General features: G+C 53.2%; 51 protein-coding genes and 8 pseudogenes. 49 read left to right on the top strand and 10 right to left on the bottom strand.

Features of this window, described 5'->3' with window-relative positions:
- Positions 1-243 precede the first annotated feature (243 nt).
- The 7 genes from L379_RS00175 to L379_RS00200 all read left to right on the top strand — a co-directional run bounded on the left by L379_RS00175 (position 244) and on the right by L379_RS00200 (position 4,345).
- On the top strand, positions 244-558 hold the full coding sequence (locus L379_RS00175; RefSeq protein WP_032656143.1) for a hypothetical protein: 315 nt from the start codon (positions 244-246) through the stop codon (positions 556-558).
- Between the two features lie 60 nt (positions 559-618).
- The gene (locus L379_RS00180; protein WP_050597054.1) at positions 619-1,080 is read left to right on the top strand and encodes a DUF1419 domain-containing protein; all 462 of its coding nucleotides are present in this window, start codon (positions 619-621) and stop codon (positions 1,078-1,080) included.
- Positions 1,081-1,167: 87 nt separating this feature from the next.
- A complete protein-coding gene (locus tag L379_RS0124505; protein WP_032656140.1) occupies positions 1,168-1,314 on the top strand; it encodes a hypothetical protein in 147 nt (48 codons plus the stop codon).
- A 40-nt stretch (positions 1,315-1,354) separates the two neighbouring features.
- Entirely contained in the window at positions 1,355-2,146 is a 792-nt protein-coding gene (locus L379_RS00185; RefSeq protein ID WP_032656137.1) for an N-6 DNA methylase, read from the top strand.
- A gap of 42 nt (positions 2,147-2,188) precedes the next feature.
- A complete protein-coding gene (locus tag L379_RS00190; protein ID WP_032656134.1) occupies positions 2,189-2,524 on the top strand; it encodes a hypothetical protein in 336 nt (111 codons plus the stop codon).
- A 689-nt stretch (positions 2,525-3,213) separates the two neighbouring features.
- A complete protein-coding gene (locus tag L379_RS00195; protein ID WP_032656131.1) occupies positions 3,214-3,507 on the top strand; it encodes a hypothetical protein in 294 nt (97 codons plus the stop codon).
- Positions 3,508-3,523: 16 nt separating this feature from the next.
- Positions 3,524-4,345 carry a DUF932 domain-containing protein gene (locus L379_RS00200; protein ID WP_032656128.1) on the top strand — a complete coding sequence of 274 codons (822 nt, stop codon included), beginning with the start codon at positions 3,524-3,526 and terminating at the stop codon, positions 4,343-4,345.
- Between the two features lie 28 nt (positions 4,346-4,373).
- Here the strand turns inward: L379_RS00200 and L379_RS00205 are convergent, their stop codons facing one another.
- Positions 4,374-4,913 carry a lytic transglycosylase domain-containing protein gene (locus L379_RS00205; protein WP_032656125.1) on the bottom strand — a complete coding sequence of 180 codons (540 nt, stop codon included), beginning with the start codon at positions 4,911-4,913 and terminating at the stop codon, positions 4,374-4,376.
- A 573-nt stretch (positions 4,914-5,486) separates the two neighbouring features.
- On the opposite strand from L379_RS00205, the gene L379_RS00210 reads away from it, so the two are divergent.
- Positions 5,487-5,882 carry a relaxosome protein TraM gene (locus tag L379_RS00210; protein WP_032656124.1) on the top strand — a complete coding sequence of 132 codons (396 nt, stop codon included), beginning with the start codon at positions 5,487-5,489 and terminating at the stop codon, positions 5,880-5,882.
- A 32-nt stretch (positions 5,883-5,914) separates the two neighbouring features.
- Here the strand turns inward: L379_RS00210 and L379_RS00215 are convergent, their stop codons facing one another.
- On the bottom strand, positions 5,915-6,556 hold the full coding sequence (locus L379_RS00215) for an Arc family DNA-binding protein (RefSeq protein ID WP_032656122.1): 642 nt from the start codon (positions 6,554-6,556) through the stop codon (positions 5,915-5,917).
- Positions 6,557-6,753: 197 nt separating this feature from the next.
- On the opposite strand from L379_RS00215, the gene L379_RS00220 reads away from it, so the two are divergent.
- The 39 genes and pseudogenes from L379_RS00220 to L379_RS00400 form a co-directional block, all read left to right on the top strand.
- Positions 6,754-7,107, top strand: coding sequence for a type IV conjugative transfer system pilin TraA (locus L379_RS00220; protein WP_032645467.1), 354 nt, complete (start codon positions 6,754-6,756; stop codon positions 7,105-7,107).
- A 3-nt stretch (positions 7,108-7,110) separates the two neighbouring features.
- Positions 7,111-7,413, top strand: a complete 303-nt coding sequence (traL, locus tag L379_RS00225; RefSeq protein ID WP_032656210.1) for a type IV conjugative transfer system protein TraL — start codon at positions 7,111-7,113, stop codon at positions 7,411-7,413.
- Between the two features lie 6 nt (positions 7,414-7,419).
- Entirely contained in the window at positions 7,420-8,001 is a 582-nt protein-coding gene (locus L379_RS00230) for a TraE/TraK family type IV conjugative transfer system protein (RefSeq protein WP_032656121.1), read from the top strand.
- An 11-nt stretch (positions 8,002-8,012) separates the two neighbouring features.
- Complete coding sequence (traK, locus tag L379_RS00235; protein ID WP_032656120.1) at positions 8,013-8,753, top strand: type-F conjugative transfer system secretin TraK; 741 nt, start codon at positions 8,013-8,015, stop codon at positions 8,751-8,753.
- 2 nt (positions 8,754-8,755) lie between these two features.
- Positions 8,756-10,159 carry an F-type conjugal transfer pilus assembly protein TraB gene (traB, locus tag L379_RS00240; protein WP_032656207.1) on the top strand — a complete coding sequence of 468 codons (1,404 nt, stop codon included), beginning with the start codon at positions 8,756-8,758 and terminating at the stop codon, positions 10,157-10,159.
- 9 nt (positions 10,160-10,168) lie between these two features.
- On the top strand, positions 10,169-10,591 hold the full coding sequence (locus L379_RS00245) for a hypothetical protein (protein WP_032656118.1): 423 nt from the start codon (positions 10,169-10,171) through the stop codon (positions 10,589-10,591).
- On the top strand, positions 10,584-11,048 hold the full coding sequence (locus L379_RS00250) for a hypothetical protein (RefSeq protein ID WP_126493961.1): 465 nt from the start codon (positions 10,584-10,586) through the stop codon (positions 11,046-11,048). The genes L379_RS00245 and L379_RS00250 overlap by 8 nt, the downstream gene beginning before the upstream one ends.
- 73 nt (positions 11,049-11,121) lie before the next feature.
- Positions 11,122-11,831, top strand: a pseudogene (locus tag L379_RS0124500) (SPFH domain-containing protein).
- 63 nt (positions 11,832-11,894) lie between these two features.
- Positions 11,895-12,290 (top strand): hypothetical protein, encoded by a 396-nt coding sequence (locus L379_RS00255; RefSeq protein ID WP_032656111.1) that lies wholly within the window; start codon positions 11,895-11,897, stop codon positions 12,288-12,290.
- A gap of 60 nt (positions 12,291-12,350) precedes the next feature.
- A complete protein-coding gene (traV, locus tag L379_RS00260; protein ID WP_032656108.1) occupies positions 12,351-12,905 on the top strand; it encodes a type IV conjugative transfer system lipoprotein TraV in 555 nt (184 codons plus the stop codon).
- Positions 12,902-13,156 (top strand): hypothetical protein, encoded by a 255-nt coding sequence (locus L379_RS00265; protein ID WP_032656105.1) that lies wholly within the window; start codon positions 12,902-12,904, stop codon positions 13,154-13,156. The genes traV and L379_RS00265 overlap by 4 nt, the downstream gene beginning before the upstream one ends.
- Positions 13,153-15,762, top strand: a complete 2,610-nt coding sequence (traC, locus tag L379_RS00270; RefSeq protein ID WP_032656104.1) for a type IV secretion system protein TraC — start codon at positions 13,153-13,155, stop codon at positions 15,760-15,762. The genes L379_RS00265 and traC overlap by 4 nt, the downstream gene beginning before the upstream one ends.
- Positions 15,759-16,172 carry a type-F conjugative transfer system protein TrbI gene (gene trbI, locus L379_RS00275; RefSeq protein ID WP_032656101.1) on the top strand — a complete coding sequence of 138 codons (414 nt, stop codon included), beginning with the start codon at positions 15,759-15,761 and terminating at the stop codon, positions 16,170-16,172. The genes traC and trbI overlap by 4 nt, the downstream gene beginning before the upstream one ends.
- The gene (traW, locus tag L379_RS00280; RefSeq protein WP_032656099.1) at positions 16,169-16,804 is read left to right on the top strand and encodes a type-F conjugative transfer system protein TraW; all 636 of its coding nucleotides are present in this window, start codon (positions 16,169-16,171) and stop codon (positions 16,802-16,804) included. Before trbI ends, traW begins: the two co-directional genes overlap by 4 nt.
- Positions 16,801-17,193, top strand: a complete 393-nt coding sequence (locus L379_RS00285; RefSeq protein WP_032656097.1) for a hypothetical protein — start codon at positions 16,801-16,803, stop codon at positions 17,191-17,193. Before traW ends, L379_RS00285 begins: the two co-directional genes overlap by 4 nt.
- A complete protein-coding gene (locus L379_RS00290; protein WP_032656094.1) occupies positions 17,184-17,462 on the top strand; it encodes a hypothetical protein in 279 nt (92 codons plus the stop codon). Before L379_RS00285 ends, L379_RS00290 begins: the two co-directional genes overlap by 10 nt.
- A 47-nt stretch (positions 17,463-17,509) precedes the next feature.
- On the top strand, positions 17,510-17,998 hold the full coding sequence (locus L379_RS00295) for a hypothetical protein (protein ID WP_181006770.1): 489 nt from the start codon (positions 17,510-17,512) through the stop codon (positions 17,996-17,998).
- Positions 17,999-18,101: 103 nt separating this feature from the next.
- Positions 18,102-18,323, top strand: a complete 222-nt coding sequence (locus L379_RS00300; RefSeq protein WP_015572104.1) for a hypothetical protein — start codon at positions 18,102-18,104, stop codon at positions 18,321-18,323.
- A gap of 55 nt (positions 18,324-18,378) precedes the next feature.
- Positions 18,379-18,702: a hypothetical protein gene (locus L379_RS00305; protein WP_023345504.1), complete on the top strand. Its 324-nt coding sequence runs from the start codon at positions 18,379-18,381 to the stop codon at positions 18,700-18,702.
- Complete coding sequence (gene traU, locus L379_RS00310; RefSeq protein ID WP_032656090.1) at positions 18,699-19,697, top strand: conjugal transfer pilus assembly protein TraU; 999 nt, start codon at positions 18,699-18,701, stop codon at positions 19,695-19,697. The genes L379_RS00305 and traU overlap by 4 nt, the downstream gene beginning before the upstream one ends.
- A gap of 10 nt (positions 19,698-19,707) precedes the next feature.
- Positions 19,708-20,331 carry a type-F conjugative transfer system pilin assembly protein TrbC gene (trbC, locus tag L379_RS00315; protein ID WP_032656087.1) on the top strand — a complete coding sequence of 208 codons (624 nt, stop codon included), beginning with the start codon at positions 19,708-19,710 and terminating at the stop codon, positions 20,329-20,331.
- Complete coding sequence (traN, locus tag L379_RS00320; protein WP_032656083.1) at positions 20,328-22,187, top strand: type-F conjugative transfer system mating-pair stabilization protein TraN; 1,860 nt, start codon at positions 20,328-20,330, stop codon at positions 22,185-22,187. Before trbC ends, traN begins: the two co-directional genes overlap by 4 nt.
- On the top strand, positions 22,184-22,966 hold the full coding sequence (traF, locus tag L379_RS00325) for a type-F conjugative transfer system pilin assembly protein TraF (RefSeq protein ID WP_032656081.1): 783 nt from the start codon (positions 22,184-22,186) through the stop codon (positions 22,964-22,966). Before traN ends, traF begins: the two co-directional genes overlap by 4 nt.
- A 9-nt stretch (positions 22,967-22,975) precedes the next feature.
- Positions 22,976-23,443: a hypothetical protein gene (locus tag L379_RS00330; protein ID WP_045325100.1), complete on the top strand. Its 468-nt coding sequence runs from the start codon at positions 22,976-22,978 to the stop codon at positions 23,441-23,443.
- Entirely contained in the window at positions 23,440-23,658 is a 219-nt protein-coding gene (locus tag L379_RS00335; protein ID WP_032656077.1) for a hypothetical protein, read from the top strand. Before L379_RS00330 ends, L379_RS00335 begins: the two co-directional genes overlap by 4 nt.
- Positions 23,648-24,256, top strand: a complete 609-nt coding sequence (locus L379_RS00340; protein ID WP_032656074.1) for a type-F conjugative transfer system pilin assembly thiol-disulfide isomerase TrbB — start codon at positions 23,648-23,650, stop codon at positions 24,254-24,256. The genes L379_RS00335 and L379_RS00340 overlap by 11 nt, the downstream gene beginning before the upstream one ends.
- A 17-nt stretch (positions 24,257-24,273) precedes the next feature.
- Positions 24,274-24,537, top strand: a complete 264-nt coding sequence (locus tag L379_RS00345; protein ID WP_032656071.1) for a hypothetical protein — start codon at positions 24,274-24,276, stop codon at positions 24,535-24,537.
- Entirely contained in the window at positions 24,534-24,938 is a 405-nt protein-coding gene (locus L379_RS00350; RefSeq protein ID WP_032656068.1) for a hypothetical protein, read from the top strand. Before L379_RS00345 ends, L379_RS00350 begins: the two co-directional genes overlap by 4 nt.
- Positions 24,931-26,295: a conjugal transfer pilus assembly protein TraH gene (gene traH / locus L379_RS00355; RefSeq protein ID WP_032656066.1), complete on the top strand. Its 1,365-nt coding sequence runs from the start codon at positions 24,931-24,933 to the stop codon at positions 26,293-26,295. Before L379_RS00350 ends, traH begins: the two co-directional genes overlap by 8 nt.
- Positions 26,295-29,585 carry a conjugal transfer mating-pair stabilization protein TraG gene (traG, locus tag L379_RS00360; protein ID WP_032656063.1) on the top strand — a complete coding sequence of 1,097 codons (3,291 nt, stop codon included), beginning with the start codon at positions 26,295-26,297 and terminating at the stop codon, positions 29,583-29,585. Before traH ends, traG begins: the two co-directional genes overlap by 1 nt.
- Position 29,586: 1 nt before the next feature.
- Positions 29,587-30,276, top strand: a complete 690-nt coding sequence (locus L379_RS00365) for a hypothetical protein (RefSeq protein ID WP_032656060.1) — start codon at positions 29,587-29,589, stop codon at positions 30,274-30,276.
- Positions 30,277-30,423: 147 nt separating this feature from the next.
- Positions 30,424-30,582, top strand: a pseudogene (locus L379_RS25485) (complement resistance protein TraT); the annotation flags it as partial.
- A gap of 47 nt (positions 30,583-30,629) precedes the next feature.
- A protein-coding gene (locus tag L379_RS0124495) for an IS3 family transposase (protein WP_085949497.1) occupies positions 30,630-31,777 on the top strand; the annotation gives its coding sequence in 2 pieces (ribosomal slippage) (positions 30,630-30,867 and positions 30,867-31,777; 1,149 coding nt in all).
- A gap of 16 nt (positions 31,778-31,793) precedes the next feature.
- A pseudogene (gene traT, locus L379_RS00375) lies at positions 31,794-32,387 on the top strand (complement resistance protein TraT); the annotation flags it as partial.
- A gap of 190 nt (positions 32,388-32,577) precedes the next feature.
- Complete coding sequence (locus tag L379_RS00380) at positions 32,578-32,889, top strand: hypothetical protein (protein ID WP_029403823.1); 312 nt, start codon at positions 32,578-32,580, stop codon at positions 32,887-32,889.
- 115 nt (positions 32,890-33,004) lie between these two features.
- On the top strand, positions 33,005-35,344 hold the full coding sequence (gene traD, locus L379_RS00385; protein WP_255360367.1) for a type IV conjugative transfer system coupling protein TraD: 2,340 nt from the start codon (positions 33,005-33,007) through the stop codon (positions 35,342-35,344).
- 155 nt (positions 35,345-35,499) lie between these two features.
- Positions 35,500-37,344: pseudogene (locus L379_RS00390) on the top strand (Tn3 family transposase); the annotation flags it as partial.
- Between the two features lie 78 nt (positions 37,345-37,422).
- Positions 37,423-38,427: an IS110-like element IS4321 family transposase gene (locus tag L379_RS00395; protein WP_000427623.1), complete on the top strand. Its 1,005-nt coding sequence runs from the start codon at positions 37,423-37,425 to the stop codon at positions 38,425-38,427.
- Positions 38,428-38,703: 276 nt separating this feature from the next.
- A pseudogene (locus tag L379_RS00400) lies at positions 38,704-39,168 on the top strand (DUF4225 domain-containing protein); the annotation flags it as partial.
- Here the strand turns inward: L379_RS00400 and L379_RS00405 are convergent.
- The 6 genes from L379_RS00405 to L379_RS00425 all read right to left on the bottom strand — a co-directional run bounded on the left by L379_RS00405 (position 39,146) and on the right by L379_RS00425 (position 42,332).
- Entirely contained in the window at positions 39,146-39,469 is a 324-nt protein-coding gene (locus L379_RS00405; protein ID WP_032656054.1) for a hypothetical protein, read from the bottom strand. The pseudogene L379_RS00400 and the gene L379_RS00405 overlap by 23 nt on opposite strands.
- A gap of 14 nt (positions 39,470-39,483) precedes the next feature.
- Complete coding sequence (locus L379_RS00410) at positions 39,484-40,254, bottom strand: TraX family protein (protein WP_032656053.1); 771 nt, start codon at positions 40,252-40,254, stop codon at positions 39,484-39,486.
- Positions 40,255-40,702: 448 nt separating this feature from the next.
- Positions 40,703-41,098, bottom strand: a complete 396-nt coding sequence (locus tag L379_RS0124485; RefSeq protein WP_254668450.1) for a hypothetical protein — start codon at positions 41,096-41,098, stop codon at positions 40,703-40,705.
- A gap of 12 nt (positions 41,099-41,110) precedes the next feature.
- Positions 41,111-41,605 carry a thermonuclease family protein gene (locus tag L379_RS00415; RefSeq protein WP_032656049.1) on the bottom strand — a complete coding sequence of 165 codons (495 nt, stop codon included), beginning with the start codon at positions 41,603-41,605 and terminating at the stop codon, positions 41,111-41,113.
- A gap of 59 nt (positions 41,606-41,664) precedes the next feature.
- Entirely contained in the window at positions 41,665-42,024 is a 360-nt protein-coding gene (locus L379_RS00420; protein WP_032656046.1) for a helix-turn-helix domain-containing protein, read from the bottom strand.
- A gap of 5 nt (positions 42,025-42,029) precedes the next feature.
- Positions 42,030-42,332, bottom strand: coding sequence for a type II toxin-antitoxin system HigB family toxin (locus L379_RS00425; RefSeq protein ID WP_029403837.1), 303 nt, complete (start codon positions 42,330-42,332; stop codon positions 42,030-42,032).
- Positions 42,333-42,623: 291 nt separating this feature from the next.
- Here L379_RS00425 and L379_RS26380 point away from each other — a divergent pair.
- Together L379_RS26380 and L379_RS00430 are read left to right on the top strand one after the other, a co-directional pair.
- Positions 42,624-42,830: pseudogene (locus L379_RS26380) on the top strand (hypothetical protein).
- Between the two features lie 108 nt (positions 42,831-42,938).
- The gene (locus tag L379_RS00430) at positions 42,939-43,190 is read left to right on the top strand and encodes a hypothetical protein (RefSeq protein ID WP_032656042.1); all 252 of its coding nucleotides are present in this window, start codon (positions 42,939-42,941) and stop codon (positions 43,188-43,190) included.
- A gap of 47 nt (positions 43,191-43,237) precedes the next feature.
- Here the strand turns inward: L379_RS00430 and L379_RS25465 are convergent.
- Both L379_RS25465 and L379_RS00435 read right to left on the bottom strand, forming a co-directional pair.
- A pseudogene (locus tag L379_RS25465) lies at positions 43,238-43,410 on the bottom strand (transposase); the annotation flags it as partial.
- A 254-nt stretch (positions 43,411-43,664) separates the two neighbouring features.
- Positions 43,665-43,928: pseudogene (locus L379_RS00435) on the bottom strand (hypothetical protein); the annotation flags it as partial.

The following is a 43,928-nucleotide window of genomic DNA, read 5'->3' as shown; positions in this document are numbered from 1 at the left end:
GGGTGTGTGCATCCTGTCCATCCGGTGAAGCCATCCCCCGTGTGTCCTCACGCGGAGGGCTGCTTGTAGCACCGTCGGGTCGTCATCCAAGGGGTGAAATGCACTCCGCCAAAACTTTTTGCGGGGCGCAAAAACTTTTGTCTCCGCCCCTTTCCTTCCTCCCTTCGCCGTTGCTCCTTTGCCCTTTGCCGCGAGAGAACTCACCAGGGAGATGGCCAGCCATCACCACAGGAGAAAACCAGGATGCACACACGAAACGTCAACGTCAAAACCGCCGCTCAAGAATCTTCCAGAAAGATGGGGGGGAAAACCGTGTCGTACACGATCCTCGTCGCTGAGACGAAAAAAAACTCTGAGGAGGAATCGGACGTTCTGGAGTTCAGCAGCCTTGCTGAGCTGAAGAAACTGCGCAGAAGCTGCCCCGAAACGATGCGCTGCACCTATTTCTACGCCCTCAGCAGCGGCGTCGATAAACAGTTCCGCCATATCCATGTGGCTGAAGCTGACCACTTCAAACAGTTTGTGCGCCTGATCGAGCGCGCAGGTATCGACATTTAAATCCGGTTCACCCCGTGCGGCAGCTGTCGCACGGAACCTCATCAGACAGGAGCATGAAATATGAACGTTAACACCCCGACCGCTGCACCAATGGCCTTTTTCGTTCCGTCTCATAACGCTGTTTATGACCGCGCAACACAGCTGGACGGGCAGTGGGTGACTCAGCGTGAAGCGAAAACGCTGGAATCCCTGCGCCGTCTCTATCCGGACGCGGAGCTGATCCCCGCGACTCAGGTGCAGGAAAAGCAGAATGACGGCTATCGCCGTCCCTGGGTGGAAATCACCGAGGCCCGGTACATCGACCAGCTGGAAACGTTGCCGCCAGTGGACTGGTGCAGAGGGTATGGCGGGGAGTCGTTCAAGTCGATGGAGTTTACAGGTGGGGATGTGACCGCGATTTTTGTCCGGTACGGCGAGCACTTCTTTGAGTGCCACGACCTGCACACCCGCCATCACCGGGAGCTGATTGGCGACGTGATCGCCCGTTTCTGTCTCGATGCGCCGCTGAATTCAGCGCATTAAAAAAGCAGGGTTGCCCCTGCTTTCTCAACGCCGGGTAGCCGCAGCAACGGTGAACCGGCAATCACAACCAAAGTAAGGAGATTGATCGTGAAATTTGACCCGCAAACTGTCGCACAGGCTGAGGCATTTGTAAATGCCCTCCGCGCCGGAAAACGTGCTCACATGCCCGCGCTGCGCTTTGACCAGTGGCAGCAATTTATGACCACCGTTTACGCTGGTCTGGGGCTGGCATAAGAGGAGGCGGCCGCCTGCGGGCGGCCGGTAAGGAGAAACCATGTCACAACTGAGTTTTGAATCCCTGTTCCTGGCAGACCAGACCGATCCGCAGCCGCGGGTTTCCGCTCCTGTCCGGGTATTGACGCCAACTGAGGCGCGTAAGCAGTTCGCCAGTGTATTCCGCCAGACTGCGAAATATATGCGCCGTTCCGAAGTGTTCCGCGATTTCATCACCCTGGTAGCCAGTGGGCTGGATATGGCGCGCATACGCTCGCCAGAAAACATCGAAAACAGCCGACGCATCTGCGAACGGTATCAGCCAGACGATTTAGACGCCATGAGACATCTGTACTGCCTGTTGGTGGAGGGGCTGGCGGGTGAAACTCATGATTTCCTCGGCGCTCTGTATATGGAGCAGGAGCTGGGCGCGGATGAAATGGGGCAGTATTTCTCTCCGTGCTCCATCTCCCGCCTGATGGCCGGAATACTCATGCCCGGCGCTCAGGAGACGATAAAGCGTGAGGGTTGGATGACGCTCGATGAGCCTGCCTGTGGTAGCGCCGGTATGGTCATTGCCTTTGCATACTGGATGGCTGACGCGGGATATAACCCGTCAGAACAGCTGTATGCCACCTGCACAGATATCGATCCGATGGTGGCTGATATGGCCTTTATTCAGCTGTCACTGCTGGGTATCCCAGCGAAAGTCGTGACCGGTAATACGCTGACCCTGAAAGCAAATCGCGTGCGTTATACCCCCGTTTATTACTTCAATGACTGGCAGGGACGTCTGGAGTTCCGCAGCCGTTTCGAAGCGATGAAAAACTTTCTGGCCACCGTGGCCGCCTGACTGACAGAGCGGCAGGGCAGACCTGCCGCAGGGAGAGAGAAAATGACAAGCAACACACTGAACGCTGTTCCGGCGACCGTGCTGGAGACGATGGCAGAACGCCTGAACGGTCAGCCTGAACCGCTAAAAATCCGCAGCAACGATGATCACGCCGCGCTGGCCGCAGATGTGCTCTGGAAATTTGCCCGTAAAACCGGGCTGAACAGGGAAAGCGAAAGCGTGCAAACCGTCATCACGGATTTTCTGGCCAATCTGCTGCACCTGTGCGAACAGTGCGATCCGGACGGGGCGGGTATCGATGGATTTAATGCCCTGCTGAATATGGCCATGATGCACTATGAGCAGGAAAACGGAGGTGACAGCGAAGAACCGATCTGAGCGGAAATCCAGGCCCCGGTGCATATCATCGGGGCAACCGCAAAAAACGCTACCCCTTCGGGGAAACGGGGAGGGCGAAAGCGCCTCCGGCGCTCCTGCCTTTCCCCGTTGCAGTGCTTCTCTCCTCTCTTGCGATCATAACCGACGTCCTGCTGGTTAACTTTCTCCGCTGCAGCTCCGTGGCCATAACCCAAAAAACGGGCAGGGCGATGGCCCCCTTCGGCTCCCGGCCAGCGTTGCTGTCCGGTCGTCGAGCCCCACTCCGCCAGGGCGGCCGCTGCGCACCCGCCAGGCTCCGCCGAACCCCTGCGGGTTTCGGGCCATACGGCTAGGGTCTGATGGCAAAGGTCAAGGGCTGCGGCTTCTCCGGCCGTGCCGTCCGGAACGCCTTCACCGCGCCGGCTGATGCCGTCGCTCTGATGGCGCCACGCCGTTCCGACGTGTCGGGTGTGTGCATCCTGTCCATCCGGTGAAGCCATCCCCCGTGTGTCCTCACGCGGAGGGCTGCTTGTAGCACCGTCGGGTCGTCATCCAAGGGGTGAAATGCACTCCGCCAAAACTTTTTGCGGGGCGCCAAAACTTTTGTCTCCGCCCCTTTCCTTCCTCCCTTCGCCGTTGCTCCTTTTGCCCTTTGCCGCGAGAGAACTCACCAGGGAGATGGCCAGCCATCACCACAGGAGAAAACCAGGATGCACACACGAAACGTCAACGTCAAAACCGCCGCTCAAGAATCTACCGGAAGATGTGATTCAAACCTCACCACGTCCCAGTTCACGGATCTGTTTTGCTGGGTCCTGGCAGCATCGGAAGGGGAGCCACAACCGGCAATTTTTACGCCGCCAGAGAATGCCACTGAGCTGACGTTAATTAATGACGAATGCCCGGATTATATCTCTGTCTGGATCGTAGATGGTCGCCCGGTGGCAATTGCAATGCCGCTGGATAATTTTCACCGCGTTATTTCTTCATCACTAACTAAATAATCAGGAGTAAATAAATATGGTCAGTTTCGCAAGCCGCTATCGTATGCCTACCTCGATTCGTAAAGACCGTCCGCTGACGAATGAGGAATTACAGCACATCGTTCCGAGCGCGTTCTCATCGGATAAACACGATTCACGCTCTGAACGTTATACGTATATCCCGACCATAAACATTCTTGATCGCTTACGTGATGAAGGTTTTCAGCCGTATTATGCAACTCAGTCACGTACACGTGACCAGGATAAACGCGACTTTACAAAGCATATGCTTCGCCTGCGTCGTCATGACCAGATTAACGGAAAAGAAGTACCGGAAATTATTCTGCTGAATAGCCATGATGGTTCAAGCAGCTATAAAATGATCCCCGGTATGTTCCGTCAGATTTGCAGTAATGGTCTGGTTGCGTGGAAGGATTTTGGTGAAATCCGCGTACCCCACAAAGGGGATATTGTCGGTCAGGTTATTGAAGGCGCTTACACGGTGCTGAAAACATTTGACGCGGTTGATGAAAATATTGACCTCATGAAAAGCATTCAGCTCACTTTGCCTGAGCAGCGCCTTTTTGGTGCGACCGCCCTGGAACTTAAGTACGATGGAAAACCAGCGCCGATTACACCGGAGCAAATTATTAACCCGCGCCGTGTGCTCGACAGAGGCCAGGATTTATGGACCACGTTTAACGTGGTTCAGGAAAATGTGATCCGTGGGGGCATTCGTGGCAGAACGGAAAAAGGGAAGATGACCAGAACGCGGGAAGTCACCGGAATAGATGGTGACATCAAATTAAATCAGGTGCTCTGGAAAATGGCCGAAGAGTTTGCAAAACTGAAGGCCTGATAATTAAGCCGCTCAACAGAGCGGCTTTTTACTGACCACTGTTTAAAGATGCTGTTTCTGCAATTTTCATCTCATGTTCCTTTCCCGCAGCTGGCGCCAGACGTTCAGAAAGTAACTTTTTTCTGGCCAGTAAAACGCGATATATATTTTTGATATCCTGAGCATAGGCCTTGCGCTGCGCAATGAGCTTTTTGCTCGGCCCCGTATTATACATCCCCACGCTGTCCCAGTTTTTTCCGTATGACCTGAAGTTGTGCGCTAGCACCCATGCCCCGGTGTAAACGCAAATACATGGATCATTCAACAGGCGATAACGGGTAATATTGAAGTTTTTAAGTTTACCGTAATGGGAACTGTTCACCTGCATCCCGCAGACATCTTCTGTCCCATTCCTGTTTGATCCATTTATCGCACCCGGCTTCAGTCTGCTCTCTTTAATCGAAATTGACATAAGCAGTAGTGGATCAATTTGATAATCTTTCCCGGCCTGATCAAAGCACATCTGGGGAGCTGCGCCAGCAGACAGTGAAATGGTCAGCAATGCCGCAGGTAGTAACGATATTTTCATGGTTTGGCCTTTTAACGAAATACACGGGCTCTGGAGAGCCGATTTAAAAAATACCCCGGCGGATCGTCGTAATCAAGTTAATTCACTACAAACGCGCGTGAGCGCTCTCCTGATGGGATTTTACATCTGTCAGAAATAAACATGTCAGAGCAGTAGGCGGTATTAACATGCCGCTCTTTACTAACCCTTTAAAACATCACACCCCACGCAAGACTTCGTCTTGCAGATTTTTCCTTTTATTTCAGTGGGATGTTTGCAAGAAATTTGCGCGCTTTTGGAATGTGACCGTTTAATGTAGTACATACCGACACTACACTATCGTATAATCATGATACCTGTTAGTGTCGGTATGTCTCACATGTATCGTACAATTGTAGATATGCTTTAATTACATTGAATTATATATCGCACAGCGTCACACTGTCGCACATCATAGTGCTGGATTGTACTACTGTATAGAACAGAAATTCACAGCAGTATCAACCCATTACAGCCTTGCACAGCAATCTGGTAATCCACCAACAGGCCATACATAGTGTCGGTTCCGACACTAACTTAAAACAGGTAAGAAATATGGGAAGAGTCGGCATCTACCTTAAAGATAAAATTGAACGTGAAGTTCGCGATATTGTTCAACAAGACCTGCAGAACGGCGCTAATGCTGGAGAAGCAAACATATCAGCCACCTGCAACGAATTAATCAGGCTTGGACTGCTTGTCTATAAACGCGATGGCGAGGATGGCAACCAGTTTGATATCGAAGGATATCGCAGAGACCTCATAAGAAAAGCAGCCGGCTCCCGCGAAGGCACATTCCTCATCGCCACTTTACTTTCTGAGATGTATTTAAAAATGACAGGGAAAGACGGCGAGGGCAGTCTGGAAGATACGCTTAATATGATTATAACCGGCATAAACACAGCAGAGGATGAGGCAGAAGCCAGACACTTCATCAACGATAAAGAATAAATCTGTGAGCCGGACATCCCGGCTCACATCGATCACAGGGACGGTTTTTCATCCCAGGGAAGGTCACTTTTCTCCACCTCCTTTATTTTTTCTTTCAGGAACACCTCGAACTCCATGCAAAGAACTTTAAGCGCCTGCGCATCCTCGTTCTGGTCAAGTAACCTTTCCGTAAAATAACCCAGCGTATTCATCAGACGGGTGAGCATTTCGTCATTCAGACTACGGTTATGCACCTTCGCCATTGCCCTGATTTCATCCGCAAGGTTTTCAGGAATTCGCATGCTATATCCGGTTGTTTTCCCCGGAAGCAAAACTCTTTCACCCTCACGCCACATCCACAATAGCTCCTGCTTGGGCGAGGGTTTAATTTCTTCAGAAACATCAATAGATTCACCATCAAGTAATTGCCCTAGCCACTCTTCAAATCTCACCGCCAGAGCAATGAGCCGTTCACCCTCCGCAGTTTTAATGACAGGCTTGCCGGGCTGATAATTCAGCGACAACAAAAGCCTGGCAATAATTTCCTCATTCACACTTCTGTTGCCAGCTCTGGCACATATTCTCAGCTCCATAAGCAGATTATCCGGAGCACGCAATCGCCACTCCACCGCCTCACCTGGCTGGAACTTGCGTGGACGGCCGCGACCATCCCACATTTTTTCTTTTACTTTCATAGCTATAGATCCCCGGAGGCCATTTCCGAACTTACTGGTCAACAAAGCCTACTCACTTACATATTCGGATAAATCTGAATGATTCCAAAAAGTGTGATATGCGTCACAGTTTTTTTTTTTTAGGGTCATGGGACAATTGCGCCCGCGTAAACAAGCACTTACGCGATTCACTTTTGTTTACTTCGGAGAAAACAAACATGTTAACCAAAGGCAGTGCCCTTAACGTCGGTAAGGGATGGGCGGTAGCGTCTTTATTCCGCAAAGCACGCGAAAATCGCAAAGCTAAATTTTACTTAAAGTCAGCAGGCGCTTTTTTAATTGCACTTATGGTCACTCACCCGGCATTCGCATCTGGTACTGACCTTCTTTCCTCACAGAACACCACGGTTAATTCCACCTTCGGTTCTGGTTCCTCACTGGTTAAATGGTTCTACATCGCCGAAATCATCATGGGCCTGTTTATTTACATTAAGGCCCGCTCACCACTGGTGTTCGTCGGTATCGTTATGGCAATCATCTTTACCCGTGTCGCCTTCGGCATCGCGAGCTAAATGATGAGTGGGGAAGGAGATAAATATAACTTCCCGGAAACAATGAACCAGCAGGACCGCTATTTAGGCTTACCGATTGACGAATTGATTGTTACCGCACCCCTTTTAGTTTTGGGGGTGCTTAACAACCTCTCACTCGAACTTGGTGTAATCGCGGGAATCCTCTGGTTTATCGTCAGATATCTGAAAAAAGGGCAGGGGTCATACTGGTTACTTAATTTCTGTTACTGGCACCTGCCATCACTTTTATTCAAAGTAACCTTTCGCCAGATACCTGATTCAAGTTTCCGGCACTGGAGGGCATAGTTTTTCATGAAACTGAATATTAAAGGAGAGCGCGATAAACAACTACGCTATGCGTTTATTGGTCTTTCAGCTTTAACTTTACTCATGGGCGCTGGGAATGTACTGACAGGGTCACTGGCGTGGTATTTCGCCACCACCCAGAAAACAATCACCACGCCATTAATGTTTAACCGCCCATTTGCATCAGATTCAAAAAGTGTCGACGCTACCGGTCTGACGCAGTTCGCCGCTTCCTTTATTTACTGGCGACTCAACGTTACCCCGGAAAACATCGAACACAACCAGAAAATGATTCTTGGATTTGTCCCTTCCGCCGAACGGGACGTACTCAAGAAAGCCCTGGACATAGAAACTGAGCGCATCCAGAAAGCGGGCATCACCACCCAGTTCGACACGAAAGAAATTCGCGTCATGGACGATGGCTCCGTGCAGTACAGCGGAGTTCTGAAATCCTCCACCACAAACGGCGCAATCATCACGCCACTGAAAGACCAGGAAAAAACCTACCGACTGAAACTGAGTTATGACAATGGTGTGATTAACCTCCACAGCTTTGAAGAACTCAAGCCGGTATCTCCCACTAACTGACAGGACTGCCCATGAAATTTCGCATTTCACCGGCAGCTGCTGCTGTGTTTCTGGCAGCGGGATTATTCACAAGCGGCCTCCGGGCCGCTTCCGCACCCGCAGCCATTCCGTTTGAGAACGACGCCGCCTTTAACGTCACCCTCAGCAACACCAACCCGAGCAAGGTTGTTGTCGACGGAGAACTCATTACCAGCATCAGCGGACCAACCGGTGCGTATGACCAGAGCCAGACCGAGGACGGAGCGCTTATCCTGTCTCCGCTTGTCGGCCAGAACTTCACCCTGTTTATCCAGACTGACCACGGCTCATCACTGAGCCTGAACGTCAGGCCGCAACCGGGTAACGGCAAAACACTGCGCTTCACCCCGATGTCACCACCACTTCGCAAGAACGACGATGCGAAAGCATGGGAAGAAGGGCAGACCTATGAAAAAACGCTGGTTGCGCTATCCCGCGCCGTAGTCAATGGCCAAGTACCGGACGACTACCGGGAATACCCGGTCAGCCGCATGCCGGCTTACTCACCCGCTAGTGATGTACACCTGACGCCTGAGCGTCAGTTTGTGGGCAACCACCTTCGCGTGGTTCGCTTCCGGATGAGCAATCCGGGCAGTATCACCCGCAGCCTCCGCGAGCGCGATTTTTGGCGCAAGGGTGTGCGGGCCGTAATGCTGTCGCAGAACCAGCTCTACGCTGGCGGCGAAGGGTATGCCTGGATTGTGTTCTCAGATGATGGAGACACCCGCTCATGACCATAAGCCTGAATGAAAACCTGAAAACCCGCCGCAAGCAGCTGGCCATCCTGGCCGCCGTCATCCTGGGCGGAGCAGCTGCAGCAGGCGGCGTAATGTGGTACGGGCAATATCAACAAAAACAAAAGCAACCCACTCCGGTTGCAACACCTAACCTGACCGGCGTAGTGACCGCGACGTTTAACGAGCAGGTCAACGATGCCGCACTGACTCAGCAGCAGGCAAAGACCTCTGCTCTTGAGCAAAACCTTGCCACGCTTGCTCAGCAGTTCGCGCAGAACAAGCTCACCACCGAGCAAAAACTGGCCGAGAAGGACGCTGAAATTCAGCGCCTGAACGACCAGCTTACGAAAGCCCCCGGCAGCAACCAGACCACTGGCCAGCAGACACCACCTGCTGGGCAGAATGGAACACCACTCCCCGGTCCGGTTGCTGCCGGCCAGGCCCGACCACCCGAATACAATGTGACCCCCGCAGGTGCACCGGCCGCCACTGGTGTGAATATGGGGCAGGGTGCAGCGTTCTACCCGGGCGGCTCCGGCCAGCGCATGACAGGTGGTCTGTCGACAACAAAGTTCAGCTACGACAGCCTGAAGAAAAAGCCAACCAAACTCCCCTGGATTCCATCTGGCTCTTTCTCTGATGCTGTTCTGATTGAGGGGGCCGACGCGAACGCCAGCGTCACCGGTCAGCAGAATACCAGCCCTGTTACTATCCGCCTGCAGGGCAACATTCAGATGCCCAACAACAAAGAGTTCAACGCTGACGGTTGCTTTATTGTGGGTGAGATGTGGGGCGATATTTCCAGCGAACGCGGAAACGTCCGCACTCAATCCATCAGCTGCATCCTGAAAAACGGCAAGCACGTGGACATGGAGTTTCAGGGGCATGTCAGCTTCCAGGGTAAAGGCGGCATTCGAGGCAAGCCAGTCATGCGAAACGGCATGATTGTCGGCTACGCCGGTGCAGCAGGCCTCCTGTCAGGCTTTGGCGAAGGTATCAAATCCGCCGCTACACCATCCGTCGGCCTCGGCGCCACAGCGGATGTCGGTGCCGGCGACGTGTTTAAGCAGGGCATAGGCGGCGGGGCCAGCAAGGCGGCCGACACGCTGAGCCAGTACTGGATTAAGCGCGCCGAGCAGTACCATCCGGTAATTGATATCGGTGCCGGCAACCAGGTGACCGTTGTATTCCAGAAGGGCTTCCGCCTTGAAACCATCGAGGATGCCGAGGACGCGAAAGCGAAAGAGGAACTGCAGAAAGCCGGCAACGCCGCGCAGAACGCCGTGACTCCGCAACCTGCGAGCCAGACCACTACATCCAGCACCACCTCAGTCGGCAACATCAACCCGGATGACGTTCTCCGCCAGGCCAGCCAGCTGCGCCTCGGTGACACCATCAACTGAGGAGGACAAATGAATGATATAGGTTCCATGAAGCGCGAAAGCGAACTAAAGCTTATCGAAGAGGACCTTAACCGCTGGATGGCTGGAAAAAAAACAAAGCCCCACTGGATATTCTGGGTTGGGGCATTAACCGCTACAGGGATGTTGATTTTCAGCTTCTGGTCAGGCAATCAAAGGCTTACCGTGGTTTCTTTTGCAATAGGAATGGCATTGATTCTCGCCGGGTTGCTACAGACTGGTGAAACATGGGAAGAGAAAATACAGAAGAAAATTCAGTCATATGAGCCACTTGATATCGATGCCATGCGTACCCTGGCCTTTTCTTTTTTTCACAAGGATGAGCTGACGCAGGAAGAAATCAAACAGTGGCTGGACGCGGAGTTCAGCGCCATTTCTGATGCCGCTCTTCGTGGGGGAAGCAGGAATGCGTGATGAAGAACGTAATAACAGTCTGCTCAGGAACATGCGGATGCATATTGCTGAATGGGAGGCTGGTCGGCCCACTCCGGCAGCAAGCAGGTACATGTTTTTGGGGGTTGCCATCTTTCTCGGTGTTGGGGGGCCAGTTCTTTCGTATTACCTCTCACTGTGGGCGCTGGTTTTCCTGATTGTCTGGCTATTTCTGACTCAATGGATATGCAGGCGAATTGTCCCCCGCTACAACGAAAGCTGGGCGGAGGTATTTGACAGGATGCTTTCTGAGTATGAACCCCTGAATCTTCCCGCCTGGGAACACCTTAAGCACCAGGCTGAAACGGAGGGGCTGACGGCCAGCATCGTCAGCAGATGGTATCAGCTGGAAGCGATGAGTGTCTGGCCAGAAAAGAAACCAGGCTTGAAATTCCTCCATAAAACTACTGACCGCAGCGTGAAAACAGGAGAGGAGTGAAGCGTAATTCGGCAATACCCCTAATTACCCCGTCTCCTGCATCAAAACTGGAATCAAAATCAATGGTGGCTATATGAGATACACAACCGATTCAGAAACAGGTCTTAACCCCCGCGGTCTTTTCCTCATCATGGGGGGAGCTATCGTCATCGCCAGCCTGCTTATTGCCTGGCTCTCATTTTACAGTATTAACGAAGGTGAAAGGGGAGTGCTGCTGCGAAACGGACGTATTGTTAAAGTCGCTCAGCCCGGCCTGGGACTGAAATGGCCGATCATCGAAAGCGTGGAGAAAATAACCGTTAGGAATGAGGCCATGCTTTATGAAGGTATGAGCGCCTACAGCTTCGATCAGCAACCCGCAAAAATGACCGTATCCGTGAACTTCCATGTTCTGCCGACCGAAGTGGAACGCGTCTACAGTGGCTATCAGACGGTTGATAACATGAAAACGCGGCTGATTGCCCGGCAGATACCTACACAGCTGGAAAACGTTTTTGGACGATATACCGCAATAAGCGCGGTTCAGGACAGAGCGAAGCTGGTACAGGATATGCAGGCCGCGCTGCGGAAAAGTGTTGATGGACCAGTGGTGATTGATACCGTACAGATTGAAAATCAATACGCCTTCGTGGAGCCGCAGAAGCTGAATCCATCCGCCAGCGCGGTGATGCACTTCGGGATAACCCCGGCCTGGTCAGTCTGACGACGGCTGAACGCTGGGATGGAAAGCTTCCGGCATCAATGATCCCCGGAGGTTCCGTCCCTTTCCTTTCGGTGAAGTAACCTCTGACAGCCTCTAATTCGTTCATCATCACAACCCCTGTAATTCATTTCACTGGAGTGTTTATGTCTGCCAACATGGCGCGCTATCCATTACTCAAAATCCTGCACAACTATCGCTATATCCTGACTCCAGCACTGGTATTCACTATCGAACTGACAGTGTGGGCAGTGCTCAATCTTAAAGGCGTGGGTGATATGGGCTGGGTCTCCTGGCGAGTGTGTCTGCTCTTAAGCATGTTCCTCGTATGCTTTAGCGACTCAGCCTTTAACAAACTCGATGGTGGGTTTCTTATGTATGGTTCAGTCGTTCCGTGGGGCGGAATGCTGATAGTGGCGAGTATTTATGGCTTTATCCAGATGAACCTGAACTTTCTGACGCTGGATTTATTTTATGCCGGCGTGTTTGGCAGCCTTGCTGTGCAGTTGGTTTTCACTGTGATTCAGTGCAACTGCAAATAATCGAAATTGAGTATTACCCCTCCCTGAATACCCCCCTTAAATTAAAACCGGAGTTACCCCATGAAAAAACTACTGGGTGCTGCACTGCTGTGCAGCGCACTGACCGGCTGCGCCGGTCTCAATTCTGATTTCGACTGCAACAAGACCGCGACCGACCAGTGCCTGACGACCGCCGAGGCAAACAAGCTGGCCGCTCAGGGTAAAAATCTGGATGACCTGACGGCCGAGAAAACCGCAAAAAAGCCTGCGGGTGAAACCCTGCCGGCACTGCGCAATTCAGCACCGGTCGTGAATCCATTCCGTCCTGTCTCCGCCGCAGCAACCGGAACCACCGCCGTTAAGCCTGCCGCACCGCGCCCCCTGACCGCTGCGCCGACGAAATCGTCTGGCTCGCTGGTCACGCCGCTGACCACAATCAGTCACGCGACCCCCGTGCCGGTTAACACTGCGGGCCGCGTTCCGGTTCAGCGTATTCCTGACGCCACGCAGCGCCTGTGGATTGCACCCTGGGTGGACACGGACGACAACTTTCATCAGCCGGCTGTGGTCGAGTTCGTGAAAAACAAATCCCACTGGGATGAGAGCTACCGCGTCATCGGGGAGGGCGGGGAATGAGCAGCCACTACGTTTCCGGCAAGAACGGCGTCGATCATCTGGTGAAATCATTCACCCATACACGTAAAGGAACGGCGCAAATCACTGCCACACAGTCAGTCGATACCGACGATGAAACGCTGGCCGTTCTGAGCGTCAGCTGTGACTGGCAGATTAAGACCGCCGGTGATGCACCGCACACCGGTCAGGTGAACGAAGAGAAGCTGCGTCGCCTGGAGTTGATCCGGGCCGCTGCGGAGGGCCGAAAATGAGTTTTGTCGACAGCCTGATGGATATGCTGAAAAACGGGAAAGAGGAAGACGGGGCAGCAATGGCCCGCAACAACCTTTCTCAGACCTGGGACTATCCGTCCCTGGTCGCTGCGCTGCCGTACCGGTATTACGACGACAAGAATGAAATTTTCGTCAACGCCGGCTCTGCGGGCTTCATTATGGAGGCCGCCCCGCTTCCCGGCGCGAACGAGCAGGTGATGGCCGCGCTCGATGACATGCTGCGTAAGAAGCTTCCCCGCCAGACCCCTGTGACCGTCATTATGCTTGCCAGCAAGTGTGTCGGGGAACGTATCGATCGCGGCGTGAGTAACGACATGTGGAAAGGGGGGATGGCCGATCACCTCAATAAAATTACCCGCGCGTTCTGGCAGCGCTCCGCGCTACACGGCCTGGCCAACGAACGTGAATACCCGCTCTACCTGCGTAACTACCGAATCTTTATTGTCTATGGACAGCCCGTTAAGCGTGCCTCCCAGATGCAGCGGGTGATGGATGACCTGATTCAGACGCGCAACACCATCCGCGTCTCCCTGGGGGCCGCGCGCATCGACAGCATGAATACCGATGTGCACGCTTTCCTGTCTGCGGTACGCGAGCAGATGAACTACCGTCAGGAGCAGGTGCTGACGTCCTCCGGGGATTACAACGAGGATGAGAAGCTCAACCGCCAGGTTGTTGATCCGGGAATTGACCTTAAGGTTCATCCATCGCATATCCGGATGGAGCTGCCGGAGACCATAGACGCGCGCGGGACACGCCTTCCGGCATCGGCATGCCGTATCATCAACATGCAGCTTGCCAAAACGCCTAAACGTTTCGCCCTCTGGCAGGGGGCTGACAATCTCCAGAACCTGCGTTTTCCCGACCTCGGGATACCCTGTCCCTTTATGCTGACATGGACGACGGAACTGGAGGAACAGACCAAAAGCCAGAGCGAGTCTTTCCGTAAAGACCAGGACCTGTCGAAAAAAGCCAACTCAGCCTATGCAGCACTCTTTCCCGGTACCAAAAAAGCGGCAGAAGAATGGCGACGTACCCGTGAACAGCTGCACAGCAATGAAATCGCGCTCTGCAATACCTACTTCAACCTGACCCTGTTCGCGCCGGACAACAATACCGAGGCCCAGAAGTGTGAACTGGCCGCCGTCAACGTGTTCCGTAAGAACGAGCTGGAAATGGTGACGATACAGTATCAGCAGATGCGTAACTGGCTGGCCAGCTTCCCGTTCGTCATGCAGGAAGGGATGTGGGAAGACCTGAAGATAACGGGAGCAACGCTGCGCGCCAAGTCATGGAACGCAGTGAGCCTGATGCCGGTCGTCGCCGAACGTCAGCTGTCCAACGTGGGAATGCCGCTCCCGACCTACCGCAACCAGGTTGCGTTTTACGACATGTTTGGCGAGGAGAACGGCAGTACCAACTTTAACATCGCGGTCACCGGCACGTCCGGGGCAGGGAAATCGTTTCTGATACAGGGGGTACTGCGTGATGTATTGAACGCCGGTGGTTATGGCTGGGTTATCGACATGGGGGACAGTTACAAGAACTACTGTCACCAGGCCGGCGGGGTTTATCTTGATGGCTCCAAGCTGCGATTTAACCCGTTCGCCAACGTTAAGGACATTAACCATTCTGCGGAAGGGATTGTGCGTCTGCTGACCGTACTCGCCAGTCCGACGCAGCCACTGGATGGCGTCTGTGAAGCGATCCTGCAGAAAGCGGTAATGGATGCGTGGGAGAAGAAGGCAAACAAAGCCCGTATCGATGACGTTCATAACTACCTGACCAATGAGGATGTGAACCAGGCGTTCGCAGACAAGCCGACCATCATCGCGCGCCTTGCTGAGCTGGCCATGCTGCTCGACACGTACTGCACCTGGGGGCCTGATGGAGAATACTTCAACGCCGACACCCCGACGCTCGATGGTGAAACCCGCTTCGCGGTGCTGGAGCTGCTGAGCCTGGAAGACAAGCCGAAGCTGCTCTCGTCCATCCTGTTCTCGCTCATTCTGGCGATTCAGGAAAAGATGTACCACAGCCCGCGCGACCTCAAAAAAGTCTGCATCATCGACGAGGCATGGCGTCTGCTGGGTGGCTCCAACCCGCACGCGGCAAGGTTTATCGAAACCGGCTACCGCACCGTGCGTCGTCACCGTGGCGCGTTTATCACCATCACCCAGGGCATTAAGGACTTCAGCGCCAGTAAGGAAGCCGAAGCCGCCTGGAATAACAGCTCCACCAAAATCACCCTCCTGCAGGATGCGAAGGCGTTTAAACAGTACCTTGCCGATAACCCGGATCAGTTCTCGGACATGGAAAAAGAAGTTATCCGTGGCTTCCAGCCCGCCCTGCAGACCGGCTACAGCTCCCTGCTGATAAATGCCGGTGAATACAGCTCCTTCCATCGCCTGTTCGTCGACCCCGTGACGCGTGCCATGTTCAGCTCGCGCGGTGAGGACTTTGCTTTCATGCAGAAAGCGCAGAAAGAAGCGGGAGCGACTGCGGAAGAAGCGGCGTATCTGCTGGCGGAGAAAAAATACGGCAGTGAACTTCGTGAACTTGAAGAGTGGGTGAAAGCAGCATGAGTGAACAACAGGACAAGCCGTATGAAGGCGACACCGTCCGCGACGGTGTAACAATCGCCAGCAAAACATCCCGCTGGGTTAAAGCCAGCATGCTGGGGCTGGCGGGACTTCTGGTTATGACAGGCGTGGCATATGTGACGGCGAAAGCCGTCACCCCGGAGGTGGTGGTCTTCGACATGAAGGGGACGGTGGACCTCTTCATGCAGCAGTCCGCTCAGTTACAGCTCGATGAAAACAGGGCTAAAGCGATGACCCAGCAGTTCAACGCGGCACTGACCGGCAGCCTGGATGCATGGCAGTCCTCACACAACGCCATCGTTCTGGTGAAGCCGGCGGTGATGAGCCCGCAGCGCGATATCACGAATGAAATTCGTGCTGATATTGCCCGACGCATCCAGGGGGGCCAGTGAAAAAACGACTGCAGCTGACGGCCATGATGCTGCTGATGCTTTCCGCCGGCAGCGGGGCGAAAGATCTCGGTACCTGGGGCAACGTCTTCGAGCCTGCAGAGCAGGACATGCTGGCGTTTATCCAGAATCGCCTGAAGGGAATGGAGCAGACGGGTGAGCTGGACCGCCTTCGCAAAGAGGCAACGGAAAGAGTGAAAGAGCATGCGGTACGTCCGACACCGGTGGAAGGGCTCACGAAAGCGAAGGAATACCGCAGCTTTGCCTGGGACCCGACATTTACCGTTAAGGAAACGATCACAGACATGCAGGGCAACGTGATCGCCCGCAAGGGCGATACGGTCAATCCTCTGGATAAGGTGCCCTTCAGCCAGGTGCTCTTTTTTATCGACGGCGATGATAAGGAGCAGGTGAACTGGACCCGACAGCAGCTCGCCGGCCAGACCAGCGTGAAGGTCATCCTGGTGAACGGCAACATCAAAGAAACCAGTGATGCGCTGAATGAACGTATCTACTTCGACCAGTCTGGCGTACTGACCCGTAAATTCGGTTTTGAACACATCCCCGCGCGGATATCGCGCGACGGTCGCGTGATGAAAGTGGAAGAGATTCCGGTACCAGGAGCGAAAAAATGAGTGCAACAACGTTAGGTGACCTGTTTCCCGAAATGCGTCAGGCGGTCACATCCCATCGACGTTACGGCAGAAAACCGCGCAAACCCGCTGAGATAACGCCGCGTATGGGAACAGCAGAACGACTGAAGACGCTGTACCCCGAAATTGACTCCTGGCATCCGGTACTGGTGACCAAAGCCTGGCTCCACTGGTGTGAGCAGAACCAGCAGGACAGCCGGGAGCCGTCCAGGCGTGATGAACGTTTCCCGGACTACATCATTCACCTCTTACTGGAGAACATGCGGGCCGAGGACAGCGCGAAACGTAAAAAGGGCCCGACGCTGTCACTTTCCGAGCGTCTCGACAGGTTGTTTGCAGGCGAAGGGCAGGAGAGCGCCGAATGTCACTGATACACAATAACTCTGTGCCACCTGCGTCTCAGCTCATGACAGGCCACAATGCTGATACCAGGGGCTGCGACGAAACCGTAAATCAACTCTGTCAGCTATACCCTGAGATCGCCTCATGGCAACCGGCGCTGATCGCCGGTGCCTGGCACCAGTGGTGCGCGAATAACCAGCGTCAGCCTTTAGCGCCGGAAGAACGAGATGAGGCGTTTCCTCTGTACCTCGTCAGGCTTATCCGCAACAGAATGGAGGAGATGAACGCATGGCGTTAATCAGCTGCTTCACCGGCCCCCAGGGGCTGCAGGGGATGCTCACCTGTTTGCGTGATACTGAGGGCATGACCGGTATCCTGGTCGTCGTTGTGCTACTCGCTGGCTGGATTGTTGTTCAGCATCTTGCAGATACACGCCGTGAACGCCGGGCACGGGAGAGCAGACCGGGAATACCGGTCCCTCTCGCACAGTTTGGCGGTGCCCGACATGCCGATGCGGTTCACGCCTTTGCTAACCGGGAATACTATCAGATATTGCTCGCAGAGCTGGAAAAAGGCCTGACTGAGGCGGGCTATGCACTCACACGCGATGAATCACTGCGCGTGACGATCCCAGAGGCCGACCGGCTACAAATCAGCCGCCGGATTTTCCGGGCACGCCAGAACTATACGTCGCCGAGAGTCTCTGAGGAGGCGATGCAGGACAACGTAGATGCAGCAGTGAACGATGGGTACGCCGGCTCCTGGCTCAGCTTACTCATACGTGGCAGTGAGCGCATTGGCTGGTACATCACGAGACCGGAAAACAGCCAGTGATCAACCGCGCTGCCCTTCAGGATGTTCGGTGCTCACTGCGTTGCGCTCCGCCTCAGCCTGAATGTCATCCCGGTTTCCGATTAACCCCCGACCAGGTAACGCCATGAAAAAAGACCCTGATACTGAAAAGGGCCGGAATGTCACCATCTCGTCAGTACGTCACGATGAGGGTTCGGCCCGACAGCTGGATGAAATCCTCAACGATAACCCGCTGTACAAGCCCTCGCACGTGCTGCGCGGCGCCATTCTTGCCCTGTACGAAATGAGCCAGGAACAACGTCTGGCCATCATCATGAAAGCGGCTGATAAAGCCAAAAACCACTGACCATTTCTTAAGCCCTCCCGCCGTCCGGTGGCTGCGGCACTCCCGGAGATACCCCATGACTCACCCTGAATCTGTCAGGCCGGTGACGGTTACCCGTGACCGCAACGGCTTCTGGACGCACCCTCATTATTTTGCACCTGCCAGTGATGAGGCCACACAGACTGAATTTGGCGACTGGATGCGTCAGCACAATCTGATCTGTGCCACCCGCTGGATGGAAAACGACGCGCCTCCCCAGGTGATCGCTGACTGGGAAAAGGGAAAACAAAACATCAGTGACTGGCTTCCTTCCGCGCCAGAGGGGGAGGGCTGGTTCATTGGCTCCATTCATGACACTGAGGACGGCCCGGTCTGTGTATGGCTGCGGGAGGTGAAATGAAGCGTTTCTCATGGCTTGCCGGCGTGATGCTGGTCCTGCTGTCCTGGATGCCAGCTCAGGCAACGGCCGCAGCCAGCAACGCGGGTGATGGCCGCTGGGTTAACCCGATAAGCGATGTCTGCTGGAAGTGTCTGTTTCCGATGACGCTCGGCAATATTCAGCTGGCCGCCGGTCCACAAAAGGATACCAACAACCCGGCTTCGCCGATCCAGATTTGTCCATATGGTGTGTTTTATCGTATCGGTCTGGCCATCGGGTTCTGGGAGCCAATGGCGATGGTGGACGTAACCCGTGAGCCTGGCGTCATGGTCAACATGGGCGGCTTTAAAATCGATCTAGGACGAACGGGAACGGGAACCGCAGGGCAGAGTGACCGGCCCGCTGCCGGCACGTTCTACCATGTTCACTGGTACAAATACCCGCTGATTTTCTGGCTGAACATCATCACCAGTCTGGGGTGTCTGCAGACCGGCGACATGGATATTGCCTATCTCTCCGAAGTTGATCCTCTCTGGAATGACAGCACCCTCTCGATGCTGATTAACCCCGAGGCAGCGCTGTTCGGCAACCTGATAGCTCAGGGGGCCTGTGCTGCTGACGCAGCTGCATCATCAGCTGGCCTTCCTCTGTCGCCGCTGTTCTGGTGCGCAGGTAGTCAGGGTTCTATCTACCCGCTAACAGGCTTTACCAGCGGTGAGTTTTCTCCGCTTGAGGCCTCTCTGCTGGTCGGAGAGCGAATGGCCTTCAAGATGCATCGTGAGGGGCTGGTATGGAACTCTGTGGGCGCGGACGTCGCCGTATGTAACCAGTATCCATCCCCGATCATCCCGAAAGAGCGATGGCGATACCAGATGGTGAACATGTACCCCGAACCGGGCAACTGCCATCCCTTCGGGGCCAGCACGCAGCTTTGGGGCACAACGCATAACTCTCCATCCTCCAAAAAGAACTTCGGCTACCTCTTCTGGCGCAAACGTAACTGCGTATTCCTTTAAGGACATGACAATGAAAAACGCTTATCTCCGGGCGCTGACGATCAGCGTCATGATTGCTTTCGGGCCGCTGGCCCTGGCGAGCGCCCAGACCGATATCTCCGTCTCCGACCATAGCTGGATCAAAGGTCAGCAGGATGCGCTGACAGCGATGAAGGAAGACCTGCAGGGGCATCCGGCGGCCGCACCCGTCTTACCGCAGCAGCAACTGGACCTGATTAACCGCCTGCAGGGCAATATCGCAGCCCGGACCAACAAGATGGGGGAAAAAGACACGTTCCCGGCTATTTACTTTGTGAGCCTCGGTATTCCACGTGAAGGTCTGCTGCCCATGCTGAAGGATGCCCGCCGTTACAACATTCCGCCAACGCTGCGCGGCCTGGTTAATAACGACATGCGACAGACCGCGGCGGCAATGTTTGAGCTGAGTAAGGAGGACAAAGACGCTGGCGTGCAAATCGATCCAACGTTGTTCACTCAGTACAACATCACCACTGTGCCCGCCCTGGTGGTGACCTGCCCTGGCCACTATGACGTAATCAGGGGAAGTCTGCCCCTGCAGCAGGCTCTCGAAAAAGTAGCTGAAAGTGGTGATTGTGCGGCAACGGCACGCCATCTTCTGGAGGCCGGAAAATGAAAAAACTGCTTTCAACGGTGCTGATGCTTTTTCCGCTTCTGGCTGGCGCAGCTGATCCTGCCTTTGAGGCGGGCGCGAGCTTTGGCAAAGGCAATGCCTCCGCCGGCACGGGAGCCCTGAAAAATCCGGATACCGTCACGGGGGCAATACCAGGCTATACCGCTAACCCACCGGAGAAAGGGTATTACGGCGGCGTGGATGGTGGTGACGGTGGGCTCGCCAACAAAGGGCAGGCCGCTCTGCAGGGCAATGACGCAGCGCAGTCGGTTATCAACTCCGGAAAAACGAACCCGACGCCCGCCATCGACCCGAACGCACCTTTCATCACTATCGGTAAAAATGCGGAAGCTGGCGCTGACGGTGTGCTGAACGGGACCGCGAACCAGTGTAAGGAGGTGACGGTATCGAAAACCACCTTTGAAAATTATACCTGCGATAAGGATGTGGCCTCAGTGGAAGCCTGTTCAAGAACGGCAACACCTGGCGGACATACTTCCACCACGACAGTGCAGAAAACTTTCACACTGACGGCGGCCAATGGCGATGTTGTTTTTACGAATAACGGTACTTCCTTAAGTTTTAGTTTTAAAGCGCCGGCATCAGGACCGGTGATCAGCGCGCATTTTTACTGGGCGGATCGCGATGTCAATGCCGGGAAAATCTCCTGGTGGGGCGTCAGTCAGACGATTGTCGGAAAAGCCTTTAACTGGGAAATGCCGGGCGCTCCGGGGACACCGTTGTCGCAGGGGGGCTCGTTACCTGCCGGTTCCTATCAAAGCACCGGATGTGTTAGCGGAAAGCAGGATGTCTGTAGAAAACATATCCGGGAGCAGATAGCTGACTTTCAGTCTGGCGCGTCAGGCTTCACGCTCGTGCTCGTTATGAATGCGGTCGAGACTACCTTTGTCCCGGAAGTGAACTGGTCCTCATCCTGTGGCCTGGATATGTCGAAGGCGAGAAAAACCACGTCAACCTGCACCTCTCCTGGGGGAAATAAAACCATTGTTAACAATGGTCAGAGCTATAACGTTTACAGTGACTGCTGGCAGTACACCGATAACTATGTCGTGCCGTCAGACTCCACCGGAACCTGCGGAACGCTGATGACAAACCCCTCCTGTACGGCGGCAGGCAACACCTGCACTGAATCGACCGACGGACAATGTACCCACATGAGCTACACCTACCAGTGTCAGACCACACATCAGTCGGGTGGACTGGTCTGCGGCGGCGACTACATCTGTAAGTCAGGCGAGTGTGACGACACGAATGGTGCGGGAAGCAGCGGTTTTGATACGGCCGTGGCCAAACTGGCCGGCCTTGCCTCGGCGGCTGAAGACGCAAAAGACGCAAGCAGTACCATTGAGGTTAAAGCCTTCACGGGGAAAGCCATGCGCTGCCGTAAGGCCTTTGCTGGTTTCTCTAACTGCTGCAAAGACTCTGGCTGGGGACAAAGCGCCGGACTGGCCGCATGTGATGATGAAGAAAAGGCTATAGGGAAGGCGAAGGCGAAGAAAATCACCGTCAGCGTCGGCGAGCGGTGCGATCGCAAGGTGCTGGGTGCCTGCATCCAGAAAAGTCAGGTCTACTGCGTCTTTGACGGCAAGCTTGCCCGCATCATTCAGGAGCAGGGGCGTCGCGACCAGCTGGGCGTTAAGTTCGGCAGCGGCGACAGCCCGAACTGCCGGGGGATCACCGTCCCGGAGCTGCAGAGCATCGACTTCGACAAAATCAACTTCTCTGACTTCTACGAGGATTTGATGAAGAACCAGAAAATCCCCGATACCAGCACGCAGGTCCAGCAGATTAAGGAGCGCATCGCCGCGCAGGTGAACCAGCAGGGAGGTGGTAAATGAAGCGTGTCCTCTGTGGCCTGCTCATGGCGCTGGCGAGCCATACGGTAGTGGCCGAGGAGATTGTAACGCCTGCAGAGCCTTTCACCGGCTGGTCCTGGTACAACGAACCGAAAAAGCCGCCGGAGCAGTCCAGAAAGCCACAACAGCCTGCACCGCAGGCCATTCCGGACCTCAGCAAAATGTCCCCGATGGAGCAGGCCCGGGTACTGAAAGGGTACACACAGGAGGCGCTTAATCGCGCCATCCTGTACCCCTCGCGGGAAAACACGGCGACGTTCCTGCGCTGGCAGAAGTTCTGGACCGATCGGGCATCGATGTTCAGCCAGTCCTTTGCGGCGGCGCAGCTGAGCCACCCGGATCTCGACTACAACCTGGAGTATCCGCACTACAACAGCATGGCGCCGTTTATGCAGACCCGCGACCAGCAGACGCGGCAGAGCGCCGTGGAGCAGCTGGCGCAACAGTACGGTCTGTTCTACTTCTACCGGGGCAGTGACCCGATTGACGTGCAGATGGCGGGCGTGGTGGCGGACTTTGCGAAAACCAACGGGATTTCGCTTATCCCGGTATCGGTTGACGGTCAGGTGGCAGCCTCCCTGCCGCAGAGCCGTCCGGATACGGGGCAGTCCCGGTCGATGAATATCACGCACTTCCCGGCGCTCTACCTTGTTGACCCCCGGAGCAAGAATTACCGCGCGCTGTCTTACGGCTTCATGACGCAGGATGATCTGTCGAAGCGATTCCTGAACGTGGCCACCGGCTTTAAACCGAATTCCTGAGAGTTTCTTATGACAAAAATGCTTTTACCCCTCATCCGTGATGCAGGGCGTTTTGCCCTGTTCACCCTTGTCTTCGGCCCGGCGCTGTTGCTGTACGGTATTGTGATAGCCATATCGCTGGAGGGCTCGCTGGCCGGGCAGTTTGTGAAAGAGGCGCAAACGCTAACCGAAGGCGCGCCCGACGGTAAGGTAATGCAGTGCGTTACGCATTATGAACCGGCACCACGACCCCGGCTACCTGAACCCGGCGAGGAGGCCAGTCCTCCTTCTTATCAGCTCCCGCCGATGTCGATTTGCCATCGTGAACCGGTTGACAGCGAACGCTGGACAAAGCCGATGGATGCCACGCTTTTCAACTTATGGCTGATAGCTGCGCTCTTCGGCGCAACTCTGGGTTTTCTGACCCATCTGTATATTCATCGTCGCGCCTCTGTGCATGAGGGGCGTGATATCTTCCAAAAGGAAACACATGTATGAATGCATCCCTTGTTGCAGGACTGATTTTCTGGGGCACGATGGCGCGCGTACTGAGCGAGCTGATGACCTGGTCGGTTGAGCATACGCAGCAGGGGCTTTTATGGCTCTGCAATGGTATGTGGGCCGGGGCGGCTGGCATGGTGGTGTATGCCGTGTATCGCTGGTTCCGTGACGAAAGAGGGCAAACGCATAAGGAAGGCGACCATGAACATTAAAACCGGACTCACGGCTCTGCTGATGGCCATACCGCTGCTGGCGAACGCCGGGGCGCGCGAGGAGTTAGTGGCGCTTGAAGCGACAAAAACGGCCTCTGCTGACGCTGCAGCCGTCACCGCCTCCACCATTCCGGTTCCCGCGCCGGTAAACCTGATGTCGCTGCCGGACGGTCGCCAGGCAAACATGAAGGATTATGCGGTGGTGCTCTTTATGCAGGCGCACTGTCAGTACAGCGCGAAGTTTGACCCGCTGCTGAAGGGCTGGGCCGATGAGCATGCCATCAGGGTGTACCCGTACACCCTTGACGGCGGCGGGGACGTATCTTACCCGACCCCGATGATCCCGCGTAAGACGGACCCTAACTCTCCCATCGCAGACGAGATTGTCACCTTCTTCGGAAACGGTTTGCCAATTGCGACACCGACGGCCTTTATGGTCAACGTCAACACCCTGAAAGCCTATCCACTCACCCAGGGCGTGATGGAAATCCCCACGCTTGAAAGCCGTATGGCTAGCCTGATTCAGGCTGACCTGGATAATGTTGACCCGAAATCGCTGCCGCCGATGCCGGCAAGTGCGCAGGTCACCCCTCAGTAAGACAACCGGACTTCAACATGAATACAACATCGTATGCATTATCGCGTGCCGAGCGCGTGTGGCTGCTGTTCAGCATGACGTTGCTGGTATCTGCCGCGTTTTACGGGACGCTGGCCCATCGCGTGGTCAGCGCACTGTCCCGCCCGGAAATGACTCTTTACCTTCAGGACGTGCCGGTGCTGCTGCTCATTTCGCTGAGTGTCGGCTTCTTTTTCACTGCCACCGGGTTGTACATCTGCCGTCTGACCCTGTCCCGGAAACCCCGTGAGGAGATCGCATGAAATTCACCAGACTGAAAACCTGTGTCCGCAATGGCTTCATTAAACAGATGAAGGACTCTGAGGGGAGCAAAGAGTCCCGGCAGTGGGCGAATTTATTCACGCTGAAACTGCTGTACAGCCTTGTTTTCTTTATCTTCGCTGAAAGAATTTATGTGTGGTGGGCTGACAACACGCTGGCTGCCATGCCGGAGCCGCTTGTTCGTTCTGAACAGTTTACACTCTCGCTGCTCATCCATTATCCGCAGTATCTCCTGTGGGCGATCATGAGTGGTCTGTTTGCAGTACTGGTACTGCACTGCATTCTGTGCTGTGTGGGCAAACTTGAGGAATCCCTGTACCGCCGGATAACCCGAAAAGACAGCGGCTTGGAGCCTGAGAGAACAGAGGTGCCCCATGATTAAGGCACTGATAACGGCAGGCGCTGTCTTTCTGGCTGGGCTGGTTGCACTGCCGGCGAAGGCGGACGTCAACGGCGACCTGAACGGTTTCTTCAATAATCTGGGCTACAGCGGCAACGTCACTCAGGCACAGGCCTGGCAGGGGCAGGCGGCCGGGTATTTTTCCGGCGGCTCAGTTTACCTGCGAAACCCGGTCAAAAACGTCCAGCTGATCTCGATGCAGCTTCCATCTCTGAACGCCGGCTGCGGTGGTATCGACGCCTATCTCGGGTCGTTCAGTATGATCAGCGGCGAGGAAATCCAGCGATTCGTGAAGCAAATCATGAGCAACGCCGCCGGTTATGCTTTCGACCTGGCCCTGCAGACGATGGTACCGGAACTGAAGCAGGCTAAAGACTTCCTGCAGAAACTGGCCAGCGATGTTAACTCCATGAACATGAGTTCATGCCAGGCTGCTCAGGGCATCATCGGCGGGCTGTGGCCAGTGACGCAGGTTTCCCAGCAGAAAATCTGCCAGGACATTGCCGGCGAAACCAACATGTTTTCCGACTGGGCGGCTTCCCGTCAGGGCTGCACCGTCGGAGGACAGGGCGACAAAGTCACGGCTAAGGCCGGTGATGCTGAGAAGGATCAGGTGCTGAAGAACAAAAACCTTATCTGGGACACCCTCAGTAAGAATGGTCTTCTCGGCAACGACCGCGCGCTGAAGGAGCTGGTAATGAGTACCGTCGGCTCCATCATCTTCAACAAGAATGGCGATGTGACAATTCTGACGCCATTGGTTGATAACCGCGACCTGATTAAAGTCCTGATGCGCGGGGGAACGGCGAAGGTCTACGGATGTGATGAATCCACTCTGTGTCTGGGACCTGTCGTCACTAACTTGACGATTTCAGAGTCCAATGCTCTGGTCACTCTGGTCAAAAACCTGATGCTCTCAATGCAGAACAAGCTGGTTGACGATACTGCGCTGACCGATCAGGAAAAAGGCTTTGTGAACACCACCTCTGTGCCGGTACTGAAGTACCTGACTAACGCTCAGAGCATGGGGATGAGCGCCACATATCTGCTGCAGGTTTCCGACTTTATTGCTCAGGACCTGATGATCCAGTACCTCCAGGAGCTGGTGAAACAGGCAAGCCTGTCTCTGGCTGGCAAGAACTTCCCTGAAGAGGCTGCCGCCAAACTACGCGACAACATCATTCATGCGCAGGGACTTCTTGCTGACATGAAGCTGCAGTCTGCAGCTGACCAGAACGCGCTGGACGGTATCGACCGTAATATGCAGTACCTGCAGCAGCAGGTGTCCACAATCGTTTCAGGCTCCTATCAAAGCAACTATCACTGGGGTGATCGCTGATGCTTGAGATATACACCATTTATGGCGGGGGAATGTGGAAAACGGCGCTGGACGCCGTTGTCACCCTCGTCGGTCAGAATACCTTCCACACCTTAATGCGTATTGCCGGCACCTTCGGGGTGTTGGCAGTACTGCTGACTTTCATTAAACAACGTAACCCAATGGTCTTCGTCCAGTGGCTGGCCGTCTTCATGATCCTGACTTCCATTCTGCTGGTACCGAAACGCTCAGTGCAGGTCATTGACCTCTCTGATCCGGGGGCGGTCTGGGTAACCGATAACGTGCCGGTGGGGCTGGCGGCCATCGCGTCGCTGACGACCAGTATCGGGTACAAGATGTCGTCGACGTATGACATGCTGATGGCCAGACCCGACTCGGTGACCTACAGCAAAACAGGTATGCTGTTCGGCTCGCAGATTGTGGCGGAAACCAGTGACTTCACCACGCAAAACCCGGAGCTGGCGCAGATGCTGCCCGACTACGTGGAAAACTGTGTGATCGGCGACATTCTGCTGAATGGCAAATACACGATCAATCAGCTGCTCAACTCCACAGACCCGCTGACGCTGATTACCAGTAACCCAAGCCCACTGCGGGGCATCTTTAAGATGACCTCCACCACGCGCCAGTTCCTGACCTGTCAGCAGGCCGCAACGGAGATTAAAACGCTGGCGAATACCGACGTGAATCCGGGCAGTGCGACGTTCACCTGGCTGACGCGTAAGGTCTTCGGTAACAAACTGAACGGCGCGGCGCTTCTGTCCAACGCAATGGGTGAGAGTTACGGGTTCTTCTATGCCGGGGGCATGACGGCCGCGCAGATCATGAAGAACAACATCACCAACAGTGCAGTCCGTCAGGGAATTAAGGGCTTTGCCGCGCGCTCATCCGACACGGCTAACCTGCTGAATCTGGCTACAGAGAACGCCGCGACCAAACAGCGACTCAGCTGGGCGGCAGGCAACGAGCTGGCGACCCGCACGTTGCCGTTCGCGCAGTCCCTGCTTATGCTTATCCTGGTGTGCCTGTTCCCGCTGATGATTGCGCTGGCCGCATCAAATCACACTATGTTTGGCCTGAACACCCTGAAAATCTACGTTTCCGGGTTTATCTACTTCCAGATGTGGCCGGTGATGTTCGCCATTCTTAACTATGCCGCCAACTACTGGCTGCAGAGTCAGTCCGGGGGTACGCCCCTGGTGCTGGCCAACAAGGATGTGGTGGCGCTGCAGCACTCGGACGTGGCGAATCTGGCAGGGTATCTGTCCCTTTCCATTCCGGTGCTGTCGTTCTATCTGACCAAAGGTGCTGCGGCGATGGGCTCTCAGGTGGCGGGGAGTGTACTCAGCTCGGGCGCCTTCACGTCAGCAGGTGTGGCAGCGACCACAGCAGACGGAAACTGGTCGTTTAACAACATGTCGATGGACAATGTCAGCCAGAACAAGATGGATACCAACCTGATGCAGCGTCAGGGTCAGCAGACGTGGCAGGCAGATAACGGCTCCACGCAGACGCAGACGGCCGGTGGCCATACGGTTATCGACGGCTCGGGTGCAATGTCGAATCTGCCGGTGAACATGAAGCTCAGCCAGCTGGCCAGCAGTGGTTTCCAGGAGTCAGCCCGCCAGTCGCAGGTACAGGCACAGACTGCTCTCGATGGCTACAACCACAGCGTTACCAGTGGCTGGTCGCAGCTCTCTCAGCTTTCTAATCAGACCGGTACCAGTGACAGCCTGATCCAAGGCAGTGAAAACAGCCAGGCCACTAATGCGACACGCGGAGCTGGCATGATGTTGTCTGCCGCTGAAAGTTATGCGAAAGCAAACAACATCTCGACACAGGAAGCCTATAACAAACTGATGGATATCAGTAATCAGGGGTCTGTGTCTGCAGGCATTAAAGGGACGGCCGGAGGGGGACTTAATCTGGGCGTTGTTAAGTTTGGTGCCGAAGGAAGTATTTCAGGCGATTTGCGGCATTCTACGGGCAGCTCAAGAGGAATTCAGGATTCTGATTCCCATTCGCAGGATATGCGACATGATCAGAATGGCCAGGCAGTTAATGACTTCCGCCAGGGTATGGATATGGTTAAAAGTAGCCGTATAACCGATGGCGCGAATCATTCTGAGAATGCTGCAAGCAGCAATGTTCAACAGCTGGCCGCAACCCTCAATGATGCTGAAAGCCAGTACCATCAGTACACCACCAGTTCGATGCAGAGTAACGAATTCAGCCGTATGGCCACCGTTGCACAGAATCAGAGTGCAAGCCTCGATACGAACTATACGCAGGAGTTTGTGGACTGGGCGGCTAATAAATACGGTGATAAGGCTCAGTCCATGCTGACAAGTGCGCCGTCGGCGCGAGAAGCAGCGATGGAATTCGTAAATGAACGTCTCAAACCTGAAATCATGGGGGATTATCAGCAGGGCCGCTCAGATCTTACCAGCGGCCAGGAGCATGCGGCATTCAGTGGGGATCATATCGTTCAGCCAGCGCGTGGCAGTCAACAGGTATCAGGGTCATCTGGTCATGATGGTGGAGTCACTTATAGCTCTCAGGGTGGCGGCGTTCATAGCTCGGGAGGTATTGGCAATGCCCAGACTTACGGAACGACTCAGGGCGCTGAATATGGAGGCCAGCAGGGTGGAAATTATTCTGCCAGAACAGACGATTCTGTTTCTCCGGGTATTGAGCAGTCAACTGTTCATCAAGGGCAAGCAGGCGGACAGAGAAGCAGCTCGGGTAATATCACCTCGTCGGCAGGGATGGTTGATGCCGGTGGACGCACCACTGCCGATGAAAGGACCGGCCACACTGCAGAGTCGCATCCTGAGTTCCAACATTCAGGAGCCGTCAGGGAGCAAGGAACCACGTATGGACAGGGGAGTGAAGTTGCTCATAGTCGTTCAGGCATTAATGTTGGCGGCGAAAAAGTACGTGGCGATGCCATGCAGGAGTCATACAAAGAAAATCAGGCTAAGTTGCATGAACATTCCACGCAGGGGTTTGGTCCCCAGAATGAGTTACAGCGCCGAGTGGCGGAACAAAGATCTGAAAACGAGCATAAAATCAACGAATCTGCTGGAGAAATTGGTAAAAAACAATCCACTGTTCAGGCATCCAGTGATATCCTGAAAGGAGAAAACTTAATCGGTCAAGGGCGATTCAAGCTTGGTCGTGCCGAAGCTGAACTGGATCAATCAAGTAAACTCAATCCGTTTAATGATCTCCAACCAGATGAGCTGCAACAGAGAGTGGCAGAATTAAGGAAGAAAACTGGAGGGTAAAATGACCAAAAAGGTAAGTGCTTATTGTTGTTTCATTCCAATCGGCATTTATGCAGCTTATTCTGTAAGCCTGCAATTACTTTTTGACGTGCCATTTATGGCTAAGAGCATGCTCTTATCAGTCATACCCAGCGCCATATATATGTTCTGCATTTGGAAGTTACGAAACAGCAAAAGAGGGATGAGCTTAAAAGCGACACTCCTGTGTAACACGATGCTTGCAGTCTTGCTAACTTTCTTGGTGGCATTTGTTGGCAATGATACCGAAAGTGCTCTCATAGCAGGCATAGCTGTTCACTCGCTGATAGCTTTCATCTTTGTGGGAACAGTATTGCGGCCTATTACTTTCAAGGATAATACCCTTCTTAAGAATGAAGATAATGGCCGGATATATGTTATCCGGAATGGGATAGCTCATATGTTGCCAGATAATGAGGCTCAACTCCTTAGCACTAGTGACAACAAAATTATCAGCTTTTCAGGCAGTCATATGAGTTTCCAAGATGGTGGAATTTCCAATATTCCTCTGAATACTTCCTTCAACGATTCGTTCAGTAACGGAATAACTGTGAACCCTGCGTCAGGAATGCCAATGGTTGGTGGTATCTCTGGCCTGGATATACACGGGAACAGTTGGGGAACAAACTTCAACGAACCTTCAAATACGTATGACCCTAACCGGGGATACTGAGAGTAAGGGGGCAATGGCCCCCTTAATTTTTGTAGTAATCTAAGCAAACCATCTATTTAACCTAAATTCCCTTTCAAATCAGCCGATAACGTCTCTGTTAGCTATATCTCGCTAACGGGGACGTTTTTCTATGCACAGGATGAATTCATGAAATTAAAACAATTAGCCGTTGTTGGTCTGATCGCTTCTACTCTCGCTCTGTCTGGTTGTGGTGCCATGTCCACAGCGGTGAAGAAACGTAACCTCGATGTTAAAACCCAGATGAGTGAAACCATCTGGCTGGAGCCATCTGAATCGCCACGCGTTTAACAGACACCTCAGAGTCATTTAAGATGACTTAAAGAGAGGTGCCCATGAGCGGTAAGCGTTATCCTGAAGAGTTTAAAACTGAAGCAGTCAAACAGGTTGTTGATCGCGGTTATTCTGTTGCCAGCGTTGCAACACGTCTCGATATCACCACCCACAGCCTTTATGCCTGGATAAAGAAGTACGGTCCGGATTCTTCCACTAATAAAGAACAGTCAGATGCTCAGGCCGAGATCCGCCGTCTCCAGAAAGAGCTGAAACGGGTTACCGACGAACGGGACATATTAAAAAAAGCCGCGGCGTACTTCGCAAAGCTGTCCGACTGAGGTACGCCTTTATCCGTGACAACTCCTGTTGCTGGCCTGTTCGCCTGCTCTGTCGGGTGCTGGATGTTCATCCCAGTGGTTTTTACGCCTGGCTTCAGCAGCCGCATTCACAACGCCATCAGGCAGACCTGAGACTGACAGGACAGATTAAACAGTTCTGGCTGGAATCGGGATGCGTCTATGGTTATCGCAAAATCCATCTGGATCTGCGTGACAGCGGGCAACAGTGCGGAGTAAACAGAGTCTGGAGACTGATGAAACGTGTCGGAATAAAGGCTCAGGTCGGATACCGAAGCCCGCGGGCACGTAAAGGCGAGGCCAGTATCGTGTCACCCAACAGGCTCCAGCGACAGTTCAATCCGGATGCTCCTGATGAGCGTTGGGTAACGGACATAACCTACATCAGGACCCACGAAGGCTGGCTGTATCTTGCCGTTGTTGTTGATCTGTTCTCACGCAAAATTATCGGCTGGTCCATGCAATCCCGGATGACAAAGGACATTGTCCTGAACGCACTGCTGATGGCTGTATGGCGGCGTAATCCCGAAAAACAGGTGCTGGTTCATTCGGATCAGGGCAGTCAGTACACAAGCCATGAGTGGCAGTCGTTCCTGAAATCACACGGCCTGGAGGGTAGCATGAGCCGTCGCGGTAACTGCCATGATAATGCGGTTGCAGAAAGTTTTTTCCAGTTGTTGAAACGTGAACGGATAAAGAAAAAGATCTACGGAACGCGGGAAGAAGCCCGCAGTGATATTTTTGATTACATCGAAATGTTTTATAACAGTAAGCGTCGGCATGGTTCTAGCGAACAGATGTCACCGACAGAATATGAAAACCAGTATTATCAACGGCTCGGAAGTGTCTAGATTATCCGTGGCGATTCAATCATCAGAGAAGACTGTTTATTTGCAGATCCGTAATACCTCTGACAAGGACATGTCTGGTCTGCAGGCACAAATTACAAATGAACTGGCCGCGAAAGGCTACCGCGTCTCCAGCTCTCCGGACACGGCCTACTACTGGATTCAGGCAAACGTACTGAAAGCTGAAAAAATGGATCTGCGCGATGCACAGGGGTTCCTTAAGACCGGGTATGAAGGTGCGGCAATGGGTGCGGCACTGGGCGCGGGTATTACGGCGTATAACTCGTCGTCAGCTGGCGCAACGCTGGGTGTAGGGCTGGCCACCGGGCTGATTGGTATGGCTGCAGATGCAATGGTTGAAGACGTGAACTACACCATGGTGACCGATCTGCAAATCTCCGAGCGCAGCAAAGCGGCCGTCACTACCGACAATATTGCCGCCCTGAAACAGGGCACGTCAGGTATTAAGCTGCAGACCAGCACGGAGCAGGGCAACCGTGCTAAATACCAGACTCGCGTGGTATCCAACGCCAACAAGGTGAACCTCAAGTTTGAAGAGGCAAAACCTGTCCTGGAAGCGCAGCTGGCCAAGTCCATCGCTGGCATCATGTAATACCCGCGGCTGCGGCGATCGTCGCAGCCGTTCTCCCTTACAGCTGATTTTTAACCGTGCTCCTTCCGGGCAGGGTGCGTCAGTGCATTCTGTTAGTTACCAGTAATTACGCTTCCTCGCATGACTGCGCCTGGCGCAGCCCTGTCTGCGGCGAGCGTTGCGTCCTTAATTTCAAAGGAGTTCGTCCATCATGATGCATCAGATAAATGAACGTGCAGATTACTCAGCTGAATTCTGGTCGCTTATCCATCTGGAAAGTGAGCTGATGGTAGCGAGGGCTTATATGAATGTATTTGGTTCACTTCCCGAAGGGCAGGGAATGACCATCATTGCTGGCTGGGCTGGCTATGAATTCACTCTATATGGTCTGGAGCCCCAGGAGTGGCATTCACCGGTTTATAAGGATGTGGCCTCCTCAGTCCGTTCTATGGCTGCATACATTAATGCACAGGACTGGGAGGACGGATGTCAGCAGGCCAGATATGAACTGAGTCTGATGTAATAACCCGACGTTTTCCCACTCGCGCTATCACGTAATTCATCACCCTTTTCAACGTTTCTCCCCTGATAACACACATCACCGAACAGGTGATGCGATAACGGCCGGACAACACTCTATGAGCTTCGCAGGAAAAAACCTCACCCAGGGCGGGCAGATGACCGCCTACCGCTGGCGCATGTTCATTCAGGTGAACAACTGGATAGGATTCTGGATCTTCATCCTGTTCGCCGTGCTTACTACCGCCATTTTTCTCTGGCGAATTCCACAGGAAGTCCTTGATAACGGCTCTCTGTGGTGGTTCGCCAGCATCAACAGCAGTTTTATCGATCTGATGCCGGCAACGGGGACGCCAAAAATTTACGACGTCCACTACTGGTATGCGCCAACCGCGACGATGATGGTGCTCAAAATGACCCTGCCGCAGATCTATACCGACCTGTACATGCAGGAGATGGGCAATCAGTGCCTGACTGAGCTGCAGTGGGCGGCCGGCGCGAGCGGGTTGTTCAGTATCGTGGTGTTTATCGCCGTGACATGGTTTATCGCCAATATCGGTCGAAAGGAAAGTGAAGACGAATACATTTCCGGGATGCAGCTGACTGACAAGCCTGCTGAAGTGAATAAGCTGCTGCGTAAAAACGGTGAGTTCTCTGACCTTCGCGTGGGTGATCTGCATATGGTCAGGATGGCGGAGGTACTCAATTTCCTGATGCATGGCACTATCGGGGTGGGGAAATCGACGCTGATACGCTGGTTACTCGACTTCATCCGAAAACGTGGTGACCGGGCCATCATCTACGACTCCGGTTGTACCTTCACAGAAACCCACTACAACCCCTCCACCGATTTCATTCTTAATGCCCATGACGAGCGCTGTGCCAACTGGCAGATGTGGGGGGAATGTATTGATGCGGTCGACTATGACAACCTGGCAGCCAGCCTCATTCCGGTTGAAGGGGAGTCCGATCCGTTCTGGGTATCAAGTTCGCGAACTATTTATGCCGACCTTGCAATTCGTATGTCGACGGACCCGGAACGCAGCATTGAGAAGTTCCTCAAAACCCTGCTGTCCCTCAGCATGAAAAATCTGCGTGACTATCTGGCCAATACGCCCTCAGCTAACCTGGTTGAGGAGAAGATCGAGAAAACGGCCATTTCCATTCGCTCAGTGGTAACCAACTACGCCAAAGCCCTTCGCTATCTGCAGGGGCTGGATGACGGAACGAAGCCGCCGTTCACCATCCGGGAGTGGATGACGCAGGAACGCTATGACAGCAGCTGGCTGTTTATTTCAACACAGGCCCGTCACCGCAAGAGTGTACGCCCTCTGATCTCGCTGTGGGTATCTCTGGCCACGCTGATGCTGCAGAGCATGGGGGAGAACAGCGACCGCCGCGTATGGTTCATTATCGATGAAGCCCCCAGCCTGCAGCGCATCCCCGAGCTGGCTGAGACGCTTGCCGAGGCGCGTAAGTTTGGCGGCTGTTTCGTGCTGGGGATGCAGAACATGGCGCAGCTGGTTCACGTCTACGGCCGCGAGCTGGCTAAAAGCATTTTCGACCTGATGAATACCCGTATGTACGGTCGTTCGCCGAGTGCGGAGATGGCCAAAGTGGTCGAAGAAGAACTGGGTAAGCAGCGTACGCGCAAAATCCGTGAATCAAACAGCTACGGTATGGATCAGGTGCGTGACGGTGTTTCCCTCGGCAAGGACGAGGTCAATAACCCGATTGTCGACTACGAGCAGATAATGCGTCTGCCAAACCTCAACTTTTATGTACGTCTTCCGGGCGAGTATCCGGTCGTTCGCCTGAAGTTGAAATACCGTCCATTGAAAAAACGTCACGCTGGCCTTATCGAGCGCAATATCCGCGATGCACTGAGTCCGGAACTGGAGAAAGTTATTAAGGAGAATGAGCGCGCAGCGACAGCAGCAGGTCTGACGTTCCCGACCGGTGACGAAGTGCTGGAGAAGGGTAGCGAGTCATCATCTGCAGCTGACGTTCCTGCACCGGTTTCTTCTTCAGGATCTTCCGGCTCGCCGGTAACGTCGACCGTCGAAAAAGTGGCTCGTACTCGGATGGAAGAACCGAAACCTTCGCGCAGCGCTGCACCTGAACAGAAGCCGGTACCACCCCGGGAGCCCGTTACCTTGCGAACAGCGTCAGTGGCTCCGGAAGTCGTAACTGAAAATCACAGCACGGTGACAGACCCTGTCACCGAAGACAAAAAAGACAACGTCGTTTCACTTCGGTCTTCTCCTCCTTCAGTAACTCGTCAAAAAGAGACTGCGCCCCTCAAACCGGAAATACCTGCAGCACTGCAAAAAATCCGCAGCAGAACCCAGCTGGATACGGGGGTTGAAGGCCAACCGGACGAGAACGTACGCGAAGTACATTTTTTGAGCGGTCAGACGAGTAAAGAAAACGAGGATTTTGTTTACTCTTTTCGTTGATGCCAGTAGCCATGCGGTTTCAGGTACTTTCAGTGTTAATAAACCCGGTAATCAAATCAACGTAAACCTGACGAACAACGCCACGACTTCATAGACCTAAAATCATGCAGTTAGGTTCTTAGCGTACATTTCCGCTCCATTGGGCTTCAAACCCCATCACCGAAAAATACAGTACGCTGCGTAAATACGCCCCGCGTATGCTTTCAGCATTGCAGTTCATCGCGACACCTCCCGCGCAGACACTCAGCGATGCGCTGGACACCATCAGGGACATGTACCGTAAACAACTTCGTAAAGTTCCGCCAGCAGCTCCAACAGGATTTATCCCTGAAAGCTGGCGAAAACTGGTACTGACGCCTTCAGGAATCGACCGCAAGTACTACGAGTTTTGCGTAATGAATGAACTCAAGGGGGCGTTACGATCCGGTGATATATGGGTAAAAGGATCGCGCCGCTACAGAAATTTTGATGATTATCTCATCCCGGCTGCTGAGTTTGAGAAATCCCGACATAATGACCAGTTACAACTGGCCGTTCAGACCGATTGCCGGGCATACCTTCAGGCCCGTATGACGCTTCTTGCATCGCGTCTGGAAGAAGTTAACGCGATGGCTCTTGCCGGTGATTTGCCCGATGTTGATATCTCAGATAAAGGCGTAAAAATCACTCCGCTGGAGAACAGTGTTCCTTCGGGGGCTTCCCCCTTTGCCGATTTGGTTTATGGCATGCTTCCTCATCCGAAAATTACGGAGATACTGGAAGAAGTGGACAACTGGACGGGGTTTACGCGTCACTTCGCACACCTCAAAAATAATAACGTCAGACCAAAAGACGGAAGACTGTTGCTGACCACTATTCTGGCCGACGGCATCAATCTGGGGCTGACAAAAATGGCGGAGTCCTGCCCGGGGGCAACAAAATCGTCACTCGAAGGTATTCAGGCATGGTACATCAGGGATGAAACCTATTCAGCGGCACTGGCCGAGCTGGTCAACGCTCAGAAAGCGCGACCTCTGGCTGCATTCTGGGGCGACGGTACAACATCGTCGTCAGACGGGCAAAACTTTCGGGTAGGCAGTCACGGGCGTTATGCCGGTCAGGTCAATCTTAAATATGGTCAGGAGCCAGGCGTGCAGATTTACACGCATATCTCAGACCAATATAGCCCGTTCTACGCCAAAGTGATCAGCCGGGTGCGCGACTCAACCCATGTGCTTGATGGTCTGCTGTATCATGAAAGCGATCTGGAAATTACCGAGCATTACACCGATACCGCAGGTTTCACTGAACATGTTTTCGCTCTGATGCATCTGCTGGGATTCGCTTTTGCACCGAGGATCCGGGATCTTCATGACAAGCGGCTGTTTATTCATGGAAAGGCCGAGCGCTATCCGGGGCTTCAGTCCGTCATATCAACAACCAGCCTGAATATCAAAGACATTGAGGCGCACTGGGATGAGATATTACGCCTAGCAGCCTCGATTAAACAGGGGACTGTCACCGCATCGCTGATGATTAAAAAGTTGGCCAGTTACCCAAAACAGAATGGACTAGCCAAAGCGCTGAGAGAGATTGGCCGCATCGAGCGGACGCTGTTTATGCTGGACTGGTTTCGTGATCCCGGGCTGCGCCGACGTGTACAGGCAGGGCTGAATAAGGGGGAGGCCCGTAATGCCCTTGCGCGAGCGGTGTTTATGCACCGGCTGGGTGAAATCAGGGATCGTGGGCTGGAGAATCAGAGCTACCGCGCCAGTGGACTGACGTTACTGACTGCGGCGATCACGTTATGGAACACGGTATATATAGAAAGAGCCATTGAGTCACTAAAACGAAAAGGTATTCCGATTAATAATCAACTGGTATCTCATCTTTCTCCCCTGGGCTGGGAACATATCAATCTGAGTGGCGATTACGTCTGGCGTAATAATATTAAGCTAGGGTCCGGAAAATACCGCTCATTACGCACAGTCGACACCGAATTGTACAAAAAACAGTCTTAGCGTGGGATAATTAATGAGATGGTCACTCCCTCCTTCCCGGTACTATGCTGAGGACAGGCTTTCATTCGGAGAACTATCATGGAAAACATTGCGCTCATTGGTATCGATCTGGGTAAAAACTCTTTCCATATTCATTGCCAGGATCGTCGCGGGAAGGCTGTTTACCGTAAAAAATTTACCCGGCCAAAGTTGATCGAATTTTTGGCGACATGCCCCGCTACAACCATCGCAATGGAAGCCTGTGGCGGTTCTCACTTTATGGCACGCAAGTTGGAAGAGTTGGGGCATTCCCCAAAGCTGATATCACCACAATTTGTCCGCCCGTTCGTTAAAAGCAATAAAAACGACTTTGTCGACGCCGAAGCTATTTGTGAAGCTGCATCGCGTCCGTCTATGCGTTTTGTGCAGCCCAGAACGGAATCTCAGCAGGCAATGCGGGCTCTGCATCGTGTCCGTGAATCCCTGGTTCAGGATAAGGTAAAAACAACCAATCAAATGCATGCTTTTCTGCTGGAATTTGGCATTAGCGTTCCCCGAGGAGCTGCCGTTATTAGCCGACTGAGTACCATTCTTGAGGATAATAGTTTGCCTCTTTACCTCAGCCAGTTATTGCTGAAATTACAACAGCATTATCACTATCTTGTTGAGCAGATTAAAGATTTGGAATCCCAGTTGAAACGAAAGTTGGACGAAGATGAGGTTGGACAGCGCTTGCTGAGCATTCCCTGCGTCGGAACACTGACAGCGAGTACTATTTCAACTGAGATTGGCGACGGGAAGCAGTACGCCAGCAGCCGTGACTTTGCGGCGGCAACAGGGCTTGTACCTCGGCAGTACAGCACGGGAGGTAGGACGACATTGCTGGGAATTAGTAAGCGAGGTAATAAAAAGATCCGAACTTTGTTGGTTCAATGTGCCAGGGTATTCATACAAAAACTGGAACACCAGTCTGGCAAATTGGCCGATTGGGTCAGGGATTTACTGTGCCGGAAAAGCAACTTTGTCGTCACTTGTGCTCTGGCAAATAAGCTGGCCAGAATAGCCTGGGCCCTAACGGCACGACAGCAAACTTATGTAGCATAACGGCAGAAATACACCGGTTTAAAGAATTACTGATCTGGTTTTGCGAATACTGATATTGATGATACTAACGGCCCACCGGCCTGTTGAGGAACCTGTAAAACGGAAAGGCTCATTGAAGCCGTATATTTTCTGGAGGTTCATCAGGCGCGGAACTCATCAAGGCGCGGGAATAAAATCCCATTCAGACGCCGGATAGATTCAAGCAAGCCAACTTGTCGTCAAAATCGGTGTTGCAAAAACGGGAGTGACCATAGATTCGTTTTCCAGGCGGACCCCGGCTACATCATTTCAGCGGTCGACGTCGTGGTGGCCGGTGCGGCCATCTTTGGTGGGATCGTCATGATGTCCTCAATGACGCCGGTGGGCGTGGTGGCCGGCGCGGTGATTGTCGTAAATGGCTTTAACACGATTTCACGGGAAGCCGCGCACAACCTCCTCGGTGATAAGCAGACGGAGGGAATATTCGCTGACGGCTCGATGGAGATCGCTGAATTTCTGGGCTTCAGCCGGCAGCAGGGGCTGGGGACGTATAAGGCTGTCACACTCTTCAGCGAAGTCTACGGCGCGTATGGCCTGAGGCTGAAACCCGAAGCACAACGGCTGTGGTACTGGACCAGGCCCGATTTCTTCAGGAAAGTATCCGGCACCCCCCGTCCCGCAATGGCGCTTAAAATTGCGGGATGGGGGGTTAAAGCCAAAGTGGCGCTTGATTTACTGACTATTGAGCCTTCCGGGAAATAGTCTTCTGCAGGCGGAATGCTTTCCAGCCCAGTACAGGAGGGAAGGTCACCCAGGCAATGATCAGGACTACAAGGGAACTCATGCCCCCGGAAAGAATGTGTGTCCGGCTGCCGGCAATGAGGGTGACCAGCATAACCAGAACCAGCGCGACAGTGATCCATACCGACACCCGGAAGCGCCGTGAGAGCGCATCGATGAGATGCTGCATGGTGCCTCCGCCTGCTGCAAGCCGGCCCTGTAAATTGTCCACTTCGTTCTTGCTAAAACCTGCCTCAAGCAGCTCTTTCTCACTGATAGCCATCACGTCCTCCCTAATCAGGCGAAAGTATACTGTACCAGACCAATAATCCCCAGGTGACCGGCGTAAGCATAATAAAAGAAATTACGCGGCATGAAACGCCTGCGGCCCTCCGGACAGATTTGCCTGCAGAATGAAACCACTGCCAGGGGGAATGCCAGAGTAGGCAGCGTGGCCAGTAATAATGTTTCTGCGGGCATATCCAGGAGATGCGATAACCCGTTTAAACAAATCAGTGACAGCACGGCAGTGATGGCCGCCAGACGCTGCACTTCGGGTTTTTCGTTGCCAGAAACGGTTGCCATACTGATGGCCAGCGTTATTCCTGCCAGCCCGTAGCTTGCCGGCTGCAATGGCCAAATCATGATGGCCAGGAGCAGATATCCCACAAACATTCCTTTCAGGCCGTGCTGGTACTGCAGGGCAATCAGCTGCGTGACGCCGGCAAACACGAACAGAATGTTCAGGGCCCACCAGGGCTGGTGATGCCAGAAGGCCAGGCTGAACACCGGCTGCGTGATGACTGCCCAGATCCACAGACGATTGGCTCTCTTCTGCAGTCGTTCCGGGGTACGCTGTACGTTCATCGCCCATATAAGCGTGAACAGGGGGAAGGCCATCCGGCCAAGCGCATACATCACCGGCAATGCTGGCGACAGAAACACCGTATTGATGTGGTCGATAATCATGGCCAGAAGTGCGAGAAGTTTGACCATATCGAGAGCTGCGGGACTGAGCTGGCTGGCGTCCCGGATACTGGGAAGAACGTCGGGTACTGAATGATTCATGCTGTAGATTCCCCTGGCGACACACGGTTAACAGCCAGCCCTGAACATAATGCCAGAATGCCCTGCCGGTTTGCGTAGTGACCCTGATCTTTAGTTTCTCCAGAATCTTGCGCACTGCAAATTCTGATTTATCACGCAGCACGCGCATTGCGCCTGCCACATCCTTATTCTGAATACAAATACTTAAATTATGAAAATCGTTCACACCGCCCCCTTTCTTACACTCTTATTATCGGCTGCATGAATATTATATTTAGCGGAGTAGGAAAATTCCTAATAAAAATTCATATTAGCGCCCAAAATCTGGGCCAATTTATCGACCCTTTTATATATGTGGCGATCGCTCATGAATTATCTGTATTATTTGCTGAAATTTTTTCCCTGACCAGAGCGAAATCTTCACGAATAGATTTTGCGGCAGGCTTCCACCCTTTAGCCCATTCCTCGTTCATACGGCCTTCATTGACAATTTTGAGGGTGATGGCATAAGGGGTGCGCTGCAGTTTCTTCGACAGCCAGAGTATATGATCGTCGATTCTGTCATCCGGAATATCAGCAATAATCGAATGAATAAGGTCCAGGTCCTCCGGTGCCCACGGTTTTCCTGATCGCGGAAATACTTCATCCGGAAGGCGTGTTTTTTTTCCTTTTCTTCTTTTACCTGCTTTTTAGCTTCTTTTTCCGCAGTGATTAGGCGCTGCCGCTCCGTTAACCCTCCCAGAATTGCAACCGTCCTGACCATATTTTCACGCTGCTCACGTGTAATATTTACTTCACCGCATATAATGGCATTTAAAGTATCTACAAGGTTTTCCAGCTTGCTTTCTGTCAATTTTAATGTCATTCAGAAATCTCCTTAATCATTATTCTTTTTTAGCCCATCCTGATGCAGACTACGCCAGCGCCAGGGCTCTGTCTGACCCGGTTCTGACCAGAGTCCGACTGACTGACGGCGGGCTTCGGCCTCCAGAACAGCGTAGTCTGGCCGGACGGGTTTTCCGTGGTACCGGTATGCCCAGGCCAGGCCTTTGCGTACCTGTGCGGCATTTACATCCGTCATACCAAGCCATATGGTACCCAGCAGGCGTCCATAGCGATCCATTTCACTTCCCGTGACGGTTACGGGCCGCTGAGCCACCATCGATGAGAGTTCCTGACGTGAACGCTGACCATAGGGCTGGCTCTTTTCCGGCGCATCGATGCCAGCCAGGCGAACGCGCGTCAGTCGGTTTCCTGGATCAAGTATCTCAACGGTATCCCCGTCCAGCACGCGCACAATCCGGCCGCTGATATCTGCACTGGCCGAAAACGCCACAACGAACAGGACCAGTGAGCAGAACTTCCGTTTCATTATTTATTATCCCCGGTTGCATACCCTGCGGGTATTAAGCTCGTAAATTTCAACTCGGCTTATCCTCCAACGAGGCTTTTTAAAGGTATGCCAAACATTGAATGTAATTTCCTGATCATGGGCAGCGTCAGATTACGTTTGCGGTTAAGCACTTCATAGACCCGGTTAGATTTTCCAATTGCCGGCTCAAGATCTTTTACCGTCAGCCCCTGCTGTTCCATCCTGAATTTAATAGCTTCAATCGGGTCCGGGGCTTCGATAGGAAAGTGTTTGTTTTCGTATTCATTAATCAGCACACACATGATTTCGAAAAAGTCTCCCTCCGGGGTATCAGCAGGAGGCTCGTCATCAAACATAGGCTCTACAGCGCGTAACGCATCTTCATAGTCCTGTTCAGTTTTAATTGGTTTAATCTGCATAGGGTTTACTCCAGGCTGACAGTTTCAGCATCTATTTTGTCATATTCTTTATGCGTACCAATGAATTTGATAAACATCCATCCTCGCTGGTATGCAATCGCAACAATTAATCGATAGTCATTTCCCTTAATATTAAAAACCACTCGCCTGTTTTTAAGAATACTGGCACTGCGGTATTGTTCTTTGATTTCTGCCGGAGTTTTCCATTCAGCTTTACTGGCCTCATCTACCCAGGCTTTTAGCGGCTGCTCTGCATCGGGATTCGCCGTCCAGAAATCCCTCAGTGTCTTGATAGCGATTATCTTCATGTCATGATGATAGTCCCATTTTAGGACTACTTCAAGTTTTTTGTCCCGTTATGGGACTTAAATTTATCTGAAGATACAGGGGGCAGTTTGGAGACCGGAGTTTTTTTACGTTAAACGTATTATTTAACCGATCGCGAGGCGTAACGGAATGATTTTGCGTCAGAGGCTATCGCTTTTAAGTTAACGCCCTTGCGATATCGCAGTTGCGGTCCAGCTCTGCTGGCTGCACGGGATATGACCTGGTATATTGAGACAACCGCCAGGCGTTAATACAGGGATACAACGAAGGAAATCAAGGCTCAACAGTTTGTCACATCAACGGGACGACAGGTGCTTACCGACAACGGCCAGCAAGGTATGGGTTGCGTAGCAGGTATCGGCTGAACAGCTGAAAAGTGTCAGGGACGCGTAGCTTAAGCAATTTTTGCGAACTGCGCGGAACTGGATAACGACCAGTTTATCGAGACCATCGATTGGATTAGGCTCTATAAGCGCTGAATGCCACCATCAGGTATGTAACAGTTAAGTGATATACGAAGTGTAGGGATATTTTATGATTGGAGAATTAAAATCTGAGAGACAAACCATTGTGTACGGGAGGTCGCAATGAAAAACTGGACCAGAAACTTTATTGATGACATGAAGCATATCTGGCGGGAGTTCAGGCGGGATATTGCTGAAACTAATGCTAAAAAAAACCTCAATGATGATGATGTGGCTGGCGTTAGCCATTCCGTTGACTGGAATAATGTACCTGATTTAGATCCGCGAAAGGCGGTTAACAACCTCGATAACTTCTACTCACGGCAATTAAGGGGAACGGATAATCCAGGTACGCGATATCAGCACAGGAACTAAATGTTTTGCGCATGCGCAAAATGCAGCTGAGTCTGCATTTTTTTGACTAAAAGCAATGTTCGAATCTTTTTGTTACCTCGTTTGCTGATGCCCAGCAATGTTGTCCGGCCACCAGTGCTGTACTGACGGGTACCAGCCCTGTTGCCGCAGTAAAATCACGACTACTACCGTACTGCTTCCCGTCACCAACCTCAGTTGAAATGGTACTGGCCGTTAGCGGGGGTTGAAGGCCAACCGGACGAGAACGTACGCGAAGTACATTTTTTGAGCGGTCAGACGAGTAAAGAAAACGAGGATTTTGTTTACTCTTTTCGTTGATGCCAGTAGCCATGCGGTTTCAGGTACTTTCAGTGTTAATAAACCCGGTAATCAAATCAACGTAAACCTGACGAACAACGCCACGACTTCATAGACCTAAAATCATGCAGTTAGGTTCTTAGCGTACATTTCCGCTCCATTGGGCTTCAAACCCCTATCCAGCACATCCACGGCCTCGTCAAGCGCCGAAATTTCCTGTGCTTTCACAAACGCAGTAAGCACGGCCAGTCGCCGTTCGTCAGGCATTCTTGAAATGTATTTCACCGAAGCCATTCCGGCATAACGGGCCAAATTCCGCAGCTGGATGGCAGGCAGACCGGAGAAATTCAACCGGGAAAACTCCATGCTACGCAGTCGGGTATATCGCTCCAGGGCGTCTGTAAATGACGGCCCACTGATAGTGACAGGACCTTTTCGCAT

The organism is Enterobacter sp. MGH 33, from assembly GCF_000534535.1.
GTDB lineage: Bacteria > Pseudomonadota > Gammaproteobacteria > Enterobacterales > Enterobacteriaceae > Enterobacter > Enterobacter hormaechei_C.
This window is presented reverse-complemented; position numbering and strand designations above follow the sequence as displayed.

Excerpts from the sequence above, each read along its gene's own strand:
- L379_RS00175 (WP_032656143.1), top strand. The coding sequence starts at position 244 with ATGCACACACGAAACGTCAACGTCAAAACCGCCGCTCAAGAATCTTCC.
- L379_RS00180 (WP_050597054.1), top strand. The coding sequence starts at position 619 with ATGAACGTTAACACCCCGACCGCTGCACCAATGGCCTTTTTCGTTCCG.
- L379_RS00185 (WP_032656137.1), top strand. The coding sequence starts at position 1,355 with ATGTCACAACTGAGTTTTGAATCCCTGTTCCTGGCAGACCAGACCGAT.
- L379_RS00190 (WP_032656134.1), top strand. The coding sequence starts at position 2,189 with ATGACAAGCAACACACTGAACGCTGTTCCGGCGACCGTGCTGGAGACG.
- L379_RS00195 (WP_032656131.1), top strand. The coding sequence starts at position 3,214 with ATGCACACACGAAACGTCAACGTCAAAACCGCCGCTCAAGAATCTACC.
- L379_RS00200 (WP_032656128.1), top strand. The coding sequence starts at position 3,524 with ATGGTCAGTTTCGCAAGCCGCTATCGTATGCCTACCTCGATTCGTAAA.
- L379_RS00205 (WP_032656125.1), bottom strand. The coding sequence starts at position 4,913 with ATGAAAATATCGTTACTACCTGCGGCATTGCTGACCATTTCACTGTCT.
- L379_RS00210 (WP_032656124.1), top strand. The coding sequence starts at position 5,487 with ATGGGAAGAGTCGGCATCTACCTTAAAGATAAAATTGAACGTGAAGTT.
- L379_RS00215 (WP_032656122.1), bottom strand. The coding sequence starts at position 6,556 with ATGAAAGTAAAAGAAAAAATGTGGGATGGTCGCGGCCGTCCACGCAAG.
- L379_RS00220 (WP_032645467.1), top strand. The coding sequence starts at position 6,754 with ATGTTAACCAAAGGCAGTGCCCTTAACGTCGGTAAGGGATGGGCGGTA.
- traL (WP_032656210.1), top strand. The coding sequence starts at position 7,111 with ATGAGTGGGGAAGGAGATAAATATAACTTCCCGGAAACAATGAACCAG.
- L379_RS00230 (WP_032656121.1), top strand. The coding sequence starts at position 7,420 with ATGAAACTGAATATTAAAGGAGAGCGCGATAAACAACTACGCTATGCG.
- traK (WP_032656120.1), top strand. The coding sequence starts at position 8,013 with ATGAAATTTCGCATTTCACCGGCAGCTGCTGCTGTGTTTCTGGCAGCG.
- L379_RS00245 (WP_032656118.1), top strand. The coding sequence starts at position 10,169 with ATGAATGATATAGGTTCCATGAAGCGCGAAAGCGAACTAAAGCTTATC.
- L379_RS00250 (WP_126493961.1), top strand. The coding sequence starts at position 10,584 with ATGCGTGATGAAGAACGTAATAACAGTCTGCTCAGGAACATGCGGATG.
- L379_RS00255 (WP_032656111.1), top strand. The coding sequence starts at position 11,895 with ATGTCTGCCAACATGGCGCGCTATCCATTACTCAAAATCCTGCACAAC.
- traV (WP_032656108.1), top strand. The coding sequence starts at position 12,351 with ATGAAAAAACTACTGGGTGCTGCACTGCTGTGCAGCGCACTGACCGGC.
- L379_RS00265 (WP_032656105.1), top strand. The coding sequence starts at position 12,902 with ATGAGCAGCCACTACGTTTCCGGCAAGAACGGCGTCGATCATCTGGTG.
- traC (WP_032656104.1), top strand. The coding sequence starts at position 13,153 with ATGAGTTTTGTCGACAGCCTGATGGATATGCTGAAAAACGGGAAAGAG.
- trbI (WP_032656101.1), top strand. The coding sequence starts at position 15,759 with ATGAGTGAACAACAGGACAAGCCGTATGAAGGCGACACCGTCCGCGAC.
- L379_RS00285 (WP_032656097.1), top strand. The coding sequence starts at position 16,801 with ATGAGTGCAACAACGTTAGGTGACCTGTTTCCCGAAATGCGTCAGGCG.
- L379_RS00290 (WP_032656094.1), top strand. The coding sequence starts at position 17,184 with ATGTCACTGATACACAATAACTCTGTGCCACCTGCGTCTCAGCTCATG.
- L379_RS00300 (WP_015572104.1), top strand. The coding sequence starts at position 18,102 with ATGAAAAAAGACCCTGATACTGAAAAGGGCCGGAATGTCACCATCTCG.
- L379_RS00305 (WP_023345504.1), top strand. The coding sequence starts at position 18,379 with ATGACTCACCCTGAATCTGTCAGGCCGGTGACGGTTACCCGTGACCGC.
- traU (WP_032656090.1), top strand. The coding sequence starts at position 18,699 with ATGAAGCGTTTCTCATGGCTTGCCGGCGTGATGCTGGTCCTGCTGTCC.
- trbC (WP_032656087.1), top strand. The coding sequence starts at position 19,708 with ATGAAAAACGCTTATCTCCGGGCGCTGACGATCAGCGTCATGATTGCT.
- traN (WP_032656083.1), top strand. The coding sequence starts at position 20,328 with ATGAAAAAACTGCTTTCAACGGTGCTGATGCTTTTTCCGCTTCTGGCT.
- traF (WP_032656081.1), top strand. The coding sequence starts at position 22,184 with ATGAAGCGTGTCCTCTGTGGCCTGCTCATGGCGCTGGCGAGCCATACG.
- L379_RS00330 (WP_045325100.1), top strand. The coding sequence starts at position 22,976 with ATGACAAAAATGCTTTTACCCCTCATCCGTGATGCAGGGCGTTTTGCC.
- L379_RS00335 (WP_032656077.1), top strand. The coding sequence starts at position 23,440 with ATGAATGCATCCCTTGTTGCAGGACTGATTTTCTGGGGCACGATGGCG.
- L379_RS00340 (WP_032656074.1), top strand. The coding sequence starts at position 23,648 with ATGAACATTAAAACCGGACTCACGGCTCTGCTGATGGCCATACCGCTG.
- L379_RS00345 (WP_032656071.1), top strand. The coding sequence starts at position 24,274 with ATGAATACAACATCGTATGCATTATCGCGTGCCGAGCGCGTGTGGCTG.
- L379_RS00350 (WP_032656068.1), top strand. The coding sequence starts at position 24,534 with ATGAAATTCACCAGACTGAAAACCTGTGTCCGCAATGGCTTCATTAAA.
- traH (WP_032656066.1), top strand. The coding sequence starts at position 24,931 with ATGATTAAGGCACTGATAACGGCAGGCGCTGTCTTTCTGGCTGGGCTG.
- traG (WP_032656063.1), top strand. The coding sequence starts at position 26,295 with ATGCTTGAGATATACACCATTTATGGCGGGGGAATGTGGAAAACGGCG.
- L379_RS00365 (WP_032656060.1), top strand. The coding sequence starts at position 29,587 with ATGACCAAAAAGGTAAGTGCTTATTGTTGTTTCATTCCAATCGGCATT.
- L379_RS00380 (WP_029403823.1), top strand. The coding sequence starts at position 32,578 with ATGATGCATCAGATAAATGAACGTGCAGATTACTCAGCTGAATTCTGG.
- traD (WP_255360367.1), top strand. The coding sequence starts at position 33,005 with ATGAGCTTCGCAGGAAAAAACCTCACCCAGGGCGGGCAGATGACCGCC.
- L379_RS00395 (WP_000427623.1), top strand. The coding sequence starts at position 37,423 with ATGGAAAACATTGCGCTCATTGGTATCGATCTGGGTAAAAACTCTTTC.
- L379_RS00405 (WP_032656054.1), bottom strand. The coding sequence starts at position 39,469 with ATGGCTATCAGTGAGAAAGAGCTGCTTGAGGCAGGTTTTAGCAAGAAC.
- L379_RS00410 (WP_032656053.1), bottom strand. The coding sequence starts at position 40,254 with ATGAATCATTCAGTACCCGACGTTCTTCCCAGTATCCGGGACGCCAGC.
- L379_RS0124485 (WP_254668450.1), bottom strand. The coding sequence starts at position 41,098 with ATGACATTAAAATTGACAGAAAGCAAGCTGGAAAACCTTGTAGATACT.
- L379_RS00415 (WP_032656049.1), bottom strand. The coding sequence starts at position 41,605 with ATGAAACGGAAGTTCTGCTCACTGGTCCTGTTCGTTGTGGCGTTTTCG.
- L379_RS00420 (WP_032656046.1), bottom strand. The coding sequence starts at position 42,024 with ATGCAGATTAAACCAATTAAAACTGAACAGGACTATGAAGATGCGTTA.
- L379_RS00425 (WP_029403837.1), bottom strand. The coding sequence starts at position 42,332 with ATGAAGATAATCGCTATCAAGACACTGAGGGATTTCTGGACGGCGAAT.
- L379_RS00430 (WP_032656042.1), top strand. The coding sequence starts at position 42,939 with ATGAAAAACTGGACCAGAAACTTTATTGATGACATGAAGCATATCTGG.